Raw genomic sequence first — 55,608 nt, forward strand, 5'->3', positions numbered from 1 at the left:
CACCGATGCCGCAGTGGCTGCAGGACTGGGCACACAGCTGCGACGAGATGAGCGCGCAACTGCGTACTGAAGAGCAAATCGCCTAGGCATATTTTCGTGACAGGAACGCCGTCAAACCTGTGGGAGGGGGCTTGCTCCCGATGGGGCCTGCTCAGTCGATACCTGGGTTGCTGACCCACTGCTATCGGGGGCAAGCCCCCTCCCACCCTGGTTACCGCTGGCCTTTGGATCGGTGTAAAACCTGGCGATCGAGCCGGGGGCCACTGCGCTCAAGTCAACGCCATCAAACCTGTGGAGGGGGCTTGCCCCCGATGGGGCCTGCTCAGTCGATACCTGTGTTGCTGACCCACCGCCATCGGGGGCAAGCCCCCTCCCACCTTGGTTACCGCTGGTCTTTGGATGGGTGTAAACCCTGGCGACCGAGCCGGGGGCCACTGTGCTCAAGTCAACGCCGTCAAACCTGTGGGAGGGGGCTTGCCCCCGATGGGGCCTGCTCAGTCGATACCTGTGTTGCTGAGCCACTGCTATCGGGGGCAAGCCCCCTCCCACCCTGGTTACCGCTGGCCTTTGGATGGGTGTAAACCCTGACGACCGAGCCGGGGACCACTGTGCTCAAGTCAACGCCGTCAAAACTGTGGGAGGGGGCTTGCCCCCGATGGGGCCTGCTCAGTCGATACATGCGCGCCTGACCCTCCGCTATCGGGGGCAAGCCCCCTCCCACCTTGGTTACCGCTGGCCTTTGGATGGGTGTAAAACCTGGCGATCGAGCCGGGGGCCACTGCGCTCAAGTCAACGCCATCAAACCTGTGGAGGGGGCTTGCCCCCGATGGGGCCTGCCCAGTCGATACCTGTGTTGCTGACCCACTGCTATCGGGGGCAAGCCCCCTCCCACCCTGGTTACCGCTGGCCTTTGGATGGATGTAAAACCGGGCGACCGAGCCGGGGACCACTGTGTTCAAGTCAACGCCGTCAAACCTGTGGGAGGGGGCTTGCCCCCGATGGGGCCTGCTCAGTCGATACCTGCGCTGCTGACCCACTGCTATCGGGGGCAAGCCCCCTCCCACCTTGGTTACCGCTGGTCTTTGGATGGATGTAAAACCGGGCGACCGAGCCGGGGGCCACTGTGCTCAAGTCAACGCCGTCAAACCTGTGGGAGGGGCTTGCCCCCGATGGGGCCTGCTCAGTCGATACCTGTGTTGCTGACCCACTGCTATCGGGGGCAAGCCCCCTCCCACCCTGGTTACCGCTGGCCTTTGGATGGGTGTAAAACCGGGCGACCGAGCCGGGGACCACTGTGTTCAAGTCAACGCCGTTAAACCTGTGGAGGGGGCTTGCCCCCCGATGGGGCCTGCTCAGTCGATACCTGGGTTGCTGACCCACCGCCATCGGGGGCAAGCCCCCTCCCACCTTGGGTTACCGCTGGTCTTAGGACTGGCGCAAGGCCCGGTCGGTCATTTGATGCGGTAGTGAAAGGTATTGCGCACCGCCGGCACGGCCACGGCCTTGCCATCAACGATCCTCGGCTGGTAGCGGAAGGTGTTGGCAGCCGCCAACGATGGGCGGATAAACAACGGGTGGCAGCCGTCCAGTACTTTGGGGTTTTCCACGCGGCCCTGGGGGTTGACGGTGTATTCCACCGAGCAGTCGCCTTCGATGTTTTTGTCCAGGGCCCGTTCGGGGTATTCCGGGGCTTCCTTGCTCAATGGCATGTATTGGCGGCTGTCGAAAGCCGGAGCCGGCGCAGGGGTGGCGGCGCGGGCTGTTTCGGCGGCCTGGCGTTGTTGGGCCTGGCGTTGCTGTTCCTGTTCACGCTCGCGCTGTTCGCTGGCCAGGCGCTGCTGTTGTTGCTGCTCTGCTTTCTTTTCTTCGACACGCTTACGCGCCAAGGCGGCTTTTTCGAGCTTTTGTGCCTGCACACGAGGATCGACTGCGGGTTTGACCGGCGTTGGCAGTACCACCGGTTCCGGCGCTGGCGGCGTCACCGCAACCGGTTCGGGGGCCGGTACTGGGACCGGCGCCGGGGGCAGCATCACCAGTTGGGTGTGCATCACGCTCGGGGCCTCCGGCGTGGGCGGTTGTGGCGCCCAGCCCAGCATCAACAGCGCCAGCACAATCACATGCAAGGCCACCGCCAAACCGGCGGCCAGGCTGTTGCGCCAAAAGCCCGAAGGCGCCGCGGAGGCCATCGGCAAGGTGGGACTGTGCATGATCATCGCCGTCATTGCGGGGCCTCGGTCACCAGCCCCAGGTTGCTGACACCGCCCTTTTGCAACACCGCCATGGCAGCCACCACGAGGCCATACCCGGCATTGTCATCGGCGCGGATATACACCTGGGTGTCACTGCGCGCCGCCACCACCTGCGCGACCTTGGCGCCCATTTCTTCCAGGCTCACCGCGCTGTCGGTCTGGTGCTGGGTGTCCAGTTCCTCGCCGAGGTTCCAGTAGTAACCGCCGTCGGCCTGCACCGACAAGGTGAGGATTTGCTGGCGGGTGTCGGTGGCCAGCGCCTCGGCGGCAACCTTGGGCAGTTCGATCTTCACGCCCTGGGTCAGCATCGGCGCGGTGACCATAAAGATCACCAGCAGCACTAGCATCACGTCGATATACGGCACCACGTTCATTTCGGCCTTGGGCCCGTGCTTGCGTTGTGGCCTGACTAACATGGGAGTACTCCTGCTCAGGCGGCCGCGGCCAGGTTGATCGGCGTACCGCGCAGGGTGCGATGCAGCCGCACTTGCAGCTCGTTGCCAAAGGCGTAATAGCGGGTGAGCAAGGTCTGGCTGCGCGCCGAAAAGCGGTTATACGCAATCACCGCCGGAATCGCCGCAAACAGACCGATGGCCGTGGCGATCAACGCTTCGGCGATCCCCGGCGCCACCGTGGACAATGTGGCCTGTTGCACCTGGGACAAGCCGAGGAACGAATTCATGATGCCCCACACGGTGCCGAACAAACCGATATACGGGCTCACCGAACCCACGGTGGCAAGGAACTGCAAACCTTTTTCCAGCTCGATTTCCTGCGCGGTGATCGCCACCTGCAAGGCCCGCTCCACCCCTTCGAGCACCGCCGGATCATGGCTATGCAGGTGCTGGTATTCCTGGACCCCGGCGATGAAGATCGGCGCCACTCCACCCTCGCCCGCCTGCAGGGTGTCGCGGTACAGCCCGTGCAAATCCGGCGCCGCACGAAAGCGTTGCACAAAGCCGTTCAACTGCCGCTCCAGACGCCGCAGCACCGTGCCGCGCTGAATAATCAGGTACCAGCTGCACAACGAGGCCAGCAGCAAAGTGACCATCACCGCCTTGACCAACAGGCTGGCGTCGCTGATCAAGCCCCAGATCGTCATATGTTCCATCGTCGCGTGCATGGTGAATGTCCTCTATCCGTTTAACGTGCAGTGATTAAAAAGTCATGACAGCTCAAGGCAACTTCAACGTGCGGGTCACATCGGCCCAGGGCACGAACTTGAAGTTCTGGGTTTGCTCAGGCATGCGTTTGCGCCCGTCCTGCACTACCAGCAGGCCTTGGTTCCACGGCCCGCCGAGGTTGACGGCGGTGACTTCCAGGCCATCGGTTTCCGATGCGCCGTCGATACCGGCAGCGGCGTTCAGGCCGACCCGGAAGGCACCGCGACTGGCGAACGGCGGCTCGGCATCCAGCACCAGGTAGCTGTCATTGCCCTGGCTGGAGATCACCAGGTAGTCATGCTGCGCACTCTGGTACAGCGCCAGGCCCTCGACGTCCGCGTGCAATTGTTCGCCGACCTTGATCACGCTGGTCAGGGTCGCCGGCTGATCGGCACGGGCATCCACCGCCCACACGCCCACGTCTTCTTCGCCGATAAACAAGCGCTGGCGCTGGTCGTCGGCGACGCAGCCTTCAGGCTGGCTGTCGACCTTGAACTGGCGCACCAGCTCACCCTGCACGCGCCCGTCCGGGGCGCTGAGGCGGTATTGCAGGAAGGTGCCGTCCTTGCCGTTGGCGATCGCATAAATGTCGCCGCCGGCGGGCTGGAACAGGCACATGCCGTAGATCTCCTTGAGCGGCGTCGGCACTTCACCAGCCTCGCGCAACTCGCCGGTCTGCCGGTCGATGCTGAACAGGCTCAGGCTGTTGCGATCGCGATTGCTTGCCACGGCCAGGTCCACGGTCTGCTGGCCAAGCTTGAAACGCGGGCGCACGTCGACGTTGTTCAAGCGCCCCACCGCCAGCTCTTGCAGCAGCTTGCCGTCGAGGTCGTAGACCAGCAGGCCCTGTTTTTTGTTAGTGCCGAGCACGCGGCTCTGCCCAGGGTGCTCGGGGTGAACCCAGATCGCCGGGTCATCCGCCGCGTCGCCCTGACGCCCCACCGGCTCGCTCTGGCGCAGCGCGGCGACCTCCGGCAGCACCGGCGCGACCGGCACGGGTTTGGCCTGCCAGTCGAGGGTGCCTTGATACAGTTGGCCGTTGTCGTCGTCGCGTACCAGCAATTGCCGACCGTTGATTGCCAGTTGCTCCGGCTCCTTGAGGCCGGGCAGACCCAGGCTCGGTTGCTCTACCCAGCGCGCGCCGGAGGACTGGAACAGGTGCAACTGCGCGGTTTTCGGGTCCAGGGCGACCATCCCCCCCGGCACCAGCGCCATGGCCCCGGCTTCACGCTTGGAATCATCGAACAGCGTCACCGGCGTGCGTTTCACCGCGGCTTCGGGATGCGCCGGGTAGGCCCACCAGCCGACGTTTTCTTCGTTCACCACCAGTTGCTGCGTGGCGTCGTCCACCTGGCAGAACTGCGCCGACGGCGGCAACGGCACCCCACGCACACGGCGGGCTTCAGCGAGCAGCGTCGAGCCATTGCCTACCAGCCATTGCTCGCCCTTGCCCTCCTCCCCGACCAGGAACACAAACAGGTTGGCCGCCGCGTCGCGGTACAGGCACAGACCGTTTACCGGAAAGTCGCGGGGCGGCAGGTACAGCGGCTGGCCCCAGGTTTTAGCGGCGGTATCGAGGTTGATCAGCAGTGCCTGCTGGCGGTCGTTGTCGAGGCTGGCGACCACTGCGTGGGGGCCAGTGGCGCGTGTATCGAGGCTGCTGAAGTGACCGTTGAAACGCGCCAGTTCGGCGCCCTTGCTGTCGAGCAATTGCAGACCGTCACGCGGGCTGGCGGTGAGGCGCGTCTGACCGTCGGGCAGGATGGCCACGGCTTCGGCCCTCAGGCTGGGGCCCCAGGGCGTCAGGGCCAGATCGGCGGCGAAGACGGGGCCGCTGGTGGCCAGGGCGATCAGCAGGTACAGCTTGGAAATTCTCATGAACGAACAAATCCTTCGGAAAAATGCAGAACGCTGTGGGCTTGGGGGGCTTCAGTGGGTCAGCTACTGATGCGTCAATTGACAGGCCCTCATCGGGGGCAAGCCCCCTCCCACATTGGAATTGAGTGAGTTAGAAATGCGTGAAGGTCAGGCCCACTTTGTAGGTGGGGCCGTACTCTTCGTACTGGCCGTTGTAGCTGCGGTGGCCGGTGTAGACGAAGTACGACTCATCGGTAAGGTTCTGGGCCTCGAAGCTGACTTGCAGGTTCTTGCTCAGTGAATAGCGCGCGCTGAAGTCGACGAAAGTCTGCGCGTCCACATGCAGGTCATGGGCCTTGTCGTTGATCGACGCCAGCTCATACAGGTAGGCCGATTTGTAGTTGGCCGACAGGCGCAGGCTGAGCTTGTCGTCTTCCCAACCAAGCATCAGGTTGCCGACGGTGTCCGACTGGCTGGGCAGGCTGATGTTGCGCTTGCGGTGAGTGCCACTGGCAGCGTCGAAGCCTTCGATGTCCGCGCTGGAGCGGCTGAATGTGCTGTTGGCGCCCACCAGCAGGCCGTTCCACGGCGCGGGTAGCCAGTCGAATTTCTGCGAGTAAGCCAGCTCCAGGCCATACAGCTTGGCGCTGTCGCCATTGGCGTAGGTGTGGGCCTCGGCGAAGTTGGTCCAGGCCCCGGTACCGGCCAGGTCGGTGTTGTAGACGAAATTCTGGATGTCCTTGTAGAACACAAACGCCGAGACGGTGCCGGCACGCCCCATGAAGTGCTCGATGCCCAGGTCCAGATTGCTCGATTCCAACGGCTTGAGGTCCGGGTTGCCGAAGGTGGCCTCGTCATCGTCGATCACAAAACCCGGCGCCAGTTGGCCGAAGGTCGGGCGCACCACGGATTTGGTCCAGGCTGCACGCACCTGGGTGTTCTTGTCGATCTGATAGCGCGCGTGCAGGCCCGGCAGCCAATGGTGGTAGCGGCGCCGGGTGTCGGTGGCGGTGAACTGACCGTCGGTGGCGCCGGTGCCCTTGGCTTCGAACTCGGTGCCTTCGTAGCGCAGGCCGGCGATAAAGCGCCAGTCGTCGATATCGATCGTGTTCATCAGGTAACCGGCGTTGATGTCTTCACGCATGGTGAAGTCGTTGACCCGGGATTCGGTCTCGTCATAGAAGTCCGCACGGTTGAGGCCGCCGATCAACTGCTTGATGCCGCTGGCGCTGATGCCAGGGCCGTAGTTGCCCAGGCGATAGTCGACATTGCCCTTCTGGAATTGCGTCAGGCTGAGCTGCTGGTCGGTAAAGCCCAGGCTGTCGAAATCCTTGTAGACCCAGGCTTCCAGGTCGTTGTCCTTGTTGCGCCGGCTGACCTTGCCGCCGAATTTGACCTGGGACGCATAGCCGCTCAGGTCGTAGTCGCGGGCCAGGTCCAGGCGCAGGTTTTTCTCAGTGTCTTTGGTGTTCTGTTTTTCCCAGTCGACTTTGTCGAGGGTGAAGTTGGCCGGGTCGTAGAAGGCGCTGCCGATGATCGGGCGCGGTTTGTCTTTGTCATAGAAACCGCTGTTGGCGAAGTCACCGCCGTCGAAGGTGGCGCCGGCAATATGCGCGGGGCTGTCTTCGCTGGACTGGCTGTAACCGGCCTGGCCACTGAGGGTCCACAGGCCGAGCATGCGTTCGCCGCCGAACACGTAGGACTGAATCTCCTGGGTCTCTTCGCGGTTCTTAAGCTTGCGCTTGCCCTCGGCCTCGCCCAACTGGCCGGGTGCCTGCGGGTCGGCGAATTCCAGGCTGGTGGAGTTGCGGGTCTCGGTGTCCGTGTAGCGGCTGTACAGGGTGCGCAGGTAGTAGCTGCTCAGGTCATCGGGTTTGTAGTCGAAGTTCAGGCCACCGCCGGCGCGTTCGCGGCTGATGTCGTAGTCGCGCTGTTCGAACTCGTTGAGCCGGGCACCGTCGGTGAAGTCCCAGGCGCCGCCGGTCTCGACGTTGTCCGAGCCGAAGTCGCGCTTCTGCCAGCTCAGCGCCGCGGCCACGCCGAAGTTGTCGATACCATCGCCGAGGCTGAAGCGGTTACTGGCGGCCCCGGAGAATTTGGGGCTGGTCTGGCGAGTGTTCTTGTCGTAGCTGGCTTCGCTGCTGCCGGTGTAGAACAGGCCTTTGTGATCGAAGGCCGACAGGCTTTGCACATCGACGGTGCCGCCCAGGGAGTTGGCGTCCATGTCCGGGGTGAGGGTCTTGATCACCGACAGTGACTGCACCAGCTCCGACGGCAACACGTCCAGGGCCACGGCGCGGCGGGCGCTCTCAGGGGCGGGCACCAGGGTGCCGTTGATGGTCACGCTGTTGAGGTCCGGGCCCAGGCCACGCACGCTGACGAAACGCCCTTCGCCCTGGTCGCGCTCCACGCTGATGCCCGGCAGACGTTGCGCCGCTTCGGCGACGTTCTCATCCGGCAACTGCGCCACGCCATCGGCATGCACCACACTCTTGATGCTGTCGGCACTGCGCTGCTCCTTGAGCGCCTGGCTGATCGCGGCGGCCTGACCGACCACGTCGACATGCTCGGTGGTGGCCGCGTCGGCCGCATAGAGCCGCTCGCTGGCTATCGCCAGGGCCAAGGCGGTAAGCGTGAAGCTGACGAGCCCGGTGCGCTTGTACATGCAATCCTCCCCAAGAATCCGTTCGACGCCAGGCAAAAGGCCCGGCAACTGGGAGGGCACGCTAGGGGTGGGGGATGACGGTTCTGTGACAGCGATCGGCGTAAAGCCCTGTAAACCGCGGCTTTCAGCCATATGCTGAGATGAAATGAGCTGATATGACCTGCAAAAATCTCCCCTGTGGGAGGGGGCTTGCCCCCGATGGCTGTTTAGCAGCCAACAGATATGCCAGCTATCCCACCGCCATGAAGGGCATAGGTATCTACATAGCAGGAGAAAATGAGGGTGTTGTGGTGAGCAGGCTTGCCCTGCGCTGGGCTGCGAAGCGGCCCCCATTCCACGCGATGTGGTTTTAGCTGATACACCGAGGCGCCTGGGTTTGGGGCCGCTTCGCAGCCCAGCGCGGGGCAAGCCCGCTCACCACAACAAGCCCGCTTTTTGTGGCGCGGCGTGTTTGTGGTGAGCTGATTCGACCTTTCCCCGTTGTCATCCAACCGTCACATCCATCTGCTGTGCTGGCGCCCTTCGCTTCTTTGCCCAAGGACTCGCGGCTATGTTCTCCGTGCTCAAACCCCACCGCTGGAAACTCGCCCTGCTGCTGATTGCCGCCAATCTGGGGCTGATCCTGCACCTGGCCTGTGGCGAGCTCAAAAGCGTCAGCGAATGGGAGTGGCTGGATATCGTCGGCGAAGGCGGTTCGGCGCTGCTGGCGCTGGTATGGCTGGGGCTGGTGCTCAAGAGCCGCCCCGCCGGGCGCGTGACCAACTATCTGGTGCTGGGCCTGGCGTGCATCTTTTTTTCCTGGTGGATCGACAGCCTGGATGAATTTATCCGCTTGCCCGACAGCATCACCTGGGACCACTGGCTGGAGTCCGGCCCGATGCCGGTGGGCATGATCCTGCTGACCCTCGGCATCTACCACTGGCACCGCGAGCAACTGGCGATCAGTGCGCAAATGGAGAAACGCGAGCGGGTGTTCCGCGAACATCGCTTGTTCGACAAGCTCACGCCCCTGGGCGGTGCCGACTACCTCAAGCGGCAATTGGCCGAGAGCCTTCAGGACAGCCGCGAGCAGGCCCAACCGCTGTCGCTGCTGGCCCTGGATCTGGACAACTTCGCCGCCATTAACCAGGCCTATGGGCATGCCGAAGGCGATGCGGTGCTGCAAGCCCTCAGCCAGTTGCTGTTGCTCAACCTGCGCCGCCAGGACTTGTTGTGCCGCCTGGCCGGCGACCGCTTTGTGGTGCTGCTGCCCAACACCGGCGAGCGCCAGGCCAAAGACATCGCGCTGGAATTGCAGCAAGCGGTGCGTGGCCTGGCCCACAAGACCCGGCAACAAGGCGAGCGCCTGCAACTGGCGGCCTCCACAGCGGTGGTGATGGCCCTGGACGAACCGCCCCACGACCTGCTCAAACGCCTCAACCTGGCGTTGGCCAAGGCCAAGCAGCCCCTGGCGAAAAGTGCCTGACATGGCCATCAACACCCGCTGGTATGAAAGCGACTGCCGCTTTATCCCTGGGCACTATCAACCCGCCACGCTGATCGACCTGGCACTGTCGCGGGGCATCGACAGCCATCGCTTGCTGCGCGGCACCGGGCTTTTCCACGAGGACATCCTGGCCGGCAACGCGCGCCTGAGCCCGCAGCAGTTTCTGGGATTGATCGGTAACAGCCGCAAGTTGCTCGACGCCGACGACAGCAGCTTTCTGTTCGGCCAACGCCTATTGCCCGGCTACTACGGCGCCGCCAGCCATGCCCTGGGCCATGCGCAAAACCTGCACCAGGCGCTGGAGGTGCTGATCCAGTTGCAGGTGTTGCTCAGCCCGCTGGTGGCGCTGCATCTGGAGTTGGACGAGCACCACGCCTACCTGTATTGGCAGGACAGTTGCGGGGCCGGCGAGCACTGGCGTTTCCTGCTTGAAGCCAGCATGACTTCGCTGGTTGCCATGAGCCAATGGCTCAGCGGTGAGCGCCTGCCCTGGGCGTGCAGCTTCAGCCATGCCGAGCCGCGCTATGTCGAGCAGTACTGGGTAAACCTGGGTGAAAACACGCGTTTCGCGCGCCCTTTGGACATGCTGTGCATCCCTCGCCAATACCTGACACATGCCTGGCCCGGCGCCTCGGCCACTGCCGCTCAAGTCGCGCGTCAACAAGCCCATGCACAGATCGACCAGCTCGGCTTTGCCGACAGTTTTCTCGACTGCCTCTACGATTACCTGCGCGATCAGGTGCGCCAGCCGCCCAACCTGGAACAGGCGGCGCAGGCGTTCGCCATGAGCCCGGCGACCCTCAAGCGCAAACTGCACAAACACGACACCGGTTTCCAGGAACAGGTCGACCGCGTGCGCAAGCAGGTGGCGTTGCACCTGTATCAGGTCAAGGGTTATAGCAACGATGAGGTGGCGGCCTATCTGAACTTCAACGACGCGGCCAACTTTCGCCGCGCCTTCAAACGCTGGACCGGCAGCACACCGAACCTGATCCGTCAGTTGTTCAACAGCCGCTAGCCAGGCGCTCGCGCAAAAACTCCACCAGCGCCTGCACTGGCCGTGAGCTTTGGCGGTGCTGGGGATATACCGCCGACAAAGTTAGCGCCTCGGGGGCGAACTCATCGAGCACCGTGACCAGCCGCCCGTCCTGCAAGGCATCGCCGACGATAAAGGTGGGCAGGTAGGTGACGCCCAGCCCGGCAATCGCGGTGTCGCGCAGCAAGTCGCCGTTATTCACGCGCATGCGCCCGCAGACGTTCAGCGCCTGCACTTTGCCCTTGAAGCGCCATTGCACCTGGCGGCCGTGGCCGTACGGCAGGCAGTCGTGGTCGGTCAGGTCCTCGGGTTTCTGCGGCGTGCCGCGCAACGCCAGGTAGTCGGGGCTGGCGCAGTAGACCCGCGCGATGCTGGCGATGCGGCGCGCGATCAACGTGGAATCTTCCAGGGTGCCGATGCGCAGCACCAGGTCGTAGCCCTCGCCGATCAGGTCCACGGGGCGGTCGCTGAGGTCGACCTCCACCGTCACCTGCGGATAGCGTTGCAGAAATAACGGCAACAGACAGCCCAGGTGGGCGATGGCAAACGACAGCGGCGCACTGAGGCGGATGGTGCCGCGCGGCTCGCTGTTCTGCCCGGCAATGCCCTGCTCCACCTGCTCGACTTCACCGAGCAGACGCAACGCGGATTCGTAATAACTCTGCCCCAGGGGCGTGACATCCAACCGACGCGTGGAGCGATTGAGCAAGCGCACGCCCAGGCGGTCTTCCAGTTGGATCAAGCGGCGGCTGACGAACTGCTTGGACAGGCCCAGCTGTTCGGCGGCAGCGGTGAAACTGCCGGACTCCATGACCTGGCAGAACAGGCGCATGTCTTCGAAGGGGTTCATTGTCGCTTCTCGGTGGACATTTGCAGGGCTTTATAACCGGATGATCGCAACACCACAAATCAAATGTGGGAGGGGGCAAGCCCCCTCCCACATCGATGACCTACAGGCGTGAGAACCGGTTACTTGGCGGTGAACGCCGAGTAGCTGTTCATCAGGTTGCGGTAGTTGGGGATACGCGGCGACAGCAGGTTGGCCAGGCCTTCCATGTCGTTGCGCCAGTCCACTTGCAGTTCGCAGGCCACGGCGAACCAGTTGACCAGTTGCGCGCCGGCGGCGGTCATGCGTGCCCACGCGGCTTGTTGCACGGTTTCGTTGAAGGTGCCGGACGCGTCCGTGACCACGAACACCTCAAAGCCTTCGGCCAGAGCGCACAGGGTCGGGAACGCTACGCACACGTCCGTCACCACACCGGCAATGATGATCTGCTTGCGGCCGGTGGCCTTGACCGCTTTGACAAAGTCTTCGTTATCCCAGGCGTTGATCTGGCCAGGCCGGGCGATGTACGGCGCGTCCGGGAACATGGCCTTGAGCTCCGGCACCAACGGGCCATTAGGGCCGCTTTCGAAGCTGGTGGTGAGGATGGTCGGCAAGTTGAAGAATTTGGCGACATCGGCCAGGGCCAGCACGTTGTTCTTGAACTCGTTGGGGGAGAAATCCTGTACCAGGGAAATCAGGCCGGTCTGGTGATCCACCAACAGCACCACTGCGTCATCTTTGTTCAAGCGCTTGTACGTCATGGGGTTAACTCCTTGGGTTGGGATTAAAAGGCAAAGCACGAGCAGCCGAACGCGCCCCAGAAACCCTGGAAGTCGCTGACCGGCACGCTGGAAAGGCGCGCTTTTTCATGGCTGTGGGCATGCACGCCGCACGGGCCGCTGCATTGGTGAACCTGGGCCTGCAACGGTGAGCTGGGGCGCCAGTGCCCTGGCACCTTGACCACCGGCGACCAGTCCGGCAGCACCGGCACGCGCGGCGGTGCGTAGTCTTCGAAGTCGCCGGCGCCGTACACCACTTTGCCGCCGACCACGGTCAGCACCGATTCGATCCACTTGATGGCCTCTTCATCGACGCTGAAAAAATCCGCCGACAGCGCGGCGACGTCCGCCAATTGGCCGACTTTGATCTGGCCCTTCTTGCCCTGCTCCGAAGAGAACCAGGCGCTGCCATGGGTGAACAATTCCAGCGCGGTAAGGCGCGGCAGGCCCTCGGCATGCAGTTCCAAACCGCCCACAGTGCGGCCGCTGACCATCCAGTACAACGAGGTCCAGGGGTTGTAGCTCGATACGCGGGTGGCATCGGTGCCGGCGCCGACCGGCACGCCTTCAGCCAGCATGCGCTTGATCGGCGGCGTGGCTTCGGCGGCTTTGGCGCCGTAGCGCTCGACGAAATATTCGCCTTGGAACGCCATGCGGTCCTGGATCGCAATACCACCGCCCAGGGCGCGTACGCGTTCGATGTTTTTCGGGGTGATGGTTTCGGCGTGGTCGAAGAACCACGGCAGGCCATTGAACGGAATATCCCGATTGACCTTCTCGAATACGTCGAGCATGCGCGAGATCGATTCGTCGTAGGTGGCATGCAAGCGGAACGGCCAGCGCTGCTCCACCAGGTGACGCACCACCGGTTCCAGTTCCTGCTCCATGGTCAACGGCAGGTCGGGGCGCGGTTCGAGGAAGTCTTCGAAGTCGGCGGCGGAGAACACCAGCATTTCACCGGCGCCGTTGTGGCGCAGGTAGTCGTCGCCCTGGTGCAGGGTGACGCTGCCGGTCCAGTTCTTGAAGTCGCTGAGTTCTTCCTTGGGCTTTTGGGTGAACAGGTTGTAGGCGATGCGCACCGTCAACTGTTGGTCCTTGGCCAGTTGCTCGATCACTGCGTAGTCATCGGGATAGTTCTGGAAACCGCCGCCGGCATCGATGGCGCTGGTCAGGCCCAGGCGATTGAGTTCGCGCATGAACTGGCGAGTCGAATTGACCTGGTATTCCAACGGCAGTTTCGGGCCTTTGGCCAGGGTCGAATACAGGATCATCGCATTGGGCCGCGCTACCAGCATGCCGGTGGGGTTGCCATTGCTGTCGCGCACGATCTCGCCACCCGGCGGGTTCGGCGTGTCCTTGGTGTAGCCTGCCACGCGCAGAGCCGCACGGTTGAGCAAGGCGCGGTCGTACAGGTGCAACACGAACACCGGGGTATCCGGCGCGGCCTGGTTGAGTTCCTCCAGGGTCGGCATGCGCTTTTCGGCGAACTGGAATTCGTTCCAGCCACCGACCACACGCACCCACTGCGGTGTCGGCGTACGGTCGGCCTGATCCTTGAGCATGCGCAAGGCATCGGCCAGGGACGGCACGCCTTCCCAGCGCAGTTCGAGGTTGTAGTTCAGGCCGCCACGAATCAGGTGCAGGTGCGAGTCGTTGAGACCCGGGATGACCGTGCGGCCCTTAAGGTCGATGACCTGGGTCGCGCTGCCACGCAGGGCCATCGCTTCAGCGTCGGTGCCGACGGCAACGAAGCGGCCCTGGTGGATGGCGACGGCGGTCGCACGCGGGTTTTCACGGTCCACGGTGTGGAACTGGCCATTGAACAGGATCAGATCGGCGTTCATAGGGTTTCCTTTACAGAGGCTTCAAGCCAGGGAGCGAACAGGCGCGTGGCGGCCGGCATCATCACGTAGACCACCAGCACCACGATGGTCACGGTGACCAGGAACGTGGACACCACGTAGTTAGAGAGCAAGGGATGCAGGCGCAGCAGCGGGCCCCAGATAATCGGCACCAGCAGGGTCAGCGGCAGGATCACGCACAGCGACACCACCGCCTGTTTCCAGCGCGGCGGCGGCGCGCTGCCGTCGGCCAGGGGGGTGAACCAGAATTCGTTGACGGCACCGATTTCGGTCTGGTCGCCATCGGCGAGCATCGGCGCGGCTTCGTCGATCAGGGCCTTGCGTTGGGGCGATTCGAGCCAGTGTTGCAGGTCGTCGGTGGAGCGGTAGCGCAGCACGCAGGTAAACAGCGCCAGGCCGTCCTGCTTGCCGCGCACCACGTCGACGCCCAGGTGCCCGGGCCGTTCGCCGGCAATGCGCACGATGCGCCGCAGCCAGGCTTCGTAGTCGGCCTCAAGGCCGGATTTGATGCGGTGTTTGACCACCAGGGTGACGACTTCGTCGGCCCCTGTCTTGGCGGCTGGATCCATGGCGTGCCCCTCTGCTTCCCACTATCAGCGATGAGGGAAGTGTGCCGTGGACCCGCCAAGGAAAATTGCATGTACGTGCTGTGTGGATGGGACGGGCTTACCAGCCTTCTTTCAACATCCGCAGTTCCAGATGCTGCAACAGCATGATGGTCTTGCCATCCACGATCTCGCCACTTTGCACCATCGCCAAGGCTTGTTCGAAACCCAGCTCCAGCACTTCGATGTCTTCGCCCTCTTCTTCCAGGCCACCGCCGCTGCCAACCTGATCGGCCGGCTGGTATTGGCCGATAAAGAAGTGAATCCGCTCGGTCACCGAGCCGGGACTCATGAATGCCGCGTAGATTTTCTCGACGTGCCCGACGCGATAACCGGTCTCTTCTTCGGCTTCCAGGCGAATGCGTTCTTCGGGGCTGGCGTTGTCGAGCAGACCGGCCGCCGCTTCGATCAGGTAGCCGTGGTAGTCGTTGACGAACGTGGGCATGCGGAACTGGCGAATCAGCAACACCGTGCGTTGCGCGCGGTTGTACAACAGGATGGTGGCGCCATTGCCACGGTCGTACACCTCACGGGTCTGGGCCTGCCAGCTACCGTCGCGGCGGCGCAGGTCGAAGCTGTATTTCTTGAGGTTGTACCAGTTGTCCGAAAGGGTCTCTTCGGCGGTGATGCGTACGGGGCTGCTGTCCATGGTCGGGCCTTTGCTCAAAGGAGCAGGAGCATGTCGCGCAGAGAGCGACAGCGTCAAGCCGCACAACGGTGGTCGAAATAATTCCTGCCGGCGCGGGGCTTCTGGTAAAAACCCTGCTTCACCTTTTGACCTGGAACGTTCATGTCGTCTCGTTTGCTGTCTCGCCTGGGCCTGCGCTGGTTTCCCCTGCTGTGCATGGCGTTGTTGATCGTGGGTCTGCCGGTGGGGTGCAGCATCTTGCAGCACAAAGAGCGCGAGCTGGTGTTTCGCATCGAGCCGGGCACCGCCAGTTGGTACAGCGGCCTGCCCAAGGCGGTGCAGGAATTCGAACTCAAGCCGGCCAGCTTCAAGGCCGGGCAGAACATCCATGCCTGGTGGTACCCGGCGGCCAGCAAGGATGCGCCGGCGATCCTCTACCTGCATGGCGTGCGCTGGAACCTGACCGGGCAACTGTTTCGCATCGAGCAACTGCATGCCCTGGGCTTTTCGGTGCTGGCCATCGACTACCGGGGCTTCGGCAAAAGTCACGGCGACTTGCCGTCGGAAACCACGGTATACGAAGACGCGCGCATCGCCTGGGAGCGCTTTCAGGTGCTGCAACCCGACCCACAAAAACGCCTGATCTACGGGCATTCCCTCGGCGGCGCGGTGGCCATCGACCTGGCGGCGGAATTGGGTCAGCAATCGCCGGTGCCGGTGCGTGGCCTGGTGATCGAATCCACTTTTACTTCCCTTGCCGATGTGGCCACGGCGGTGGCTAACACCTCGTTGCCGGTGCGCTGGCTGCTGTCGCAGAAATTCGATTCCATCGACAAGATCGCCGATATCCGCATGCCGTTGTTGGTGGTGCATGGCCTGGACGACCGCTACGTTCCGCCGCGTTTCAGCCAGCAATTGTTTGCCGCTGCCCAAGAGCCCAAACGCTTGTTGCTGGTGCCCGGTGCCAGCCACAACAACAGCATGAGCCTGGCCGGTCGCATGTATCGCCAGGCGCTCCATCAACTGATGCAATCGAAGGTTCAGACGCAAGCCATCACCCACTCCACAAGCCGCGACGGCGACTCGTAAAACACTTTTCGGCACTGGTTTCGAGCGGGCCTGTCAAGCGCAAACCCTGGCCATGCTGGGCCAAACCTTAAGTTGATCAAATATTGATCTTGGGCGAAATCACCAACCCCGCCGGGGCCCGGCAAAGTTATCCACAGAGATACCCACGGTTTTCGTGGACAACTCTTTTTATTTTTTTACGATTTTTTGTGCGGCGGGTCGCGCCTTGAATGGGCGCCGCCGCTAAACCGCCCCGATTCCACACAGCGGCTTCGGGGCGGTCAAACGAGAGGGTGAAAGTCAAGTATTGCGTTCAACAGGGCCGGCGATTAATCTCGCATAAACCCGCAAAAAAGCGCACAAACATGCAAAACACCCACGCCGCCATCGACCTCCCCTCGTTACGCAAACAAAAGATCCTGTTGCTGCTGGAGCGCGACGGCAAAGTCACCGCAGCCGAACTGGTCGAACACTTTGCGGTGTCCCCGGACACCATCCGCCGCGACCTCGGCGAACTGGCCGCCGCCGGCCTATTGCAGCGTGTACACGGTGGCGCCCTGCCCCGGCCTAAAGACACCGGTAAGGATTTTTTTACCCGGGTCGGTGAGACCGATGCGGTCAAGCGGCACCTGGCCCAACTGGCCGCCGAACGCGTCGAGGACGGGCAGATCGTGATGTTCGATTCCGGCTCCACCACGCTGCAGATCGCCCGCTCACTGCCGCTGTCGCTCCGCCTTACGGTGGTGACGGCATCGCCGATGATTGCCATCGCCCTGGCGGACCACCCGGACGTCAAGGTGATCCTCGCCGGCGGCCAACTCAACCCGGCCACCCTCTCCACCCACGGCCACGACACCGTGCGCTTGATCCAAAGCATCAAGGCCGATCTGCTGTTTACCGGGGTCTGCGCGCTGCACCCACAGGTGGGCATGACGTCGCTGCATTTCGATGAAGTGGCGGTCAAGCAAGCGTTGCTCGACAGCGCCTCCCAGGTGGTGGCGGTGACCATGGCCGACAAACTCGGCGCCGTGGAGCCCTTCGTGGTGGCGCCGTGCAGCCGAATCCACAGCCTGATCACCGAGTGGCATGCGCCGGATATCGCGGCGTATGAACAGTTGGGGCTGGAAGTGCTACGGGTGGATGTCTAGCCACGGCAGCGTGGGTTTGCCCTATGACTCTGCGTGCGCCTTCGCGTAATCAATGGCCAATTGGACATCGGTGATTTTTTCGGCCTCCTCGTCCGGAATTTCAATTTCGAACTCGTCTTCCAGGGCCATCACCAGTTCCACCGTATCCAAGGAATCGGCGCCCAAATCGTCCACGAAAGAACTCTCGTTCTTGATATCGGCTTCAGCAACGCCTAGCTGGTCGGCGACAATTTTCTTCACTCGCTGTTCGATGTCACTCATTTGAATATCCTCACTTGGTGACCTTGGAGCCGAGCGTTTCATTGGGCGCCAGCACACCGGTTGCATGCAGCAAGTTGTTCACGGCATGCAGCACACCGAGGTCTTCAAGCGTCGCAGTTTTGTTCAGGATACGCCGCAGACAGGCATAGATTTTCAGCTCGCCGAAGGCCGCGTCGTCATAGCGCACCCGCTCGTTGAGGATGATGTTGGCTTTTTGGTCGATCTTGATTTGGAGGAACTTCTTCAATTCGGATTTAGTCATGGCCGCTCTCCCGGCTGGGCATGTGTACGCCTTTGACTATATCCATCGGATACAAAGCGGCTACTGTCAGATCTGACAGGTGTATAGATCGATTGGCAATGAACCCAAGCCATTCACCCGTTAGAGCGTGCTAAACCCCGCCAGCTGCTGCTCCAGCAGGTACAACGCATCGTCCAGCGCCCGGCCGCTGGCGGTGTTGTCGAAGATGCACCAGGTGGGGATGCCTTGCTCGATGGACTGCAGCAACTGCCGGGCATACGCCTGCACCCGTGCGGGGCCATAGGCGCTGTGGTAAATGCGCGGGGAGCCGTGCAGGCGCCAATAGCGCACGCCGTGCCAGCCGGCGGGCAGGTGGCCGCCCTCAATTGCGGCAGGGTCGGCGGCGACCCGGCCGATATGCAAATCCTGCAACAACCCTTCAGCCTCAAGCCAGCTGGCATGCCGCGGTTCCAGCACCACGGCGCCCAGATAGCGTTGGCGCAAGGCGCGGAAAAACACCGCAGCGGTCACGGGCTCGTACGCTAATGACGGCGGCAATTGCACCAGCAGGCAGCCTAGGGAGTCGCCCAATCGCTGACACTGCGCTAGAAACTCATCCAGCGCGGTTTCGCAGTGCGCCAGTCGCAACTCATGGGTGATGAGCTTGGGCACTTTCACTGAGAACCGAAAAGTCGACGGTACCGACTGTGCCCAGCGCGCGTAGGTCGCAGGCAAGTGAGCGCGGTAAAACGAACTGTTGATTTCCACCGCATTGAAGCGCGAGGCATAGCGCTGCAAATGCGTGCCCTCTGCGTCGAATGCCGGCCAGTGTTCGCGCGCCAGGCTCCAGCCTGCGCAACCGATGTACAAGGGTGCGGCCCAAACAGCAGCCGCGCGGCCGGCGTCGTCAGCCATGGCTTGAATGCTCCGCTCAGTGGCTCAATTTGCGCTCGGCCTTGGCGGCTTGTTCGTTGATCGCATCGGTCTGGCGCTCGGTGTCTTTGATCGAGGTGGGAGTGAGCACCTTGTCAACGGTTTCGGTGTTGGGGTTCGGGCGCTCCAGGGTCTGGCCTTTGACAGGATTGTCGGTGCCTTTTTGCGCCTCTTCGGAGCTGACGGGGGTGGGGGTTTTATCGGCGCTCTTGTGCTCGGTCACGGGGCATTCTCCTAGTAATTGACGCGCCGCCATCACACGGCGGGCTCATTCAGCAGAGCCCTGGGCTTTTCGATAGTTCAAGGAATTTGCCGCGGCCACCGCTGGCGAAAAAAGCATAAAAAAATTTAAACCTTTTGCCCCAGTGCCGGCTCAACACCCAGGTAGCGACATCACGTCATTCACAAGGAGAGACACCATGACTACCAAGCTGATGAAACAAATGGGCCTGACTTTCGCACTGGTTGCCGGTTCGATGTCCGCAGCCTTCGCAGCCACCTCCAACGACTTCGTAGACAAGGCCGCACAGAGCGGCATCACCGAAGTCGAGGCCGGCAAACTGGCCCTGCAAAAAAGCAGCTCGGCCGACGTGAAAACCTTCGCCCAGCACATGGTCGATGACCACACCAAAGCCAACCAGGAACTGATGGCCCTGGCCAAGAAGCATGATCTGGAAGTGCCGGACGACGCCGCACTGATGGACAAGGCCAAGAAAGCCATCCTGGAAATGCGCGATGAGTCCTTCGACAAGGCCTATGCCAACAACCAGGTCAACGCCCACGAAGAAGCCGTGGAACTGTTCAAGAAAGAGTCGACCTCTTCGGACAACGCCGAGCTGAAAGCTTTCGCCACCGAGAAGCTGCCGACCCTGGAAAAACACCTGCAAATGGCCAAAGAGCTGCAAAGCAAGTACGCCAAGTAATTCGCCCGATCGCGCCCCTGCGTCAGATGACGCGGGGGCATTCGTGACGCCAACAACCCTTCGCACAGGAGACACTCGATCATGAGCACCCACCTCAACGGTAAGCACATCCTGATCATCACCTCCAATACCGGTATCGAACGCGACGAACTGGTCAAGCCGCTGGAAGCGTTGCGCGGTTTCGGCGCCAATGTGACCCATGCGTCCAGCAAGGGCGGCACCACCCAGACGTTCGTGGGCGACACCGAAAAGGACAAGACCGTGGAATCCGATGTGCAACTGTCGGACGTGGTCGGCAGCGACTTCGATGCCTTGGTGATTCCCGGCGGCACCGTCAACGCAGACACCCTACGCCAGGACGCGGCCGCGCTGCGCCTGATCAAAGAATTCGCCGATGCCGGCAAAACTATCGCCGCGATCTGCCACGGCCCATGGGCCTTGATCGACGCAGGCGTGATCAAAGGCAAGACCCTCACCTCCTACAAGAGCGTACGCATCGACCTGGAAAATGCCGGTGCCGCCGGTTGGGTGGATGAGCCGGTCAAGCAATGCCAGGCCAATGGCTGGACCTTGATCACCTCGCGCACGCCGGACGATCTGCCAGCATTCAATGACGCGATTGCCAAGGCCCTCGCCGGCTGATCCGCGAGCCCGTAAACAAAACAGGCGCCCCGAGGGGCGCCTGTTTGCTGTCTGAGCCATGCCTCAGTGTTTACCTTGCTCCGGCATCTCTCGCTTGGGCCCGAACATCGCCCAGGCGATCAGCCCCAGCAGCGGCACAAAGATCAGGATGATCAGCCACAACCCCTTGGTCTCCCAGCCACTGGTGCTGCGCAATACGGCGTTGATCGCCCACAGTTCCAATAGCAGTACAACCACCGCCAACCCGATCCAGACATATTCTAATTGCATGTTTCACCTCCTGAGGTCTAAGGCTTAGGTCAACCCATTGCGCTCAGGGTTCCATCGGATTTGCGCAAGTGTCGCAAACAGCCTGCCCAAGGCCGGCTTAATGCAATGTGGTGGATAGGCAACCATGCAAGCTGCACGACATCAGCATTCACATAAATCCAATAAGTTATTGATATTTAAATTATTTATTTATAACCAAGAGTTGGTACGGCGGATGCAACACCCCATAGGACGAGGCGCGCACTTCGACGTGCCCGAACCCTATCCGTGAGGTTTCACCATGAATGCCATCGACCTGCTCAAAGCCGACCATGAACGCGTCAAGACACTGCTGACCCAACTGAGCGAATCCACCGAGCGCGGCGTTAAAAAGCGCACTGAGCTGCTGGCCAAGCTCGAAATGGAAATTACCCTGCACACCAAGCTTGAAGAAGAGATTCTCTACCCGGCTTTCCGCAAAGCCGGCGGCAAAGAGCAGGACATCATGTACCACGAAGCCAAGGAAGAGCACCGCACCGTCGACAGCCTGGTTCTGCCCGACCTGAAGAAGACCGAGCCGTCCAGCACTGAGTTTTCCGGCCGCGTCAAAGTGGTCAAGGAACTGCTGGAGCACCACATCGAAGAGGAGGAAACCGAAATGTTCCCCCAAGCCCGCAAGCTGCTGGGCAAGGCACAACTGGAAGAACTCGGTGCCGAAATGGAGGCCATGAAGGCCGCGTATAAAAAAACCATGGCCAAGCCGATGGCGGCTTAACAGCTGGCCGGACCACGGGCACGCTCCGGCTGCCCGGGGTTTGTGCAATGACATAAGGGGATTGCGTCATGAAGACCACCACGTCCCGAAGGATCGTACTTACCGCTTGCCTGACGGCGCTGCTGGCTGGGCCTGTCTTTGCGGCATTCGGCGATAACAGCGGTGCCGCAGGTTCCGCGCTGCCGCCGGGTACTTACCCCAGCAGCCCTTCAGACAGCAGCCAGAAAACCGACAACAGCACGCAGAAACAACAGCCCGCGAAAAAAGCCCCCAAACCCAAACCCGCTAAACCCTCCAAAGAGCGCAAAGACACACCTCGATCAGGCAGCTGAGGGCTCATCCACGGGGGGTGGCTGCGTGGTCACGCCCCAATCGCCATGCTCGTACCAGTCGTCGCCGAGCATCTCGGCGGGGTGCATGGTGCGATCGGCACCGTTGCCACAGGCCAAATCAGTGGCGGCGCAGTAACGGTCGCAGCCCCAGCAGATTCGCTCAGGGTGCTTAGGGTGCAACGGAAACGGCTTGGCCATGACGAGTTCCTTATCAACGCGCGGTAGCCTCACCGTAACGCGTGAAGTAGCGGCTAACCTTGACCGGCATCAAGCCTGGCCAAGATGAAATATCCTCGAAACTTGACAAGAATCATTATTATCTGCGCCGCACCTTCCTAGACTCGGGCCCTCTCCCCTCACCCGTCAGGAAGTCTTCATGCGAACCCTCTCTCTGCTGCCGCTGGCCCTGCTGCTGTCCACCTCTGCCGCACTGGCCAAGGAATACCCGATTGGCGAACAGCAACACTGCCCGGGGTTGGAAATCGGCGCCGTGTACCTGCAACCGATCGAAATGGCGCCTACCGGCATGATGCGCGCCACCGCCGACTCCGACGTGCATTTGGAGGCCGATGTGCGCGCCACGGCGGACAACGCCCAAGGCTTTCAGGAAGGCAGTTTCGTGCCATACCTGAACCTATCTTTCACCTTGAAAAAGCAAGGCAGCGACACGCCGATCAGCGGCGACTTCCACGCCATGGTTGCCAATGACGGCCCGCACTACGGCGATAACGTCAAGCTACAAGGCCCCGGCAAATACACCCTCACCTTCAGCGTGCTGCCGCCCACCGGCCCTCATTCGTTGGGTCGCCACACCGACAAGGAAACCGGGGTTGCGCCGTGGTTCGAGCGTTGCGAAGTGCATTACGAATTCGTCTACGCCGGCATCGGCAAGAAGGGCGGTTATTGATGCGCCGCGCCTTGCTGCTGGGTGGCCTGCTGCTCGGCGGCGCGGCCGCCGCGGCGCCGTTGCCCACCTATGAGTTGAGCTTGCGCGATGGGCACTTCACGCCGTCGCAACTGGTGGTCAAGGCCGGTGAGCGCTTCAAGATCGTGCTCACCAATGCCGGCCAGGGCCCGGCCGAATTCGAAAGCACGCCGTTGCGCGTGGAGAAGGTGTTATCGCCCGGCGTCACCACCTTTGTGGTGATCCACCCGCTCAAACCTGGCGAATACCCGTTCTTCGACGAGTTCAACCCACAGCTGCCCGAAGGCAGCCTCCTCGCTCAATAACCGCCGGAGCTGTTGATGAATCAAGCGATGTTCATTGTGTGGCGCGAAAGCGTCGAAGCGCTGTTGGTGATCGGCATCCTGCAAGCCTGGATCAGCCAGCAGGCCGGTCGCTCGCGCCTGGCACGTTTTCTGTGGGCCGGGGTGCTGCTCGGTCTGTTGTGCTCGGCGGGCCTGGCCGGGTTGATGCTGTGGGCCGCAGAAACCATGACCGGCGCCAACGGCGAATGGCTGCAAGCCCTGCTGACCTTGGTCGCCAGCGCTCTGATGGTGCAGATGGTGTTCTGGATGCATCGCCACGGCCCCACCCTTCGCCACAGCCTGTTACGCGACGCCGACCAGCGCCTGGCACGCCAGGGCGGCTGGGGCTTGTTGCTGCTGGCGTTGCTGGCGGTGAGCCGCGAGGGCAGCGAAACCGTAGTGTTCCTGTATGGCGCCGGCGCGCGTTTGCACGACACGGCCCTGAGCCTGTTCGCCATTGGCGGCGTGCTCGGCCTGGTGCTGGCCGGTCTCACGGTGCTGCTGTTGCGCAGCAGCCGCCGCGTACTGTCGTGGGCGCACTTTTTTGCCCTCAGCGAAGCCTTGCTGTTGCTGCTGGGCGGCGCGTTGCTGGTGGCTGCCGTGGACCGTATCAGCGGGCAGCTGCTGGCAATGGACCTGCCGGACTGGGTCTACACGGCCTTCGGTGAGAGCCGCTGGGACAGCAGCGCACTGCTCAGCGACAGCCATGGCGTGGGCGCCCTGCTCGCCGATTTCGCCGGCTACCGCGCCGCGCCCAGCCTGATCACCCTGGTGGCGCTGCTCGGCTACTGGCTGTGGGTGAGCCACGGCCTGCGCCGGTCGCGGCACGCGGCATGAGTTGGCTGGCCCGTCTGGGCGATGGCATGCGCCGCCATGCCCGGCTGATCCGTGCGCTGCAATGGGCGGTGGTCGTGGTCTACGCGCTGCTGCTGGTGGTGCCGGCGCTGCTGCCGCTGCCCGACACTCAGGCGCACCTGGTGAACAACCTGACCCTGCTGGCGCAATTTATTTTCTGGGGCGTGTGGTGGCCGTTCGTGTTGCTGTCGATGGTGCTGTTCGGGCGCCTGTGGTGCGGCGTGCTGTGCCCGGAAGGCGCTCTAAGCGAATGGGCCAGCCAGCACGGACGCGGCCTGGGCATTCCGCGCTGGCTGCGCTGGGGCGGCTGGCCCACGGTCGGCTTTTGCCTGACCACCCTGTATGGGCAATTGATCAGCGTATACGACTACGCCCAGGCAGCATTGCTGATTCTTGGCGGCTCCACCGTAGCGGCCGTCGTGGTGGGCCTTTTGTTCGTGCGCGGCAAGCGTGTGTGGTGCCGCTACCTGTGCCCGGTCAGCGGCGTCTTCGCCCTGCTCGCGCGCCTGGCGCCGGTGCGCTTTGCGGTGGACGAGCAACGCTGGAAGGCCAACACCGCGCCGCGCCTGCCCCTGCCCAACTGCGCGCCGCTGCTGGACATCCGCCGCCTGCAAGGCGCCAGCGAGTGCCACGCCTGCGGGCGCTGCAGTGGGCAACGCGGCGCCGTGCAACTGATCGCCCGCTCGTGCAACGAGGAAATCCTCCAGGCCCGTCATCAAACTGCCTCGGTATGGGACGCGCGCCTGCTGCTGTTCGGCGTGATCGGCCTGGCCATGGGTGCGTTTCAATGGACCGTCAGCCCGTGGTTTATCGCCCTCAAACAACACCTGGCCGAATGGCTGGTGGTACACGATTGGCTATGGCCGCTGCAAGACACCGCGCCATGGTGGCTGCTGACCCACTACCCGCAGCTCAACGACAGTTTCAGTTGGCTGGATGGGATGTGCATCGTGCTGTACCTGGGCGCCAGCTCACTGCTGCTGGGCGGCGCATGCTGGGTGCTGCTGAAGTTCAGCGCACGTGCGGCGGGCGACCGCGCACTGTTTCGGCCCCTTGCCCTGACACTGACGCCACTCGGTGGTGCGGGGTTGTTTCTCGGCTTATCGGCGACCACGGTGAAATTATTGCGCTACGAAGGGCTGGTGTTGGCCTGGGTGCAAACGGCGCGCGGGGCCCTGTTGGTGGCGGCTGTTGGATGGTGTGTCTGGTTGGGATGGCGGCAACTGAGCGGCCTACCGCGCAAGGCACGAATGGCGGCATGGATGGGTGTCTTGACGGCTGCCGGCATGGTCGCAGGCGCATGGTGGTTACAGTTCTGGGGCTGGGCTTGACCGCGACTTGCCTGATGCAAGGCGGTCCATTGTGGGAAAATGACGGCGGGTCAGCAACAGATGCGTCAACTGACACTCCCACATCGGGGGCAAGCCCCCTCCCACCTTTGATTGCATTGCCTGGGCTGGATCATACGGCGCACTGCCGCACAGTTCGCGGCATGCCAGTCCAAACGGCTAACTGAAAGAACCCGCACAACATGTGGGAGGGGGCTTGCCCCCGATGACGGCCGGTCAGCAACACATGTGTCAACTGACACGCCCACATCGGGGGCAAGCCCCCTCCCACCTTTGATTGCATTGCCTGGGCTGGATCATACGGCGCACTGCCGCACCGTTCGCGACAGGCCAGTCCAAACGGCTTCCCAAGCATTAACTGCAAAAACTCGCTCAAACTGTGAGAGGGGGCTTGCCCCCGATGACGGCCGGTCAGCAACACATGCATCAACTGACACGCCCACATCGGGGGCAAGCCCCCTCCCACCTTTGATTGCATTGCCTGGGCTGGATCATACGGCGCACTGCCGCACCGTTCGCGACAGGCCAGTCCAAACGGCTTCCCAAGCATTAACTGCAAAAACTCGCTCAAACTGTGGGAGGGGGCTTGCCCCCGATGGCGGCCGGTCAGCAACACATGTGTCAACTGACACTCCCACATCGGGGGCAAGCCCCCTCCCACCTTTGATTGCATTGCCTGGGCTGGATAATACGGCGCACTGCCGCACAGTTCGCGGCATGCCAATCCAAACAGCTTCCCAAGCATTAACTGAAAAAACCGGCTCAAACTGTGGGAGGGGGCTTGCCCCCGATGGCGGCGGGTCAGACAACACATGTGTCAACTGACACTCCCACATCGGGGGCAAGCCCCCTCCCACCTTTGATTGCATTGCCTGGGCTGGATCATACGGCGCACTGCCGTGCAGTTCGCGAAAGGCCGACCCAAACTGCTAACTGAAAGAACCCGCTCAAAAGGTGGGATTCTGGTAGCGGCCTAGACCTTGAACCGCCCCACCATCTGGTGCAAATCCCCGGCCATGCCTGCCAGTTCCTGCCCTGCCGTCTGTGTATGAATAGCCCCCTGCAACACCTGCTGCGACAGGGTTCGAATGCCCACCAGGTTGCGATCCACCTCCCGCGCTACCAGCGCCTGTTCCTCGGTGGCGCTGGCAATCAGCATATTGCGCTCGTTGATCTGGGAAATAGACCGGGTGATTTCTTCCAGCGCCTGCCCCGAGCGCTGGGCCACGCCCAAAGTTGCCTGTACCCGTTCGCTGCTGTCGTGCATGGCCGCCACGGCGTGTTCGCTGTCCTGGCGGATGGCGCCGATCATCTGTTCGATTTCCTGGGTCGACACCTGGGTGCGATGGGCCAGCGCGCGCACTTCATCGGCCACCACCGCAAAACCACGCCCGGCGTCGCCCGCGCGGGCGGCTTCGATGGCGGCATTCAAGGCCAGCAGGTTGGTCTGATCGGCGATGCTGCGGATCACATCGAGCACGCTGCTGATGTCTTGCACGCGCCCAGCCAGTTGTTGGATACGCTCGGAGGTTTCCACCACGCCGTTGGCCAGGGTGTTGATCGAGGCCACGGTTTCCTGGACCTGGGCCTGGCCGCGCTGGGCGGTCTGTTCCGACAGGCGCGAGGCTTCGCTGGTGCTCACCGCGTTACGCGCCACCTCGTCCACAGCGGCGGTCATTTCGTTGACGGCGGTAGCGGCCTGCTCAATCTCCTGACCCTGCAACTGCAAGCTGCCGCTGGTCTGGGTGCTGACCGCGCTGAGTTGCTCCGAGGAACTGGCCACGCCGTCCACCGACGTTGCGATATGCCGCACCATCTGCTGAAGGTTCTGCTGCATGTGATGCAGATTGCGCATCACGCTGCCCTCCGCGCTGTCACCCACCGGCACCACGATAGTCAGGTCACCGCCGGCGATATGACTCAACACCCGCGCCGCCTCATCCGGCTCGCCGCCCAAGGGCCGCAGCACACTGCGGGTGACCAACACCGCCGCCGCCACTACCAGCGCCAGGCACAGCATAAAGAGGCCGATCATGGTGCGCCGGGCGTCGTCGTAGAGAGCCTGCGCCACCTGCTGGCGCTCGGCAAACACGCGCCCCTGTAACGCCATCAAGGCGTCCAGGCTTTTGAACACCTCCAGCTCCGCCGGCATCACCTGCTGCTTGAGCTGCGCCAGGCCCTGGTCACGGGCGCCCTGCTTGATCAGCGCCTGCACTTGGGTGAACGCCGCCACGTAGGCTTCGCGATGGGTTTTCAAACGGGCGTAGGCGGCCTTGCCTTCAGCGGTATCGAGCAGCGGTTCCAGGGTCGCGAACGCCTCGGTGATGCGTTGGCGCGTGGTGCCGATAGCTTCCTGGGCCTGCTGGTTATCTTGGTCGATCAACAGGTCGCGGGTGTTGCGCCCGTTGTCCCGCACGCCAGTGGCGATCATCATGATCGGCGCGATCTTCGGCCAGTCCTGCTGCACGATCTGGTCGGCCTGTTGCTTGAGGGTGGCCAGGTCGTGCAAGGCGTAGAACACCAGGCCGATCAGCGCCAGAGGCGCAATCCCAAAGCCAATGACAATACGGCGTGCGGTGGTTAACTGGATCATCTGAACATTCCTTGATGAACACCTGCCCGCAGGGGGCAGCATCGATAAAAAATCCTGTGGAGGGCTGCTCACCCTCGCAACACAAACGCCGGAAACAACTCGCGCATCCGCGCCCACAACTCCGGCAGAGCGGTCTGCATCGGTGCACACGCCAACTGTGCATCGAGCATAGTGGCGGTACGAACTATCTGCACGGCGAAGCGCTTCACGCCACTGGCTTGCAAACGCTGGGCCAGGCGCAACAGGCGTGGCGGGTCGATCAGGTGCCAGTGCACCGTGGTGCGGCATTCGTAGTCGACGCCGCTGGCCAGCAAGGCGTCGAGGCTGTGCCAGTTGGCGGCGCCGCTGCCCTTGACCTGGGTGATGGATGGGCAGTCTTCGGCCAATGCCTTGACATCGAACCCGACCCAATCGGCATGGGCCAGCGCATTGGCAAAGCTGGCGGGTTTGATGCCGGCGCTGTGCAGACCGATGCGAAAACCCATCTCGCGCACTTCGTCCATGGCCGCCGGCAGGCCTTCCTGCAGAGTCGGTTCGCCGCCGCTGAACACCACCGCGTCGAGCAGATCCTGACGCCGCTGCAAAAACAGCAAAACCCGGCGCCAATCCACCTCTGCGCTACCGCGCGGTGGGATCAAGTCCGGGTTATGGCAATAACGACAGCGCCAGGCGCAGCCTTGGCAGAACAGCACGCAGGCGAGCATACCGGGGTAGTCGAGGGTGGTCAGGGGCACCAGGCCCCCGACCCGTAGTGCTCGCGTCATTGGCGCCCAGCCGCGGCAGCCGTTTCGGTGAAGTGCACGCGCTCCTTATGCTCGGATTGCTTGCCGGGATTGAACGCCGACACGGGCCGGTGATAGCCCATGACGCGGGTCCAGACTTCACAGCGTTGACGTTGGGGTTGAGCAGTTTGCATGGTGAGTCTCCTTGGGGGATCAAACGTAGCCGAGGGTTTCATCGCATTTGGGGCAGAACTCGTGTTCCCCCGCCAGGTAGCCGTGCACTGGGCAGATGGAAAAGGTCGGGGTAATCGTCAGGTACGGCAGATGGAAGCGTCCCAGGGCTTTACGCACCAATTGCTTGCAAGCCTGGGTCGAAGAGATCTGTTCGGCCATGTACAGGTGCAGCACCGTGCCGCCGGTGTATTTGCATTGCAGTTCGTCTTGCAGTTCCAAGGCTTCAAACGGGTCTTGGGTAAAGCCCACGGGCAATTGCGAGGAGTTGGTGTAATACGGCGCGACGTCGCTGCCGGCTTGCAGAATGTCCGGGAAGCGTTTGCGGTCTTCCTTGGCGAAGCGGTAGGTGGTGCCTTCGGCCGGCGTCGCTTCGAGGTTGTAGAGATGGCCGGTTTCTTCCTGGAAGCGCAGCAATGTGGCGCGTACATGGTCGAGCAGCTTGAGGGCAAAGGCGCGCCCCTGTTCGGTGTGCATGCCCTGCTCGTCACCGCTGAAGTTGCGCAGCATCTCGTGCATGCCATTGAGGCCGATGGTGGAGAAGTGATTGCGCAAGGTCCCCAGGTAACGCTTGGTGTAGGGGTACAGGCCGGCGTCCATATGGCGCTGGATGACCTTGCGCTTGACCTCAAGGCTTTCCATGGCCAGCTGCATCAGATGATCCAGGCGTTGCAGCAAGCCCGAGGTGTCGCCCTTGAACAGGTAGCCCAGGCGCGCGCAGTTGATCGTCACCACCCCGAGGCTGCCGGTTTGCTCCGCCGAACCGAACAAACCGCCACCGCGTTTGAGCAATTCGCGCACGTCCAGTTGCAGGCGGCAGCACATCGAACGCACCTGATTGGGCTGCATATCGGAGTTGAGAAAGTTCTGGAAATACGGCAGTCCGTAGCGTGCGGTCATCTCGAACAGGCGGTCGGCGTTGGGGCTGTCCCACGGAAAATCGTGGGTGATGTTGTAGGTGGGAATCGGAAACGTGAACACCCGCCCCTTGGCATCCCCGGCCTGCATCACCTCGATATAGGCACGGTTGATCAGCTCCATTTCCGCTTGCAGATCGCCGTAGGCAAACGGCATTTCTTCACCACCGATCACCGGGATCTGCTCGCGCAAATCCTGTGGGCACACCCAGTCGAAAGTCAGGTTGGTAAACGGCGTTTGGGTGCCCCAGCGCGACGGTACATTGAGGTTATAGATAAATTCCTGCAGCGCCTGGCGCACCTCGGGGTAACTCAACTGATCCTTGCGCACATAGGGCGCCAGGTAGGTGTCGAACGAGCTGAACGCTTGGGCGCCGGCCCATTCGTTCTGCAGGGTGCCGAGGAAGTTGACCATCTGCCCCAAGGCGCTGCTCAGGTGCTTGGGCGGCCCCGCCTCCACCCGGCCCGGCACGCCGTTGAGGCCTTCGTGCAGCAACGAGCGCAGCGACCAGCCGGCGCAGTAACCGGCAAGCATGTCCAGATCATGAATATGCAGATCCGCCTCGCGGTGTGCCTGGCCGATCTGCTGGCTGTAGACCTCATCCAACCAGTAATTGGCCGTGACCTTGCCCGCCACGTTCAACACCAGCCCGCCCAGGGAATAACCCTGGTTGGCATTGGCCTGCACGCGCCAGTCTTCGCGGTCGAGGTATTCGTTCATGGAGGTGGCGACTTCCACCAGGGTCTTGCGGTCGCGGCGCAGACGCCCGTGTTGCTCGCGATAGACGATATAGGCGCGCATCGACAGAAAGAAGCCGGCATCCATCAGCACCCGTTCGACACTGTCCTGGATCTGCTCGACGTCGAGCCGTTCGATACCGCGCAAACGCGCGAGCACGGCGCCCAATAGCAGGTCCACATCGGCGGGCTGATATTCGCCGGTGGCCGTGCCGGCCGCGATCAATGCCTGGCGGATTTTTTCGGCGTCGAAGGCGACCCGTGTGCCGTCGCGTTTGTGCAGGCGGGTGCTGACCAGCGGGGTGAGCGTGTTTGGCATTTCCGGGCTCCTGGCACTACATATAGATAAAATTATTCAACAAAACACTATATGAAGTGATATTACCCAGGAAGGCGGTGGTCACCCTTGATCGGCGTCAAGGTTTCTAGAAGGGGGGCATAGACACCCCTGGCACATCTGCGGGCGGCCCCAAGCCCCCTACCACCGTCCATCTCACCCGCCACTCATATTCATGAATCGCACCACCTGCACCTCACCGTCCCCGCTGAAATCATGCCGCAACGGCTTGCCCTTCAAGCCTTGATGCAAGGCTGCGATCAACGGCCCATCCTCTAATGGATAGCGCCGCAGCAAGCTACGAAAATCCACGGCCTTGTCCTGCCCCAGGCACAGCAACAACTGCCCTTCGACGGTCATCCTGATCCGATTGCAGCTGCCGCAAAAGTTATGGGAATTGGGCGAGATAAAGCCGACCCGCGTCTGCGGATGTTGCACCAAGCGCACGTAGCGCGCCGGGCCGCCGCTGTTTTCCGTGCTGTCGAGCAGCCCATGTTCACGAGCGATCAGCGCGCGTACGTCGTCGCTGGCGCAGAAGCTCTCGCCGCGTGAGCGCCCCACATCGCCCAGGGGCATTTCCTCGATAAAACTGATGTCGATGCCCTGCTCGATGGCGTAGCGCACCAAGGCCGGCACTTCATCGAAGTTGCGCCCTTTCATCACCACGCAGTTGAGTTTGACCCGTTCGAAGCCGGCGTTCCGCGCGGCTTCGATACCGTCCAGCACCTGGCGCAGATCACCGTTGCGGGTGATTGCGCGAAAGCGTTGGGGGTCGAGGCTGTCGAGGCTGATATTCATGCGTTTGACGCCCGCCTCCACCAAGGGCCGGGCCAGCCTCGCCAGTTGTGAACCGTTGCTGGTCATCACCAATTCGCGAAGGCCCGGCAACGCGGCGATGCTGCGGCACAGGCCGACAATGCCCGGGCGAATCAACGGCTCACCGCCGGTCAGGCGAATCTTGCGCACGCCCTGGCCGACAAACAACGCGGCCAGGCGCTCCAGTTCTTCGAGGGTCAGCACCTGCTGGCGCGGCAGGAACGTCATGTTTTTCGCCATGCAGTACACACAGCGAAAATCACAACGGTCGGTCACCGACAACCGCAGGTAGTCAATCGAGCGGCCTACCCCATCCACCAGGCTCATGTCACTGCACCAACGGCGAGTCGGCGCCCTGCAGCGCGATGCCGCGAATGTCCGCCGCGCCGATCAGGGTTTGCAGGTACTGCACCAGCGCCTTCTGCCATACGCCCTGTTGCAGTTGGGTGCGAATCGCCGTGGCCACCGCTTCGTACGGCAGCGCCTGGCCTTCGATGCGCTGATCGACGCTGATCACGTGCCAGCCGTAGCGGCTTTCCAACGGTTTATCCGCCAGGCCCGGTGCCAGGGTGAACAGTTGGCGCTCCAGTTCGGGCACGGTCTGGCCTTTGCTGACCTGGCCCAGGGAGCCACCCTGTGCCTTGGACGGACACGCGGAGTACTTGAGCGCCAGCTCGGCGAAACTGCCGGGGTTCTGGGTCAGGCTCAGCAGCAGGACTTCGGCCTGCACATGGGCCAGGTGGCGGGCCTCAGCATCGTCCGGCGCGCATTCGAGCAGGATGTGCCGCACCGCCAGCAACGGCGCGCTGTGGAAGCGCCCGCGATTGTTCTCGAAGAAGCGCACGCAGGTGGCCTCGTCGCACTCGGGCACCTTCACTTCACGCTCCAGCAGCAGGCGCGTGGCCGCTTCTTCTGGGTTCTCGCCGGCGCCGATGTCCACCGCCAACCCCAGCGCGGCGATGCGCTGCTGCAACAGCTCGCGGATCACCAGCGCGCGGGCGGCCAGGTACACCGCCTCTTCGCGGCTTTGCGCCGGGTGATACTGCACCTCCAGGGCCATCGCCTCCGGCGTAATCGCCACGCCGTTGACGCTGATGATCGGCCATTGCTGTTCACTGCTGGCGATCAATTCAGGCTCCAACGCTACCGGGGCTTCAACCACCGGTTCCTGGGTCGCCGAACCGCAACCGCCGCTGCCACCGTTACTGCCGCCACATCCGCATCCGCTAGTCATGGTGTGCTCCTCACTTCTGCCGCACGATTTGATAACGACGCCCCAGGTACCAGATCGGCGCGCTGACCATATGCACCAGACGGGTAAACGGGAACAGCACAAACAGGCTCAAGCCCAGCGCCACGTGCGCCTTGTAGATCAGCGACACCGGCGCGATCGACTCCGCCGCTTCAATCGGACGCAGCAGCACCACGTTCTGGGCCCAGTCGGCGAGCATCACCATCACCGAGCCGTCCATATGCCCAGTGGAGGCCACGATGGTCAGCAGCCCCAGCAGCAACTGCGCCAGCAACACCAGCAGGATCAGGATGTCGGAGGGGCTCGATGTGGCGCGCACCCGCGGATCGCCCAGGCGGCGCTTGACCAACATCAGCAGGCCCACCAGGCACAGCAGGCCGAAGAAGCCGCCGGACACCATCGCCAACAGTTGCTTGTGCTCGGTGCTGATCACATGGTGATAGACCGACGCCGGCGTCAGCAGGCCGACAAAGTGCCCGGCAAGCACGAACAGCACGCCGATATGGAAGAAGTTACTCGCCACGCGCATGCCCCGGTTATTGAGCATCTGGCTGGAGCCGGCCTTCCAGCTGTACTGCGACAAGTCGAACCGCGCCCAACTGCCCAACAGGCAGATCGCCAGGGCCACGTAGGGGTAGATCCCGAATACCAGCAAATTCCACTTAGACATTACCCACCTCTCCGGCGGGCACTGCGGCCCGGCCTTCTTGCTGAAAATCCACCCAATGCAACGGCACCGCGCTTTCTTCACGGGCTTTGCCCGGCGCGCTCGGCATCGCACTGCAACGGTCCTGTTGCTCGGCCTGCATAAAGTCCACGGCCTCTTCTTCCCAGACCTTGTCCAGGGCTTCGAGGGAGTCGTCGCGCGGCTCGGCGGCCACCTGGGCGCGCAGTTCGGCCACGGCCTGGTGCGGCTCCGCGCCGGCTATCTGCAACAGCGCGCGCAAGCAACTGGCGTAGCCGCTCTCACGCTCCTCCAGCCGCGCAGCCAGCAAGGCCAGCAGGTGCGCCACATCCGCCAGGCCCTCGCGGGCCTCGATGTCTTCGCGGGTGGACAGGAACTCTAGGTACAGCGGGATGTAGTCCGGCAGCTCCTTGACGCCGATGGCGAACCCGGCGGCTTCGTACTGGGCCATCATGTCGACCATGGCCTGGCCCCGGTCCCGGGACTCGCCGTGTACATGCTCGAACAACAGCAGCGACAGCGAGCGACCACGGCCAAACAACGCGCCGTAGTGTTCCTGGCCATCCATCAGGTCATTGCCGCAGATCAGCTCCAGCAATTCGAACAGCGCGCCGCGTTGCTTGGGGCTGATTTCCCGTGCTTCGAGAATCGCTTGTTCCAGTTCGTCGCGGCCGTTCACCAAGGTCTCGGTGGGGTAGTCCAGCAGCAGCGAAATCACTTTAAGAATGCGCATGGCTCAGTCCTCCCAGATCTGGACGGTTTTCAGCACGTCGCGGCGGTTGGCCTTTTTGGCGCCAAACATATTGGTGTCGGAACTGCCGCTGCAGCCGCTGCCAAAGCTGAAACCACAGCCGGAGCGCTCGGCGAACGCGTCGCTCATGGCGTCTTCACGGTGGGCGCTGGGCACCACGAAACGGTCTTCGTAGTTGGCGATGGCCAGGTAGCGGTACATCTCTTCCACCTGCTCCACGCTCAAGTCGACGTCGCGCAGCACTTGCAAGTCCTGCACGCCCTCTACCTGCTGGGAGCGCTTGTAGGCGCGCATCGCCAACAGGCGCTTGAGTGCGCGCTTGACCGGTTTTTCATCGCCAGCGGTGAGCATATTGGCCAGGTAGCGCAGCGGAATACGCAGGCTGTCCACATCCGGAATCACCCCATTCATGCCCACGGTGCCGGCGGCCGCAGCATTCTGGATCGGCGACAGCGGCGGCACGTACCAAACCATCGGCAAGGTGCGGTATTCCGGGTGCAGCGGCAGCGCGAGTTTCCAATCCACCGCCATTTTGTACACCGGCGAACGCTGGGCCGAGTCGATCACCGACTGCGGTACGCCATCGGCCAGGGCCTGGCGGATCACTGCCGGGTCATTTGGGTCGAGGAAGATTTCCAGCTGTTTTTGGTACAGGTCTTGCTCGTTGGCAGTGCTGGCCACTTCGCTGATGCGGTCGGCGTCGTACAGCAGCACCCCGAGGTAGCGGATGCGCCCCACGCAGGTTTCGGCGCACACGGTGGGCATGCCGGCTTCGATACGCGGGTAGCAGAAGATGCACTTCTCGGACTTGCCGCTTTTCCAGTTGAAGTAGATTTTCTTGTACGGGCAGCCGCTGATGCACATGCGCCAGCCCCGGCATTTTTCCTGGTCGATCAGCACGATGCCGTCTTCTTCGCGCTTGTAGATCGCGCCGCTGGGGCACGACGCCGCGCACGCCGGGTTGAGGCAGTGCTCGCACAGGCGCGGCAGGTACATCATGAAGGTGTTTTCGTACTCGCCATAAATATCGGCCTGGATCTGATCGAAGTTCTTGTCCTTGCGGCGCTTGGCGAACTCGGTGCCGAGGATTTCTTCCCAGTTGGGGCCCCACTCGATCTTTTCCATGCGCTTGCCCGACACCACCGAGCGCGGCCGCGCGGTGGGCTGGTGCTCACCCAACGGTGCGGTGTGCAGGTGCTGGTAATCGAAGTCGAACGGTTCGTAGTAGTCGTCCAGGCTCGGCAGGTCGGGGTTGGCGAAGATGTTCGCCAGCACCCTGAACTTACCGCCGATGCGCGGGTTGATCGAGCCGTTCGCATTGCGCACCCAGCCGCCCTTCCACTTGTCCTGGTTTTCCCACTCTTTGGGGTAGCCGATACCGGGCTTGGATTCGACGTTGTTGAACCAGGCGTACTCCATGCCTTCGCGGCTGGTCCACACGTTTTTGCAGGTGATCGAGCAGGTGTGGCAGCCGATGCATTTGTCCAGGTTCAGCACCATGCCGATCTGTGAGCGAATCTTCATCTCAGTTCTCCTCGATATCGGTCGGCAATGGGCGCGGCAGGTCATCGCCGCTGGAGCCATCGAGCCAGTCGACCTTGGCCATCTTGCGCACCACGACGAATTCGTCGCGGTTGCAACCGACCGTGCCGTAATAGTTGAAACCGTAGGCTTGCTGGGCGTAGCCGCCGATCATGTGGGTCGGCTTGAGCACCACGCGGGTCACCGAGTTGTGGTGGCCGCCACGGGTCTTGGTGGTTTCCGAACCCGGCACGTTCACGATGCGTTCCTGGGCGTGGTACATCATCACCATGCCTTCCTTGACGCGCTGGCTGACCACCGCGCGGGCGGTCAAGGCACCGTTGACGTTGAAGCATTCGATCCAGTCGTTGTCCTCGATGCCGGCGCGCTGGGCGTCGACTTCCGAGAGCCACACAATCGGGCCGCCACGGCTCAGGGTCAGCATCAGCAGGTTGTCGCTGTAGGTGCTGTGGATGCCCCACTTCTGGTGCGGGGTGATCCAGTTCAGCACGATCTCGGTTTCGCCATTGCTGCGCTTGCCTTTCACGCCGGCGATGGTGCGGGTGTTGACCGGTGGCCGGTAGCTCATCAGCTGCTCGCCGAAGGCCTGCATCCACGGGTGATCCTGGTAGAACTGCTGGCGGCCGGTGATGGTGCGCCATGGGATGTTTTCATGCACGTTGGTGTAGCCGGCGTTGTAGCTCACATGCTCGTCTTCCAGGCCCGACCAGGTAGGGCTGGAGATGATCTTGCGCGGCTGCGCCTGGATATCGCGGAAGCGGATCGCTTCGTGGGCCTTGGGCAGGGCCAGGTGGCTGTGGTCGATACCGGTGAATTCCGACAGCGCCGCCCAGGCCTTGACTGCCACATGGCCGTTGGTTTCCGGGGCCAATGACAGAATCACCTCGGCCGCGTCGATAGCCGTGTCGATCTTCGGCCGGCCGTGACTGACGCCGGCGTCGCCTTCGTGGTGGTTCAGCTCACCCAGAAACGCCACTTCATCGTCGGTGTTCCAGTTGATGCCCTTGCCGCCGTTGCCGAGCTTTTCCAGCATCGGGCCCAGGGACGTGAATTTCTTATAGATATTCGGGTAGTCGCGCTCCACCACCGCCATGTTCGGCGCGTTCTTGCCCGGCACCGGTGCCACCCCGGCGCTTTTCCAGTCGGTGCCGCCAAACGGCTGGGCCAGCTCGCCGACGCTGTCGTGCATCAGCGGTACGGTCACCAGGTCTTGCTCGACACCCAGGTGCCCGACGGCCATGGCCGAGAACGCCTTGGCGATGCCTTTGTAGATTTCCCAGTCCGAACGCGACTCCCACGCCGGGTCGATGGCTGCCGACAAGGGGTGGATAAACGGGTGCATGTCCGAGGTGTTCATGTCGTCTTTTTCGTACCAGGTGGCGGTCGGCAGGACGATGTCGGAATACACGCAGGTGGACGACATGCGGAAATCCAAAGTGGTCACCAGATCCAGCTTGCCGATGGCGCCGTCGTCGACCCACTCGGCTTCGGTGGGCTTGCTTTCGCCGCCAAACCCGATGTCTTCGTTCATCACGCCGTTCTTGGTGCCCAGCAGGTACTTGAGCATGTACTCGTGGCCCTTGCCTGAGGACCCGAGCAGGTTGGAGCGCCAGATAAACATGTTGCGCGGGAAGTTCACCGGGCTGTCCGGCTGCTCGCAGGCAAAGCGCAGGCTGCCGTCCTGCCAGGACTTGACCACATAGTCTTTGGGGTCCATGCCGACGGCGGCGGCGTCACGGCAAATGTGCAGCGGGTTGGTGTTGAGCTGTGGCGCGCTGGGCAACCAGCCGGCGCGTTCGGCGCGGATGTTGTAGTCCAAGGCATGGGTGGGGAACTGGGCTTTGTCGGCCAGGGGCGAGAGCACGTCGTGCATGTTCATCTTCTCGTGCCGCCACTGGGAGCTGTGGCCGTAGAAGAAGCTGGTGCCGTTCATCTGGCGTGGCGGGCGGCTCCAGTCCAGGCCGAAGGCCAGGGGCAGCCAGCCGCATTGCGGGCGCAGTTTTTCCTGGCCGACATAGTGGGCCCAGCCGCCGCCGGTCTGGCCGACGCAACCGCAGAGCATGAGCATATTGATCAGCCCGCGGTAGTTCATGTCCATGTGGTACCAGTGGTTCATCGCTGCGCCGACGATGATCATCGAACGCCCACGGGTTTTGTCGGCGTTGTCGGCGAACTCACGGGCGATCTGGATGGCTTTCTCGCGGCTGACCCCGGTGATCGCTTCCTGCCACGCGGGGGTGCCCGGTACGCTGGCGTCGTTGTAGTCCTTGGCCACATTGCTGCCGCCCAGGCCACGGTCGATGGCCAGGTTGGCCGCCGACAGGTCGAACACGGTGGCGACCTTGGCAACGCTGCCGTCGGCCAGGGTCACGCTGTGTACCGGTACGCGACGGAACTGCACGGCGTCGCCGGCCACATGCTGGAAATGCTCGTGGGCTTCGCCGGCAAAGTACGGGAACGCGACTTCGGCCACGTCGTCACCGATCAGGCTGAGCTTGAGGTCGATGGCGCGGCCTTCACCGCCCTCTTTGGCGAGGATGTTCCACTTGCCCTTCTCGCCCCAGCGGTAGCCGATGGCGCCTTGTGGCGAGACCAGCTCGCCGCTCGCGTCGAGGGCGATGGTTTTCCATTCCGGGTTGTTGTCCTGGCCGAGGTTGCCGGTGAGGTCCGAGGCGCGCAGGAAACGATCCGGCTGGAAGCCCGCGCCCGGCGCGAAGCCGCTCATGGGCTTGAGCATCACCAGCACCGGCAGGTCGGTGTAACGCTTGGCGTAGTCGGTGAAGTAGGCGCTCGGCTTGTCCAGGTGAAATTCTTTGAAGATCACATGGTTGAACGCCTGGGCCAGGGCGGCGTCGGTGCCTTGTTTGGGGTTGAGCCACAGGTCGGTGAGCTTGGCCACCTCCGAATAGTCCGGGGTGATAGCCACGGTCTTGGTGCCCTTGTAGCGCACCTCGGTGAAAAAGTGCGCGTCGGGGGTGCGGGTCTGCGGGACGTTGGAACCCCAGGCGATGATGTAGTTGGAGTTGTACCAGTCGGCCGATTCGGGCACGTCGGTCTGCTCGCCCCACACCATCGGCGAGGCCGGTGGCAGGTCGCAGTACCAGTCGTAGAAGCTCAGGCACACCCCGCCCAGCAGCGACAGGTAACGCGAACCGGCGGCATAGCTGACCATGGACATGGCCGGGATCGGCGAAAAGCCGACGATACGGTCAGGGCCGTATTGCTTGATGGTGTAGACGTTGGAGGCGGCGATGATCTCGTTGACCTCCTCCCAGTTCGAGCGGATGAAACCGCCCATGCCGCGCTTGCTTTTGTACGAGTCGGCCTTGGCCTTGTCCTCGACGATGCTCGCCCACGCCTCGACCGGTGGCAGGGTCAGGCGCGCTTCACGCCACAACTTGAGCAGCGGCTTGCGGATCTTCGGGTACTTGAGGCGGTTGGCGCTGTAGATGTACCAGCTGTAGCTGGCGCCGCGCGGGCAGCCGCGGGGCTCGTGGTTGGGCAGGTCGTTGCGGGTGCGCGGGTAGTCGGTCTGCTGGGTTTCCCAAGTAATCAGGCCGTTCTTCACATAGATCTTCCACGAGCACGAACCGGTGCAGTTCACGCCATGGGTGGAGCGCACGATCTTGTCGTACTGCCAGCGCGAGCGGTAGACGTTTTCCCAGTCGCGGGACTCCTTGCGGGTCTCGCCGTGGCCCTCGGAGAATTCGTTTTGCTTGCGGTTGAAGAACCGCAATTGATCCAGTAAGTGACTCATGGTGCTTTCCTCATCAGGCGTGCCGTGGGGTGCGTTGCCCCGCGAATTCGTGGTCGATCAGCAGGGTGTGGCGCAACCTTTGCGGGCGTACCACCACCAGGTCACGACAATGCAGCTCAGGTAGAAACCGACAAACATGTAGAAGGCCATCGCCGGGCTGCCGGTGGCGGCCATGGACGTGCCGAAGGATTTGGGAATGAAAAACGCGCCGAACGCGCCCATGGCCGAGCTGAAACCCAGCACGGCGGCGGACTCTTTGCCGGCGTCCTTCAGGGCCTGCTCGCGCTCGGCGGCAGATTTACCGGCGCTGGCTTTTTCATGCTGAGTGCGGAAGATCACCGGGATCATGCGGAAGGTGGAGCCGTTGCCCACGCCAGTGGTGATGAACAGCAACATGAACATGCCGAGGAAGCCGTAGAAGTTGCCGCTCTCGCCGTTCTGCGGCAGAAAGTGCAGCACGCCGAACACCATCGCGATCATCAGCACGAAGTTCCACAGGGTCACTCGCGCGCCGCCGAGTTTGTCCGCCAGCCAGCCGCCGAGTGGGCGCACCAGGGCGCCGACCAGCGGGCCGAGGAAGGCAAATTTCAGCGCCACCACGTCGGGGAACGAGGTTTTGATCAGCAGCGGAAACGCCGCCGAGAAGCCGATGAACGAACCGAAGGTCGCCAGGTACAGCCAGCACATCAGCCAGTTGTGCTTGCGCTTGAAAATCACCGCCTGGTCGGCGAACGAGGCGCGCGCGCTGGACAAGTCATTCATGCCAAACCACGCCGCCACAGTGACGGTGAGGATAAACGGCACCCAGATGAAGCCTGCGTTTTGCAGCCACAATTGGCTGCCGTCCGGCAGGGTCTGGGGTTGGCCGCCGATCAGGCCGAACACGCCAAAGGTGATCACCAGCGGCACGCAGAACTGCATCACCGACACCCCCAGGTTACCCAGGCCGGCATTCAGGCCCAGCGCGGTGCCCTGCTGGGCCTTGGGGTAGAAGAAACTGATGTTGGACATGCTGGAGGCAAAGTTGCCGCCGCCGAAGCCGCACAGCAGCGCGATCAGCACAAAGACGCTGTAGGGGGTGCTGGGGTCTTGCACCGCAAAGCCCATCCACAGCGACGGCAGCAGCAGCGACGCGGTGCTCAGGGCGGTCCAGCGACGGCCGCCGAAGATCGGCACCATAAACGAATAGAACACCCGCAAGGTGGCGCCGGACAGCCCCGGCAAGGCCGCCAGCCAGAACAGTTGATCGGTGCTGAAACTGAAGCCGATGGCATTGAGGCGCACGATCACCGTGCTCCACACCATCCACACGGCGAAGGCCAGCAACAGCGCGGGGATCGAGATCCACAGGTTGCGAGTGGCGGTCTTCTTGCCGCTGGCGCCCCAGAAGGCGGGGTCTTCGGGGCGCCAGTCATGGATCACCGGGCCCGACCCGGGCTTTTGCGCGATGGACATGTTCATTCTCCTTGGAGACGTTGGGCGGTGTTGCCCAAAAGCGGTTGCTTGCGAATTTCGCTGAGGTACATCCAGGTCAGGGACACCCAGACCACGCCGTACATCAACATGAAGCAGGACGAGCGCACGCCGGTGAGGTCCACCAGGGCGCCGAACAGAATCGGCAGCACAAAGCCACCCAGGCCACCGGCCAGGCCGACGATGCCGGACACCGCGCCCATGTTCTGTGGGTAGTCATTGGCGATGTACTTGAACACCGAGGCTTTGCCGAAGGCGAAGGCGATGCCCATGACAAACAGCAGTACGGTGAACAGGGTCGGGCTCAGGCCGATGTGGAAATCCAGCGGGCCGTTGACGGTCATCACCTGCAGTTGGGTCTGCGGGTAGCTGAGCAGGAACAGGCAGATCCAGCTCACCCACAGCACCCACCAAGTCACGCTCTGGGCGCCCCAGCGGTCGGACATCCAACCGCCCACCGCGCGCAGCACGCCGCCAGGCAGCGAGAAACAGGCGGCCAGCAGCGCCGCGCTTTGCAGGCTGAAGCCGTATTCCTGCACGTAGTACTTGGTCACCCACAGGGCCAGTGCCACGTAGCCGCCGAACACAATCGAGTAGTACTGGCAGTAGCGCCACACGGCCGGGTCTTTCAGGCACTGCAACTGCTGGCGCAGGGTGGCGCCGCCGACGCTGCGGTGGCTCTTGTTCTCGCTGGTGAGAAACCAGAACAGCAGCGCGGTGATAAACAGGATGGCGCTGAACACTTTGGGCACCAGGTGCCAGGTGCCCAGGGCGATCAGCGCGGGGGCGAGAAACTTGGTGACCGCCGCCCCGGCATTGCCGGCGCCAAACACGCCCATGGCAAAGCCCTGGTTGTCTTTGTCGAACCACTTGGCGACGTAGGCGATGCCCACCGAAAACGAACCGCCGGCCAGGCCGACAAACAACCCCAGCACCAGGAACTGCCAATAAGCGCTGGCGTACGTGATCAGGTACAGCGGCAACACGCAGGTCAGCATCAACAGGAAAAACACAATGCGCCCGCCGAAACGGTCAGTGAGCAAGCCCAGGGGCAGGCGCACCAGCGAACCGGTCAACACCGGAGTCGCCGCCAGCAGGCCGAATTGAGTTTCGTTGAGTTCCAGCAGTTCTTTGATGGGCACGCCGAGCACGGCGAACATCATCCACACCATAAAGCAGACGGTGAAGGCCAAGGTGCTCATGCCCAGCACCAGGCCCTGTCTCATACGGGATTGAGTCACGGTATGCGCTCCAGAAAGTGATTTCATGGGCGCAGATTAGGGGCGACACCCCCGTGGAACTTGACTCAGGTCAACGTCCGCCTGGGGGGTATAGGGCTATGCTGGCAGCGCCTACCTCCAAGGAGGTAGACCTAACAACAAGAGAAAGCCTTTATTTATCAATGGATTGGTCTCTTGTGCCGGCTTTTATCCGTGGGAGGGTTCGCCGGCAATTCTTTAGAGGTAGTCCGCCAGGGAAGGCTGTGTTCAGTCCTTTTTTCCATGCCTGGTGCGACTATGCTGCCCCTTCGCCTGTTTCGATTACGCCGCCATGCTTGACTGGCTGCGCAGCTCCCTGCCCGCCCGCGCCGGCCTGGCCGTTATCCTGATCGCCATCCTGGCCCTGTCCAGCTCCCTGAGTGCCGGGCTGATCGCCTGGTTCAGCCAGGGCGACGCGGCCGCGATCAATACCGCAGGCTCAGTACGCATGGAGACCTACCACCTGAGCTGGAAACTCGCCGCCGCCGCGCCGGCCGACGAAGTTGACGCGATCGCGCGCAGCCTGCAAAGCCGCCTCGACAGCCAATCCCTCAAAGCCGTGCTGGAAGACGGCCCACGCAGCGCGCTGTTGCAGAGTTACCAGCAGATCCAGCAGCGCTGGCACGACGCGCTGCGCCCAGCGCTGATACGCGGCGACGCGGCGTTTTTCCAGTTCAATGCCCCGGCGTTCGTCGAGCAACTGAACCACTTCGTCAGCCTGTTGCAGCAACAAAGCGAACAGAAGCAAGGCTGGCAGCAAGGCATTCAGGGCCTGGCACTGTTCAGCACCTTGATCATCCTGCTGATCGGCCTGTATGAACTGCAATACGGTGTGGTCAACCCGTTGGAAGAACTAGTGCACGCCACCCGACGCTTTCGCGACGGCGATTTCAAAACCCGCGTCAACCACCGCTCCGAAGACGAACTGGGGCAACTGGCCCTGAGCTTCAACGCCATGGCTGAGACCATCGAAGCCTCCCATCGCACCCTCGAAACCCAGGTGCAGCTCAAGACCCTCAACCTGCAACAGGCCAACGCCGCGTTGGAGCTGCTGTACCAGAGCAGCCGTAGCCTGGCCACGCGCCTGGCCAACGCCGAAGGGCTGGACGAATTGATCCGGCGCTTCCAGCAGCGCCTGCCGGGGCTGCGTCTGTCGTTGTGCCTGCAAGGCCACTTTCTCGCGCCGGCCCAGCAGATACTGGCCCTGCACGGTGGCGACAGCCGCAATGTGTGCGCCATCGGCGATTGCGCCAGCTGCCAGAAACACAAAGTGGCGCCGCCGCAGATTTTCAGCATCAGCAACCAGGGCTCGGAACTGGGCGAACTCAAGGCGCATTTCCTCGACGGCCACGCGCCCCAGGACTGGGAAAAACAACTGATCCAGGCCCTGGCCAACTTGATCGGCACCTCGCTGTCCCTCAAACGCCAGCGCGAGCAGGACCACCGCCTGCTGCTGTTGGACGAGCGCACCATCATTGCCCGTGAACTGCACGATTCCCTGGCCCAGGCGCTGTCGTACATGAAGCTGCAAGTCAGCCGTATGCAGACGCTGATCCGCCGTGGCGAACCGGTGGAAACCCTGGCCACCGTCACCGCCGAACTGCGCGAGGGGCTAAACAACGCCTACCGCCAACTGCGCGAACTGCTCACCACGTTCCGCCTGCAGATTCACGATGCCGGGCTGGTGCAGGAGCTGTCGGAGACCGCCGAAGAGTTCTCGCGGCGCGGTGAATTCCAGGTGCATCTGCATGTGGATGCCCTGGCCTTCCAACTGTCGGCCAGCGAGCAGATCCATGTGTTGCAGATCACCCGCGAGGCACTATCCAACTGCTTGCGCCACGCCCATGCGCAAAACGCCTGGCTGCAACTGCGCCAGGTCGGTGAGACCGTCAGTTTGAGCATCGAAGACGACGGTCGCGGCTTCAGCGGCGAGGTTGACCGGCGCGAACACCACGGCCTGACCATCATGGACGAGCGCGCCCGCAGCCTGCACGGCCAACTCGATATCAGCCCGCGTGAGCCCCAGGGCACCCGGGTGCACCTGGGTTTCCGGCCGGAATTCCTCGGCCACTCTTTAGCGAGCACTGCCTCATGAACAGCCTCCCACGCCATACCCTTCTGCTGGTGGACGACCATCCGATGATGCGCCACGGCATGCGCCAAATGCTTGAGCTGGAAGACGACCTGCGGGTGGTCGGCGAAGCCGGCAATGGCCAGGAAGCCCTCGACCTTATCGACAGCCTGCAACCGGACCTGGTGCTGCTGGACAACAACATGCCGCACATGAACGGCCTGGAAACCCTACGCCGCCTGCGCGCCATGGACTATGCGGGCAAGGTGCTGCTGTTTACCGTGTCCGACGCCGAAGACGACATCCGCGACGCGCTGCGCCTGGATGCCAACGGCTACCTGCTCAAGGACATGGAGCCGGAACTGGTGGTGGAATACATCCGCGATGCGTTGAACGGCGCCCTGGTGATCAGCCCCGGCCTGACTCGGGTGCTGGCCCAGGCGTTGCGCTCACCCCAGCCCCATGCGGCGGTGGAGTTGACCGAACGGGAGCGGCAAGTGCTCAAGACCATCGCCGGTGGCTACAGCAACAAGGTAATCGGGCATAAGTTGGGCATCACCGAGGGCACGGTGAAGGTGCATGTGAAGAACCTGCTGCATAAATTGGGCTTGCGCTCGCGGGTGGAAGCGGCGGTATGGGCGATGGAGCATTTGCGGCAGGCGGGTTGATACTGTCCGGGGCTGATACTCCGTTATCGGGGGCAAGCCCCCTCCCACATCTGATAGCCGGTGCGGTCGGAATGTGGGAGGGGGCTTGCCCCCGATAGCAGCAGTTCAGACCACAGAGGTACACCGACAGAGGCATATCCACACCGGCTCAAGCGCCCTACGCTAGCCCTTTGTGGAGGCCCAAACATGCTCACTCATCCCCATATCGTCCTGACCCTGCGTCGGCACCACCTGTTCAGCCAGCTCCCGGAAAAAACCTTCCAGGATGTCTGCACCCTGGCCAATCTCAAGCGCGTGCCCGGTCACACTCCGCTGCTGCATCAAGGTGACGCGGCCGAACGGTTCTTCCTGCTGGTCAGTGGGCAGATCAAGCTGCATCGGGTCACCGATGAAGGCCAGGAACACCTGGTGGAGGTGATCCAACCCGGTCAGACGTTCGCCGAAGCGCTGCTGTTCACTGCGGCCAAGGCGTATCCGGTAAGCGCCACGGCGCTCAAGGACAGCGTGCTGGTGAGCATCGAAGGCCAACACTACCGGCGCGCGCTGGAGGATCAGCCGAAGATCTGCCTGGCAATTCTGGGCAGCATGAGCATCCACCTGCATCAGCGCCTCAAGGACATCGACACCTTGACCCTGGCCAACGCCAGCCGCCGGGTGATCAATTTTCTGTTCCAGGAGCGCAATGCTGTCAGCGGCGAGGTGGTGTTGCAGGTACCCAAGCGCCTGGTGGCGTCCAAGCTGGGGATCCAGCCGGAGACCTTTTCAAGGATTCTGCATCGGCTGGTGGAGGGTGGGTTGATCGAAGTCCAACGGCGCACCATCCGCATCTTGAGCGAAGAACAGTTGATGGGGTATCAGGCCGGCTGACGTTCAACCACCCCCCTCCCCATCCGCTCCAGGCTGCGCCACAGCCAAGCCGGCAAGACGTCCGGGTCCAGGCTGTCGATCAGGTTCTTGACGCCTAAGCCCAACTCGGTATCGCCTTCGATCACTAGCCGGCGCCGGAAGAACAGCGTATCCGGGTCCTCCTGCCGGCTGGCCAGCAACAAGAACTCCCGCCAGTTGCCGCTGATGCTCACCTGGGCCTCGGCTTTTTCGGCGATGCGCAAGCCGTCCCGCGCGAGGGTCAGGTACCAGCATAGTCCCAGGTCGGGAATGCGCAGGCACAGCCAGCGCCCACGCAGCAGGTCGAACCCACCGTCGCGCAGCGGTTCGGCCAGGCAGCGGTTGAGGGTTTGTTGCAGGGCGTGGCGCTGCACCGTGAACGGCACATGCCGCAGCAACGGCAACAGACGGTCAGCGCCTTTGAGCAACCACACTTTACGCTTCAGCACAGGCCCACCTCCTCGACGCGCAGCATGCCCGCTTGGCCATGCCAGTAACCGTTGCAGCCATCCACATACAGCGGCGGCGTGGCGCCGTGGCGCACCTGGTCGAAGGCTTTGACGATGCCCACCATGCCCTCGGCCCGTGGGCTCAACCGCAGCAGATCGGCGCCGCACTGCACCAACCCGGCGTAGTCGGCCAACAGGTTGGTGACCTCGGCCGACATCGTCTGAATGCCATTGAGGGTAAACAGTGCCTGGCCTTCCTGACTGGTCAGGGGCATGCCGTCGGGGTAGTTGAGGCAGCAGAAGCGGCAGTCATCCTTCGGCCGGTTTTCCGCGCGGGCGGTAAAGCAGCGTGCCGAATAGGCCAGGGGCAGATGGCCGTAGGCGAAGATTTCCACTTCGGGCAATGGCCGCCCCAATTCGCGTACCTGCTCCAGCACATCGGCGATCAGATCCTGGGAGCACTCCACTGGCGGCACCCAGCGCTGCATACCGGCGTCAAGCAGTTGCACCAGGGCGTGGCCGTTGTAGAGGTTGAGCGCCGGGCCGCCGACAAAGGGCAACTTGCGTTCCACCAGCATCTGCACCGCGCCCATGTCGTTGGCTTCCACCAGCAGCTCGCCGTTGTCGCACAGGCGGCGCAGGCTCGACAGTTCGGAGGCGGCCTCGATCAGGGTCAGGCTCGACAACACGATCTGTGCCGAGGTGCAGGCCTGCAACTCGCGGCCCAGGCCCAGCCAATGGTCGAGGGACATGGCGCGGCGCTTGGCGCACACGGTTTCCCCCAGGTAGATCACGTCCAGGGGCAAGCCGGCCATGTCCGAATAGAAACGACCCAAGTGGTCTTTGTCCCAGTAAAACAGCACCGGTCCGAGGCTGAGTTTCATCAAGCGCTCCTTATTGCCATGCACGGTGGTAGGCGCCCAGGGTGGTCTGGCTGCCTTCGGATAACCCGGCCAACACCTGGCGCCACTGGTCCTGCACCGCAAAACGGGCGGGCGCAAGGCAGTGGGCGTCCAGCGCGGCGCGCCAGACTCGGGTGACTTGCTCCACATAGGCCGGGCTGCGTTGCCGGCCTTCGATCTTGATGGCCGCCACCCCCATGGCACTGAGTTCGGGCAACAGGTCCAGGGTGTCCAGGCTGGTGGGCTCCTCCAGGGCGTGGAAGCGCTTGCCCTCCACTAGGAAGCGGCCCTTGCACAGGGTCGGGTAACCAGCCGGTTCATCGGCGGTGTAGCGATCGATCAGCACATCGCTCAGGCGCGCGCTGAGGCCATCGGCGTCCTCGCTCCAGCGCACCGCTTTGGCCGGCGAACACACGCCGCACAGGTTGGGCGACTCGCCGGTGATGTAGGAAGACAAATGGCAGCGCCCCTCGGCCATGATGCACAGGCTGCCGAAGCCGAACACTTCGATGGGCACCGGGCTGCTGGCGGCCACCTGCTTGACCTGGGCCAGGGACAGCACGCGGGGCAGCACGGCGCGGCGGATGTCATAGCGCTCGGCGTAGAACTTCAACGCCGCGCCGTGGGTGGCCGAGCCTTGTACCGACAGGTGCAACGCCATCTGCGGATGGTGCCGGTGGGCATAGTCGAGCACCCCGGGGTCAGCGGCGATCAGCGCGTCCACGCCATGGTCGGCGGCGCGATCCACGGCGCGTTGCCAGCGCGCCCAGATCTTCGGCTGCGGATAGGTATTGACCGCCACATAGAGCTTGCGCTGGTGCTGACGGATAAACGCGACGGCGCCGTCGAACTGCTTGTCGTCCATGTTCAGCCCGGCGAAATGTCGGGCATTGGTGTCATCGCGAAAACCGACGTACACCGCGTCGGCGCCTTGGCGCACCGCCGCTTTGAGCGCAGGCAAGTTGCCTGCCGGGCAAACCAGTTGCATGGGGGTTCCTCACAGGAATTCAGTGAAAGACAAGAAGGCCACCGGGTCGTCCCTGACCACCCGCTGTTCGCGTTCGACAATGGCCAGGCCGTCGGCCCAGCACGCGGCCGACAACATCGCCGAGCTTTGCTGCGGATGCACGGTCACGCGCAATTGCCCGTGCGCATCGCTGTCCAGGCGGGCGCGCAGGTACTGACGACGCTGGTTGGGATGGGGCCATTCGAACCCCGCCGGCACCTGCACCGGGGTGGGCAGTACCTGTGTCATGCCCTGGGCCCGTAGCAGAAACGGGCGCAGCACCACCAACGCGGTGATCAGCGCCGCCGACGGGTTACCCGGCAGCCCCAACCAGGGCTTGCCCGCCACGGTGCCGAAAGCCAGCGGCTTGCCGGGCTGGATCGCCAGGCGCCAGAAATTCACCTGGCCCAGGGCTTCGATGGCCTGTTTGAGGTGATCCTCCTCGCCCACCGACACCCCGGCCGAGGTCAACAGCAGGTCGCACTCCGACGAGGCCAGCGCCAGGGCATCGCGACTGGCCGCCAATTGGTCGGCCATCACGCCATAGTCATGCACGTCCACGCCCCAGCCGCGCAGCAGCGCCGCGAGGCAATGGCGGTTGCTGTTGTAGATCTGCCCAGGGACCAGGGTCTCGCCGGGTTCACGCAATTCGTTGCCGCTGCTGAGCAGGCATACGCGCAACGGCCGATAGACTTTTACCCGCGGGATACCGGCCGAGGCCAGCAAGCCGATTTCCTGGGCGCGCAGGCGTTGCCCGGCACTGATCAACGTGGCGCCACGGCGTAGTTCTTCGCCCTGTTTGCGCACGTGCTCACCCAGGCGTACCGGCGGGCACCACACGCGCTGCGCATACACGCGGCAGCGCTCCTGGGGCACCACGCTGTCGGCCCCGGGCGGCAACGGCGCACCGGTAAAGATGCGCACCGCCTCCCCCGCCTCCAGGCTTTGCTGACGACTTTGCCCAGCGGCCACGCGCCCGGCCACCAGCAGATAGCCGCCTTCGGCCGGCACATCTGCGGCGCGCAGGGCATAGCCGTCCATGGCGCTGTTGTCCCAACTCGGCAAATCCAGGGGCGAAAACACGTCCTCGGCCACCACTCGGCCCAGGGCTTCAGACAGACCGATCACCTGGGTCGCCGGTGGCGGCGGCGCCTGGGCCAGCAATTGGGCAATGGCGTCGTCCACCGGCATCAGGTGCCCGGCGTCGCACACCGAGGCGCTCATAAGCGCGCCCCGCAGGCCGCCACGTTCTGGTTGGCCTGGGCCTTGAGGTGCGGCACGAAATTGCACGGGCCGGTGCGGCTGTCCAACTGGCCCGCGAGGATCTGGTCCCAAGCGGTGCGGCACGCGCCTGGCGAGCCCGGCATGCAGCACACCAGCACGCCGTTACTGAGGCCGGCCAGTGCGCGCGATTGCAGGGTCGAGGTGCCGATTTCGGCCAGGGACACCTGGCGGAACAGCTCGCCGAAGCCGTCGACCTGTTTATCGAGCAATGGCGCCACCGCCTGGGGCGTGTTGTCACGGGCGGTAAAACCGGTGCCGCCGGTCATCAGCACCACCTGCACGTCAGGGTCGGCGATCCACAGCGATACCTGCGCGCGGATCTGGTAGATGTCATCGATCACCAGGCCACGGTCGACCAGCACATGACCGGCGCCTTGCAGACGGTCCACCAGGGTCTGGCCTGAGGTGTCGGTGGCGAGGGTGCGCGTGTCGCTGATGGTCAGCACGGCGATGTTCAGAGGGACAAAATCCCGTTGGGTCAAATGGGCCATGATCCAGGCTCCAGGCATTGAAAAGTGAGCGTCAGCCTGCGCCGCAATGAGCGCAGGGCCTATTCCTCCAAGGAGGTATGCCGGTCAGGGGGCCAGGCGCGTGTGCTGCCAGGTGCCCGCGTGCAGGCGGTAGTCGAGGCGGTCATGCAGGCGGTCGGGGCGGCCTTGCCAGAACTCGATGCGTTGCGGTTGCAGGCAGTAGCCGCCCCAGTGCTCGGGGCGTGGCGGTTGGCGCCCGGCGAAGCGCTCGGTGACTTCGCGCAGGCGGCCTTCCAGCTCGCTGCGATGGGCCAGAGGCTGGCTTTGGGGCGAGGCCCAGGCGCCCAACTGGCTGGCGGCCGGACGCGCGTCGAAATAGTCGTCGGACAGCTGCGTATCGGCGCGCACCACCGGCCCTTCTATGCGTACCTGACGCTCCAGCCCCGGCCAGAAAAACGTCATGGCCGCATGGGGGTTGCTCGCCAATTCCTGCCCCTTGGCACTCTGGTAATTGCAGAAAAAGAAAAACCCCTCGGCACTAAAACCCTTGAGCAGCAGGATGCGGCAGTGGGCATGCCCTTGGCTGTCGACGGTGGCCAGGGCCATGCTGTTGGCCTCGGCGGGCGGCACTTCGGTCTTGCGCGCCTGGCTCAGCCATTGGCCGAACAGCTCGATAGGGTCGGCCTGCGCGGCTTCGTCCCGCAGACCATACAGGGTGTAGTTACGGCGCAATTGTGCAAGGGACAGGGGCATGGCGCGGTCCTCCGGAAAGTTCGCCACAGTGTGGGAACTGCCGCGGCTTTATCCCTTGATCACGATCAACATTCGCCCGTGGCATGACGCCGCATGGGGCGACCGATACGTCTGATCAGCGCACCATAAGTTTGGCCAGTACTACGATCAGCACCATATGCCCCAGGATGCTGCGGCGGATCCACGTCGCACGCCGGGGGCTCAAGCGCTGATGACTGAGCAGATAGGCCAGCCACACGTAGTGGCCGATGATGCTCAGGGCCAGCACGATCTTGAGGCTCAGCAACGCGGCAAAATGGCTGCCCCACGGCACGCTGAACACCCCGCGGTAATGCCAGGCCAAGCCGATACCGGCGCCGTACAGCACCACCACCACGGCATGCAGCACCCGCCGCGCGCGCCGGGCGATGGCGTGGTCCGAGGTGAACTGCGCCGACCATGCCAGCTCTTGGCGCGCGCTGTGCCAGATCACCACTTCAAAAAACAGCGTGCCGATAAAGGCGATGGCCGCCAGCAGATGCACGATCAGTAAGCCAGAGTAGAGCATTGCGTTCTCCTAACCGGGATGGCCATCGACACGTGGGCGGCACAGCATCGGGCCGTAGCGCCACAGGTACAGGCCGAGTCCGACGGTCCAGCAGACCGCCGCCAGCCACAGCGCGGCGAGCGGCCACACCAATACCAGCAGCACGCGGCAGACAGCGGCCAGGTTCAGCAGTACAAAGGCCAGGGTCATGCCGCTGGGCGGCTGCAAGGGCCGGCCGGTGTGACCAAGGCTGACGCGGGCGATCATCGCCAGAATCAGCCCGCCCATGGCGCCCACCGTCAAGGCGTGCACCGCCAGGCTGGGGTTGAGCGGCGCGCCGAAATGCCACAGCGCCATGCCCAGGCACGCCACCGCCAGCCAGGCATACGCCAGGTGCAACGACCACAGCAGCGGCACCCGCCACAGACCCCGGTCATGCCAGCGCAACAGACGCACCCCATGCCCCGCCGCCAGCGCGGCGAACAGCACGCCGGTCCAGCGGCTGGCCGACAGCGCCAACCCCACGGCATACAACACCGCCACCAGCAACGAGCCGCCGAGCAACAGACGGTCCAGCCACGGCCACGGCTTGACCGCTTCGACGCGGCCCACACCGCGCTGGGTGAAGAACGGAATCACCCGCCCACCGATCAAGCCCATCATCGCCGCCACCAGCCACACGCCGGTCAACACCGACTGGCGCTGCCAGCCTTCGTCCTGGCGCCACAGCCCATACAGTGACAGCCCGTCCGCCACGGCCAACAGCGCCAGCACCAGCACCACCGGGTAATTGCGCGACTGCCGCACTTGCCAAAGGGTCCAGCCCATCACCCCGGCAACGGCCAGCGGGAACGCCAGTTCCAGCAGTGTGAGCACCGGCCAGGGCAAATCCAGCAGCCAACCGATGCGCGCCGCCAGCCACAACGCCGCCAGCCCCTGCAAGGCGCCGCCGCTGAGCCCCGGGCGGCCGGTCCAAGTCTGCACGGCCGTGAGCAAGAACCCGGCGATGATCGCCAGGCCAAAGCCGAACAGCAGTTCATGCCGATGCCAGGCCAGCCAACCGCCGGCTGGCTGCCAGGCCCCCGTTTGCCCGCCCAGGGCCAGCAGCCATAACGGGATAACCAACGCGGCCAACAGGCAGGCGCCGAGGAAAAATGGCCGGAAAGCCAGGCGAAACAACGGGGTAATCGACAAGGCCTTGCGCCGATCGAGCACTTGCATAACAGGGTCTCCCTTCAGGACTGTGACGATGTTGCGCCGATGGCCATGCGTTGCCCTTGTCGTAGATCAAGTCGCGGCCCGGCCATCGCGCGTACGCTTGCGCTACGCCAATATTGACTATCACCGTGGAGCCACGATGAAAAACGCCTACGTCCCCCTCGCCTGGTTTGTGATCCTTGGCTCCATGCTCGCTGCGGCAAGCGGCGTGTCCCTGGTGTTGGTGTGAACGCCCCGCTGATTTTCAAGGAGCCAGGCCGGGTATTGCATCGCGTGCATCACCAGATCCTGCGCAGCCACCACCTGTTCGAACCGCTGAATGAGGAGGAACTGGACGACTTGATGAGCAGCAGTCAGTTGCTCAGCGTAGACAAAGGCGAGCCGTTGTTCCGCCAGGGCGAGCCGGCCGAGGCGTTTTATTTCGTGATTGCCGGCGCGGTGAAGATCTACCGCCTGACCCCGGATGGCCAGGAGAAGGTCTTTGAGGTGATCGGCGAGCGACAGACCTTCGCCGAGGCGATGATGCTGATGGACACTCCCAACTATGTGGCCTGCGCTGAAGCGGTGTGCCCGACCCAGTTGTACCGGTTGTCCAACGCCACCTATATGCGCCTGTTGCACAGCAACAGCCGCCTGACCTTTGCCCTGCTCGGCAAGCTGTGCATGCGTCTGCACCAGCGGGTCAACGAGATCGAAACCCTGTCGCTGAAAAACGCTACGCACCGTGTGGTGCGCTATCTGCTGACGCAACTGATGCACTTGCACGGCGGTGACAGCCGCTTTGAACTGCCGATGGCCAAGCAGTTGATCGCCGGGCACCTGTCGATCCAGCCGGAGACGTTTTCGCGGATTATCCGGCGCTTGATCGACGAACATATCATCACTCAGGACGGTCGCCAGATCACCATTCTCGACCGTGCGCGCCTGGAGCAATTCGAGTGAAAACCTGCCTGTATTGCCAACGGCGCAACGCGCTGGAGCGCGATACCTGCGAAGGCTGCGGCATGCCGCTGCCGGCGTCCGAGGCCAGCGGCATGGCCCGCCGACTGAGCCGCTTCCAATGGTTCTGCGTGGGCCTCACGTTGTTTTGCATCGCCATGTTCTTCTGGCTGCCACGGGACATCTACTGACGTTCGGTCAATTGCCGGTACAGCTGCGGTAAGCGCTGGGGCAACTGGCCGGGTTGGCGGATCAGGGTAAAGCCATGGGCACCGAACATGTACGGCAGGTAGTCGCCGGCCTGTTTGTCGATGGTGATACAGAACGGGATCAACCCCTGGAGCCGCGCCTCCAACACCGCCTGACGGGTGTCTTCGACGCCGTAGCGTCCTTCATACAGGTCCAGGTCATTGGGCTTACCGTCGGTCAACAGCAACAGCAATTTGCGCCGTTGGGTGCAGGCCCCGAGCAACTGGGTCGCTTGGCGAATGGCCGCGCCCATGCGCGTGTAGTACCCGGGCTTGAGCGCTTGGATCGCGCCGCGGGTGTGGTCGCCGTAGGGTTGCGCAAAACTTTTGAGCTGTTGCAAACGCACCTGATGGCGACGCAGGGATGAAAACCCATACAGCGCAAAACGATCCCCCGCCCCCGCCAGGCTTTCGCCGAACAGCAGCAGGCTGTCGCGGATCACGTCGATCACGGTTTGCTCGTCGTTCAGGTGCGCATCGGTGGACATCGACACGTCCGCCAGCAGCAAGCACGCGAGGTCGCGATGATGGTGACGCTGCTCCAGGAACAGACCCCGTTCGGCGCACGCGCCGTGCTGACGCTCGACGTGAAAATCCAGCCAGGCCTGCAAGTCCAACTCACTGCCTTGGGCTTGCTGGCGCTGCCACTGGCGGTCGGTGCGCAGGCGCATAAATTGCTGGCGCAGGCGCCGAGCCTCGGCGTGTAGACGCGGCGGCAAGGGCTGCGGCTGGGCGTCGCGCGGTTGCATCGTTTGCAGATTGACGAAGCCGTCTTGCAGGCACTGGCGGCGGTAGTCCCATTCGGGCAGTTTGATGCCCTCCCCCAAGGGAATGTCATCCACATCCGCCGGCGGCAGGTCCAGGTGCAGCTTGAGGCCGCCGCTCTTGCGCACGCGCTGGCGCGACAGGCTCAAGTGGTCGAGGTCCTCGGCGACACGGGCGGCGTCGGGGTCGTGGCTGTCATCGGACCAGCGATCAAGCTCGACGTGTTCGCTCCAACTGAACAGGTTCTCCAGGCGCACCACCAGCAGGCCACCGTCGCGACTGTGATCGTCCACACGGCTGGCACGCTTGGGCGCGCCCTGCTGCTCGCCGGGCGGGGTGGCGAAGTCGTCGCCGTCGTCATCTTCACCGTTCAGGGCTTGAGGCGAATCCAGGTGCAACGGCGGGTAAAGCCATAAGGGCAACGGCCAGGCGGCGCGTTCGCTACGGGGCAGTTGGCGCACACTGCCCGGCTCGCGCAGGGCCTTGCGCAAGGCGTTTTCCAGGGCGGCTTCAGCGCGATTGAGGCTGGCCGGGTCGGGGCGCAACGCGATATGCGCCTCCACCAGGCGCTGGTAGCCGGGCAGCAGCGCCGGGTAGCGTTGCAGCAGCAGCCAGGTCCAGCGTTGGTTGTCCCGGGCCCAATGGGTCATGGGGCCGGCGTGGGCGGCCAGCAGCGCCAGCCAGCGGTACAACTCCAGGTTCAACGCGACGGTCGGGAACACCGCCAGGCTCGACGGCAGGCGCAGGCGGTTGCCATCGCAGCAGGCCAGTGGCGCCTGCTTACAGGTGCCGGCGATGCGCATCAGCAGGTTGCGACGCAGCAGCAAGTCGCGCTCGCTGGCGGCTTCCAGGGCGATCCCACTGGCACCGCCCAGGGCACGGAACAATAGCGCCAGGCTGCGCTGGCGGTCGGCCAGATCGACCCGCGCGTGGGGGAAATCGACGCGGGCACGGCGAGTGATAAAGCGATGCCAGACACTGCCGACCCACTCTTCCAGCTCCAGGGTAAAGGCCATGGGATCGGCTCCAACTTAGGGGATTCGACGGGCACGCCGGGATCCAAATGTGTGAGGGGCTGCAGCTGGGCAGAGGTGTCTAAACAAATTCCACAGACTGACACCTGACGCTGTGGTGAGCAGGCTTGCCCTGCGCTGGGCTGCGAAGCGGCCCC

55 protein-coding genes (1 of these 55 cut by a window edge) are annotated in these 55,608 nt (G+C 63.2%); 18 read left to right on the plus strand and 37 right to left on the minus strand.

Annotation, left to right across the window (positions count from 1 at the left end; genetic code table 11):
* Nucleotides 1-86, plus strand: partial view of an acyl-CoA thioesterase gene (locus ABX75_RS09325; RefSeq protein WP_034098377.1) — the 3' end only. 460 nt of this gene lie to the left of the window's left edge; the window shows 86 of its 546 coding nt (coding positions 461-546); the start codon falls outside the window, past its left edge; it ends in the stop codon at nucleotides 84-86.
* 1,365 nt (nucleotides 87-1,451) lie between these two features.
* Here ABX75_RS09325 and ABX75_RS09330 read toward each other — a convergent pair.
* The 5 genes from ABX75_RS09330 to ABX75_RS09350 form a co-directional block, all read right to left on the minus strand.
* Complete coding sequence (locus tag ABX75_RS09330) at nucleotides 1,452-2,222, minus strand: energy transducer TonB (RefSeq protein ID WP_040268579.1); 771 nt, start codon at nucleotides 2,220-2,222, stop codon at nucleotides 1,452-1,454.
* Complete coding sequence (tolR, locus tag ABX75_RS09335; RefSeq protein WP_047881811.1) at nucleotides 2,219-2,665, minus strand: protein TolR; 447 nt, start codon at nucleotides 2,663-2,665, stop codon at nucleotides 2,219-2,221. Before tolR ends, ABX75_RS09330 begins: the two co-directional genes overlap by 4 nt.
* Before the next feature lie 14 nt (nucleotides 2,666-2,679).
* Nucleotides 2,680-3,372 (minus strand): protein TolQ, encoded by a 693-nt coding sequence (tolQ, locus tag ABX75_RS09340; RefSeq protein ID WP_034098384.1) that lies wholly within the window; start codon nucleotides 3,370-3,372, stop codon nucleotides 2,680-2,682.
* A 52-nt stretch (nucleotides 3,373-3,424) separates the two neighbouring features.
* Complete coding sequence (locus ABX75_RS09345) at nucleotides 3,425-5,290, minus strand: phytase (protein WP_047881812.1); 1,866 nt, start codon at nucleotides 5,288-5,290, stop codon at nucleotides 3,425-3,427.
* A 130-nt stretch (nucleotides 5,291-5,420) separates the two neighbouring features.
* Complete coding sequence (locus ABX75_RS09350) at nucleotides 5,421-7,934, minus strand: TonB-dependent receptor (protein ID WP_040268583.1); 2,514 nt, start codon at nucleotides 7,932-7,934, stop codon at nucleotides 5,421-5,423.
* A 550-nt stretch (nucleotides 7,935-8,484) separates the two neighbouring features.
* Here ABX75_RS09350 and ABX75_RS09360 point away from each other — a divergent pair.
* Together ABX75_RS09360 and ABX75_RS09365 are read left to right on the plus strand one after the other, a co-directional pair.
* Complete coding sequence (locus ABX75_RS09360; RefSeq protein WP_034098390.1) at nucleotides 8,485-9,399, plus strand: GGDEF domain-containing protein; 915 nt, start codon at nucleotides 8,485-8,487, stop codon at nucleotides 9,397-9,399.
* A 1-nt stretch (nucleotide 9,400) separates the two neighbouring features.
* Nucleotides 9,401-10,438, plus strand: a complete 1,038-nt coding sequence (locus tag ABX75_RS09365) for an AraC family transcriptional regulator (RefSeq protein ID WP_034114019.1) — start codon at nucleotides 9,401-9,403, stop codon at nucleotides 10,436-10,438.
* Here ABX75_RS09365 and ABX75_RS09370 read toward each other — a convergent pair.
* The 5 genes from ABX75_RS09370 to ABX75_RS09390 form a co-directional block, all read right to left on the minus strand.
* Nucleotides 10,425-11,306, minus strand: a complete 882-nt coding sequence (locus ABX75_RS09370) for a LysR family transcriptional regulator (RefSeq protein WP_047881814.1) — start codon at nucleotides 11,304-11,306, stop codon at nucleotides 10,425-10,427. The genes ABX75_RS09365 and ABX75_RS09370 overlap by 14 nt on opposite strands.
* Before the next feature lie 119 nt (nucleotides 11,307-11,425).
* On the minus strand, nucleotides 11,426-12,043 hold the full coding sequence (gene ycaC, locus ABX75_RS09375) for an isochorismate family cysteine hydrolase YcaC (RefSeq protein WP_034098396.1): 618 nt from the start codon (nucleotides 12,041-12,043) through the stop codon (nucleotides 11,426-11,428).
* Between the two features lie 23 nt (nucleotides 12,044-12,066).
* Complete coding sequence (locus ABX75_RS09380) at nucleotides 12,067-13,905, minus strand: amidohydrolase (RefSeq protein WP_034138441.1); 1,839 nt, start codon at nucleotides 13,903-13,905, stop codon at nucleotides 12,067-12,069.
* Nucleotides 13,902-14,492 (minus strand): antibiotic biosynthesis monooxygenase, encoded by a 591-nt coding sequence (locus ABX75_RS09385; protein WP_034098399.1) that lies wholly within the window; start codon nucleotides 14,490-14,492, stop codon nucleotides 13,902-13,904. Before ABX75_RS09385 ends, ABX75_RS09380 begins: the two co-directional genes overlap by 4 nt.
* A gap of 97 nt (nucleotides 14,493-14,589) precedes the next feature.
* Nucleotides 14,590-15,177: an NUDIX domain-containing protein gene (locus tag ABX75_RS09390; RefSeq protein ID WP_034098401.1), complete on the minus strand. Its 588-nt coding sequence runs from the start codon at nucleotides 15,175-15,177 to the stop codon at nucleotides 14,590-14,592.
* Between the two features lie 141 nt (nucleotides 15,178-15,318).
* On the opposite strand from ABX75_RS09390, the gene ABX75_RS09395 reads away from it, so the two are divergent.
* A complete protein-coding gene (locus ABX75_RS09395; protein WP_034098403.1) occupies nucleotides 15,319-16,245 on the plus strand; it encodes an alpha/beta hydrolase in 927 nt (308 codons plus the stop codon).
* Between the two features lie 344 nt (nucleotides 16,246-16,589).
* Nucleotides 16,590-17,372 carry a DeoR/GlpR family DNA-binding transcription regulator gene (locus tag ABX75_RS09400; RefSeq protein ID WP_034098405.1) on the plus strand — a complete coding sequence of 261 codons (783 nt, stop codon included), beginning with the start codon at nucleotides 16,590-16,592 and terminating at the stop codon, nucleotides 17,370-17,372.
* A gap of 21 nt (nucleotides 17,373-17,393) precedes the next feature.
* Here the strand turns inward: ABX75_RS09400 and acpP are convergent, their stop codons facing one another.
* From acpP to ABX75_RS09420, 4 genes are all read right to left on the minus strand, one after another.
* The gene (acpP, locus tag ABX75_RS09405) at nucleotides 17,394-17,633 is read right to left on the minus strand and encodes an acyl carrier protein (RefSeq protein WP_047881815.1); all 240 of its coding nucleotides are present in this window, start codon (nucleotides 17,631-17,633) and stop codon (nucleotides 17,394-17,396) included.
* 10 nt (nucleotides 17,634-17,643) lie between these two features.
* A complete protein-coding gene (locus ABX75_RS09410) occupies nucleotides 17,644-17,895 on the minus strand; it encodes a hypothetical protein (protein WP_034098407.1) in 252 nt (83 codons plus the stop codon).
* A 120-nt stretch (nucleotides 17,896-18,015) separates the two neighbouring features.
* Nucleotides 18,016-18,789, minus strand: a complete 774-nt coding sequence (locus ABX75_RS09415) for a DUF72 domain-containing protein (RefSeq protein WP_047881816.1) — start codon at nucleotides 18,787-18,789, stop codon at nucleotides 18,016-18,018.
* Between the two features lie 16 nt (nucleotides 18,790-18,805).
* The gene (locus ABX75_RS09420) at nucleotides 18,806-19,030 is read right to left on the minus strand and encodes a hypothetical protein (protein WP_034098408.1); all 225 of its coding nucleotides are present in this window, start codon (nucleotides 19,028-19,030) and stop codon (nucleotides 18,806-18,808) included.
* 196 nt (nucleotides 19,031-19,226) lie between these two features.
* On the opposite strand from ABX75_RS09420, the gene ABX75_RS09425 reads away from it, so the two are divergent.
* Nucleotides 19,227-19,730, plus strand: a complete 504-nt coding sequence (locus ABX75_RS09425) for a DUF4142 domain-containing protein (protein ID WP_034098409.1) — start codon at nucleotides 19,227-19,229, stop codon at nucleotides 19,728-19,730.
* An 81-nt stretch (nucleotides 19,731-19,811) separates the two neighbouring features.
* Nucleotides 19,812-20,372: a type 1 glutamine amidotransferase domain-containing protein gene (locus ABX75_RS09430; RefSeq protein ID WP_034114026.1), complete on the plus strand. Its 561-nt coding sequence runs from the start codon at nucleotides 19,812-19,814 to the stop codon at nucleotides 20,370-20,372.
* Between the two features lie 63 nt (nucleotides 20,373-20,435).
* On the opposite strand, the gene ABX75_RS09435 is transcribed toward ABX75_RS09430, so the two are convergent.
* Nucleotides 20,436-20,642 carry a PLD nuclease N-terminal domain-containing protein gene (locus tag ABX75_RS09435; RefSeq protein ID WP_034098413.1) on the minus strand — a complete coding sequence of 69 codons (207 nt, stop codon included), beginning with the start codon at nucleotides 20,640-20,642 and terminating at the stop codon, nucleotides 20,436-20,438.
* A gap of 280 nt (nucleotides 20,643-20,922) precedes the next feature.
* Between ABX75_RS09435 and ABX75_RS09440 the strand changes: the two genes are divergently transcribed.
* Together ABX75_RS09440 and ABX75_RS28360 are read left to right on the plus strand one after the other, a co-directional pair.
* Nucleotides 20,923-21,396, plus strand: coding sequence for a hemerythrin domain-containing protein (locus ABX75_RS09440; RefSeq protein ID WP_034098414.1), 474 nt, complete (start codon nucleotides 20,923-20,925; stop codon nucleotides 21,394-21,396).
* Nucleotides 21,397-21,464: 68 nt separating this feature from the next.
* Nucleotides 21,465-21,728 carry a hypothetical protein gene (locus ABX75_RS28360; RefSeq protein WP_082136139.1) on the plus strand — a complete coding sequence of 88 codons (264 nt, stop codon included), beginning with the start codon at nucleotides 21,465-21,467 and terminating at the stop codon, nucleotides 21,726-21,728.
* On the opposite strand, the gene ABX75_RS09445 is transcribed toward ABX75_RS28360, so the two are convergent.
* Nucleotides 21,717-21,926, minus strand: coding sequence for a DUF3079 domain-containing protein (locus tag ABX75_RS09445; RefSeq protein ID WP_034098416.1), 210 nt, complete (start codon nucleotides 21,924-21,926; stop codon nucleotides 21,717-21,719). The two genes, ABX75_RS28360 and ABX75_RS09445, sit on opposite strands and share 12 nt — an antisense overlap.
* A gap of 178 nt (nucleotides 21,927-22,104) precedes the next feature.
* Between ABX75_RS09445 and ABX75_RS09450 the strand changes: the two genes are divergently transcribed.
* From ABX75_RS09450 to ABX75_RS09465, 4 genes are read left to right on the plus strand one after another with little or no spacing between them, the layout of a single operon-like run.
* Nucleotides 22,105-22,635 (plus strand): iron transporter, encoded by a 531-nt coding sequence (locus ABX75_RS09450; protein ID WP_047881817.1) that lies wholly within the window; start codon nucleotides 22,105-22,107, stop codon nucleotides 22,633-22,635.
* Nucleotides 22,635-22,958: a cupredoxin domain-containing protein gene (locus ABX75_RS09455; RefSeq protein WP_034098419.1), complete on the plus strand. Its 324-nt coding sequence runs from the start codon at nucleotides 22,635-22,637 to the stop codon at nucleotides 22,956-22,958. Before ABX75_RS09450 ends, ABX75_RS09455 begins: the two co-directional genes overlap by 1 nt.
* A 15-nt stretch (nucleotides 22,959-22,973) precedes the next feature.
* Complete coding sequence (locus ABX75_RS09460) at nucleotides 22,974-23,813, plus strand: FTR1 family protein (RefSeq protein WP_047881818.1); 840 nt, start codon at nucleotides 22,974-22,976, stop codon at nucleotides 23,811-23,813.
* Nucleotides 23,810-25,162: a 4Fe-4S binding protein gene (locus ABX75_RS09465; RefSeq protein ID WP_047881819.1), complete on the plus strand. Its 1,353-nt coding sequence runs from the start codon at nucleotides 23,810-23,812 to the stop codon at nucleotides 25,160-25,162. Before ABX75_RS09460 ends, ABX75_RS09465 begins: the two co-directional genes overlap by 4 nt.
* Nucleotides 25,163-26,153: 991 nt before the next feature.
* Here the strand turns inward: ABX75_RS09465 and ABX75_RS09470 are convergent.
* The 12 genes from ABX75_RS09470 to ABX75_RS09525 form a co-directional block, all read right to left on the minus strand.
* Nucleotides 26,154-27,773: a methyl-accepting chemotaxis protein gene (locus tag ABX75_RS09470; protein WP_034098426.1), complete on the minus strand. Its 1,620-nt coding sequence runs from the start codon at nucleotides 27,771-27,773 to the stop codon at nucleotides 26,154-26,156.
* A gap of 68 nt (nucleotides 27,774-27,841) precedes the next feature.
* Nucleotides 27,842-28,537, minus strand: a complete 696-nt coding sequence (locus ABX75_RS09475) for an anaerobic ribonucleoside-triphosphate reductase activating protein (protein WP_034098428.1) — start codon at nucleotides 28,535-28,537, stop codon at nucleotides 27,842-27,844.
* Nucleotides 28,534-28,689 (minus strand): anaerobic ribonucleoside-triphosphate reductase, encoded by a 156-nt coding sequence (gene nrdD / locus ABX75_RS09480; protein WP_034098430.1) that lies wholly within the window; start codon nucleotides 28,687-28,689, stop codon nucleotides 28,534-28,536. The genes ABX75_RS09475 and nrdD overlap by 4 nt, the downstream gene beginning before the upstream one ends.
* A 19-nt stretch (nucleotides 28,690-28,708) precedes the next feature.
* Complete coding sequence (locus ABX75_RS09485) at nucleotides 28,709-30,700, minus strand: ribonucleoside triphosphate reductase (protein ID WP_034098432.1); 1,992 nt, start codon at nucleotides 30,698-30,700, stop codon at nucleotides 28,709-28,711.
* A 174-nt stretch (nucleotides 30,701-30,874) separates the two neighbouring features.
* Entirely contained in the window at nucleotides 30,875-31,861 is a 987-nt protein-coding gene (gene moaA / locus ABX75_RS09490; RefSeq protein ID WP_047881820.1) for a GTP 3',8-cyclase MoaA, read from the minus strand.
* Between the two features lies 1 nt (nucleotide 31,862).
* Entirely contained in the window at nucleotides 31,863-32,768 is a 906-nt protein-coding gene (locus ABX75_RS09495; protein ID WP_047881821.1) for a peptidylprolyl isomerase, read from the minus strand.
* A gap of 10 nt (nucleotides 32,769-32,778) precedes the next feature.
* Nucleotides 32,779-33,456, minus strand: a complete 678-nt coding sequence (gene narI, locus ABX75_RS09500; protein ID WP_047881822.1) for a respiratory nitrate reductase subunit gamma — start codon at nucleotides 33,454-33,456, stop codon at nucleotides 32,779-32,781.
* The gene (gene narJ, locus ABX75_RS09505; RefSeq protein ID WP_034098439.1) at nucleotides 33,449-34,204 is read right to left on the minus strand and encodes a nitrate reductase molybdenum cofactor assembly chaperone; all 756 of its coding nucleotides are present in this window, start codon (nucleotides 34,202-34,204) and stop codon (nucleotides 33,449-33,451) included. Before narJ ends, narI begins: the two co-directional genes overlap by 8 nt.
* 3 nt (nucleotides 34,205-34,207) lie before the next feature.
* On the minus strand, nucleotides 34,208-35,746 hold the full coding sequence (gene narH, locus ABX75_RS09510; protein ID WP_034098441.1) for a nitrate reductase subunit beta: 1,539 nt from the start codon (nucleotides 35,744-35,746) through the stop codon (nucleotides 34,208-34,210).
* Between the two features lies 1 nt (nucleotide 35,747).
* Entirely contained in the window at nucleotides 35,748-39,521 is a 3,774-nt protein-coding gene (locus ABX75_RS09515) for a nitrate reductase subunit alpha (protein WP_034098443.1), read from the minus strand.
* Between the two features lie 57 nt (nucleotides 39,522-39,578).
* Nucleotides 39,579-40,976 carry a NarK family nitrate/nitrite MFS transporter gene (locus ABX75_RS09520; protein ID WP_047881823.1) on the minus strand — a complete coding sequence of 466 codons (1,398 nt, stop codon included), beginning with the start codon at nucleotides 40,974-40,976 and terminating at the stop codon, nucleotides 39,579-39,581.
* A 2-nt stretch (nucleotides 40,977-40,978) separates the two neighbouring features.
* Entirely contained in the window at nucleotides 40,979-42,220 is a 1,242-nt protein-coding gene (locus tag ABX75_RS09525) for a nitrate/nitrite transporter (protein ID WP_034114042.1), read from the minus strand.
* Between the two features lie 325 nt (nucleotides 42,221-42,545).
* Here ABX75_RS09525 and ABX75_RS09530 point away from each other — a divergent pair, with 325 nt between their 5' ends.
* The 3 genes from ABX75_RS09530 to ABX75_RS09540 all read left to right on the plus strand — a co-directional run bounded on the left by ABX75_RS09530 (nucleotide 42,546) and on the right by ABX75_RS09540 (nucleotide 45,859).
* On the plus strand, nucleotides 42,546-44,348 hold the full coding sequence (locus ABX75_RS09530) for a HAMP domain-containing protein (RefSeq protein WP_047881824.1): 1,803 nt from the start codon (nucleotides 42,546-42,548) through the stop codon (nucleotides 44,346-44,348).
* Nucleotides 44,345-44,992 (plus strand): two-component system response regulator NarL, encoded by a 648-nt coding sequence (gene narL / locus ABX75_RS09535; RefSeq protein ID WP_034098451.1) that lies wholly within the window; start codon nucleotides 44,345-44,347, stop codon nucleotides 44,990-44,992. Before ABX75_RS09530 ends, narL begins: the two co-directional genes overlap by 4 nt.
* Nucleotides 44,993-45,178: 186 nt before the next feature.
* On the plus strand, nucleotides 45,179-45,859 hold the full coding sequence (locus tag ABX75_RS09540) for a Crp/Fnr family transcriptional regulator (protein WP_034098452.1): 681 nt from the start codon (nucleotides 45,179-45,181) through the stop codon (nucleotides 45,857-45,859).
* Here the strand turns inward: ABX75_RS09540 and ABX75_RS09545 are convergent.
* The 8 genes from ABX75_RS09545 to ABX75_RS09580 all read right to left on the minus strand — a co-directional run bounded on the left by ABX75_RS09545 (nucleotide 45,847) and on the right by ABX75_RS09580 (nucleotide 52,488).
* The gene (locus tag ABX75_RS09545; protein WP_047881825.1) at nucleotides 45,847-46,326 is read right to left on the minus strand and encodes an SCP2 domain-containing protein; all 480 of its coding nucleotides are present in this window, start codon (nucleotides 46,324-46,326) and stop codon (nucleotides 45,847-45,849) included. The two genes, ABX75_RS09540 and ABX75_RS09545, sit on opposite strands and share 13 nt — an antisense overlap.
* Nucleotides 46,320-47,210: a U32 family peptidase gene (locus tag ABX75_RS09550; protein WP_034098457.1), complete on the minus strand. Its 891-nt coding sequence runs from the start codon at nucleotides 47,208-47,210 to the stop codon at nucleotides 46,320-46,322. Before ABX75_RS09550 ends, ABX75_RS09545 begins: the two co-directional genes overlap by 7 nt.
* Nucleotides 47,211-47,220: 10 nt before the next feature.
* Nucleotides 47,221-48,216, minus strand: a complete 996-nt coding sequence (locus ABX75_RS09555; protein ID WP_047881826.1) for a peptidase U32 family protein — start codon at nucleotides 48,214-48,216, stop codon at nucleotides 47,221-47,223.
* Between the two features lie 9 nt (nucleotides 48,217-48,225).
* Complete coding sequence (gene glp / locus ABX75_RS09560; RefSeq protein WP_034098461.1) at nucleotides 48,226-49,458, minus strand: gephyrin-like molybdotransferase Glp; 1,233 nt, start codon at nucleotides 49,456-49,458, stop codon at nucleotides 48,226-48,228.
* Nucleotides 49,455-50,009 (minus strand): molybdenum cofactor biosynthesis protein B, encoded by a 555-nt coding sequence (gene moaB, locus ABX75_RS09565; RefSeq protein WP_034098463.1) that lies wholly within the window; start codon nucleotides 50,007-50,009, stop codon nucleotides 49,455-49,457. The genes glp and moaB overlap by 4 nt, the downstream gene beginning before the upstream one ends.
* 84 nt (nucleotides 50,010-50,093) lie before the next feature.
* A complete protein-coding gene (gene pdxH, locus ABX75_RS09570) occupies nucleotides 50,094-50,741 on the minus strand; it encodes a pyridoxamine 5'-phosphate oxidase (protein WP_040268603.1) in 648 nt (215 codons plus the stop codon).
* A 115-nt stretch (nucleotides 50,742-50,856) separates the two neighbouring features.
* The gene (locus tag ABX75_RS09575) at nucleotides 50,857-51,288 is read right to left on the minus strand and encodes a membrane protein (RefSeq protein WP_034098466.1); all 432 of its coding nucleotides are present in this window, start codon (nucleotides 51,286-51,288) and stop codon (nucleotides 50,857-50,859) included.
* Nucleotides 51,289-51,297: 9 nt separating this feature from the next.
* Nucleotides 51,298-52,488 carry an NnrS family protein gene (locus ABX75_RS09580; RefSeq protein ID WP_034114051.1) on the minus strand — a complete coding sequence of 397 codons (1,191 nt, stop codon included), beginning with the start codon at nucleotides 52,486-52,488 and terminating at the stop codon, nucleotides 51,298-51,300.
* A gap of 222 nt (nucleotides 52,489-52,710) precedes the next feature.
* Here ABX75_RS09580 and ABX75_RS09585 point away from each other — a divergent pair, with 222 nt between their 5' ends.
* Together ABX75_RS09585 and ABX75_RS09590 are read left to right on the plus strand one after the other, a co-directional pair.
* Nucleotides 52,711-53,427, plus strand: coding sequence for a Crp/Fnr family transcriptional regulator (locus tag ABX75_RS09585; protein WP_080758748.1), 717 nt, complete (start codon nucleotides 52,711-52,713; stop codon nucleotides 53,425-53,427).
* On the plus strand, nucleotides 53,424-53,615 hold the full coding sequence (locus tag ABX75_RS09590; protein WP_034098470.1) for a hypothetical protein: 192 nt from the start codon (nucleotides 53,424-53,426) through the stop codon (nucleotides 53,613-53,615). Before ABX75_RS09585 ends, ABX75_RS09590 begins: the two co-directional genes overlap by 4 nt.
* Here ABX75_RS09590 and ABX75_RS09595 read toward each other — a convergent pair.
* Complete coding sequence (locus ABX75_RS09595) at nucleotides 53,609-55,453, minus strand: nitric oxide reductase activation protein NorD (RefSeq protein ID WP_047881827.1); 1,845 nt, start codon at nucleotides 55,451-55,453, stop codon at nucleotides 53,609-53,611. The two genes, ABX75_RS09590 and ABX75_RS09595, sit on opposite strands and share 7 nt — an antisense overlap.
* Nucleotides 55,454-55,608 lie beyond the last annotated feature (155 nt).

Source organism: Pseudomonas sp. ARP3, assembly GCF_001029595.1.
In the GTDB taxonomy this organism is placed as follows: Bacteria; Pseudomonadota; Gammaproteobacteria; order Pseudomonadales; family Pseudomonadaceae; genus Aquipseudomonas; species Aquipseudomonas rhodesiae.

Coding starts and splice junctions, on each gene's coding strand:
- ABX75_RS09330 (WP_040268579.1), bottom strand. CDS start 2,222: ATGACGGCGATGATCATGCACAGTCCCACCTTGCCGATGGCCTCCGCG.
- tolR (WP_047881811.1), bottom strand. CDS start 2,665: ATGTTAGTCAGGCCACAACGCAAGCACGGGCCCAAGGCCGAAATGAAC.
- tolQ (WP_034098384.1), bottom strand. CDS start 3,372: ATGCACGCGACGATGGAACATATGACGATCTGGGGCTTGATCAGCGAC.
- ABX75_RS09345 (WP_047881812.1), bottom strand. CDS start 5,290: ATGAGAATTTCCAAGCTGTACCTGCTGATCGCCCTGGCCACCAGCGGC.
- ABX75_RS09350 (WP_040268583.1), bottom strand. CDS start 7,934: ATGTACAAGCGCACCGGGCTCGTCAGCTTCACGCTTACCGCCTTGGCC.
- ABX75_RS09360 (WP_034098390.1), top strand. CDS start 8,485: ATGTTCTCCGTGCTCAAACCCCACCGCTGGAAACTCGCCCTGCTGCTG.
- ABX75_RS09365 (WP_034114019.1), top strand. CDS start 9,401: ATGGCCATCAACACCCGCTGGTATGAAAGCGACTGCCGCTTTATCCCT.
- ABX75_RS09370 (WP_047881814.1), bottom strand. CDS start 11,306: ATGAACCCCTTCGAAGACATGCGCCTGTTCTGCCAGGTCATGGAGTCC.
- ycaC (WP_034098396.1), bottom strand. CDS start 12,043: ATGACGTACAAGCGCTTGAACAAAGATGACGCAGTGGTGCTGTTGGTG.
- ABX75_RS09380 (WP_034138441.1), bottom strand. CDS start 13,905: ATGAACGCCGATCTGATCCTGTTCAATGGCCAGTTCCACACCGTGGAC.
- ABX75_RS09385 (WP_034098399.1), bottom strand. CDS start 14,492: ATGGATCCAGCCGCCAAGACAGGGGCCGACGAAGTCGTCACCCTGGTG.
- ABX75_RS09390 (WP_034098401.1), bottom strand. CDS start 15,177: ATGGACAGCAGCCCCGTACGCATCACCGCCGAAGAGACCCTTTCGGAC.
- ABX75_RS09395 (WP_034098403.1), top strand. CDS start 15,319: ATGTCGTCTCGTTTGCTGTCTCGCCTGGGCCTGCGCTGGTTTCCCCTG.
- ABX75_RS09400 (WP_034098405.1), top strand. CDS start 16,590: ATGCAAAACACCCACGCCGCCATCGACCTCCCCTCGTTACGCAAACAA.
- acpP (WP_047881815.1), bottom strand. CDS start 17,633: ATGAGTGACATCGAACAGCGAGTGAAGAAAATTGTCGCCGACCAGCTA.
- ABX75_RS09410 (WP_034098407.1), bottom strand. CDS start 17,895: ATGACTAAATCCGAATTGAAGAAGTTCCTCCAAATCAAGATCGACCAA.
- ABX75_RS09415 (WP_047881816.1), bottom strand. CDS start 18,789: ATGGCTGACGACGCCGGCCGCGCGGCTGCTGTTTGGGCCGCACCCTTG.
- ABX75_RS09425 (WP_034098409.1), top strand. CDS start 19,227: ATGACTACCAAGCTGATGAAACAAATGGGCCTGACTTTCGCACTGGTT.
- ABX75_RS09430 (WP_034114026.1), top strand. CDS start 19,812: ATGAGCACCCACCTCAACGGTAAGCACATCCTGATCATCACCTCCAAT.
- ABX75_RS09435 (WP_034098413.1), bottom strand. CDS start 20,642: ATGCAATTAGAATATGTCTGGATCGGGTTGGCGGTGGTTGTACTGCTA.
- ABX75_RS09440 (WP_034098414.1), top strand. CDS start 20,923: ATGAATGCCATCGACCTGCTCAAAGCCGACCATGAACGCGTCAAGACA.
- ABX75_RS28360 (WP_082136139.1), top strand. CDS start 21,465: ATGAAGACCACCACGTCCCGAAGGATCGTACTTACCGCTTGCCTGACG.
- ABX75_RS09445 (WP_034098416.1), bottom strand. CDS start 21,926: ATGGCCAAGCCGTTTCCGTTGCACCCTAAGCACCCTGAGCGAATCTGC.
- ABX75_RS09450 (WP_047881817.1), top strand. CDS start 22,105: ATGCGAACCCTCTCTCTGCTGCCGCTGGCCCTGCTGCTGTCCACCTCT.
- ABX75_RS09455 (WP_034098419.1), top strand. CDS start 22,635: ATGCGCCGCGCCTTGCTGCTGGGTGGCCTGCTGCTCGGCGGCGCGGCC.
- ABX75_RS09460 (WP_047881818.1), top strand. CDS start 22,974: ATGAATCAAGCGATGTTCATTGTGTGGCGCGAAAGCGTCGAAGCGCTG.
- ABX75_RS09465 (WP_047881819.1), top strand. CDS start 23,810: ATGAGTTGGCTGGCCCGTCTGGGCGATGGCATGCGCCGCCATGCCCGG.
- ABX75_RS09470 (WP_034098426.1), bottom strand. CDS start 27,773: ATGATCCAGTTAACCACCGCACGCCGTATTGTCATTGGCTTTGGGATT.
- ABX75_RS09475 (WP_034098428.1), bottom strand. CDS start 28,537: ATGACGCGAGCACTACGGGTCGGGGGCCTGGTGCCCCTGACCACCCTC.
- nrdD (WP_034098430.1), bottom strand. CDS start 28,689: ATGCAAACTGCTCAACCCCAACGTCAACGCTGTGAAGTCTGGACCCGC.
- ABX75_RS09485 (WP_034098432.1), bottom strand. CDS start 30,700: ATGCCAAACACGCTCACCCCGCTGGTCAGCACCCGCCTGCACAAACGC.
- moaA (WP_047881820.1), bottom strand. CDS start 31,861: ATGAGCCTGGTGGATGGGGTAGGCCGCTCGATTGACTACCTGCGGTTG.
- ABX75_RS09495 (WP_047881821.1), bottom strand. CDS start 32,768: ATGACTAGCGGATGCGGATGTGGCGGCAGTAACGGTGGCAGCGGCGGT.
- narI (WP_047881822.1), bottom strand. CDS start 33,456: ATGTCTAAGTGGAATTTGCTGGTATTCGGGATCTACCCCTACGTGGCC.
- narJ (WP_034098439.1), bottom strand. CDS start 34,204: ATGCGCATTCTTAAAGTGATTTCGCTGCTGCTGGACTACCCCACCGAG.
- narH (WP_034098441.1), bottom strand. CDS start 35,746: ATGAAGATTCGCTCACAGATCGGCATGGTGCTGAACCTGGACAAATGC.
- ABX75_RS09515 (WP_034098443.1), bottom strand. CDS start 39,521: ATGAGTCACTTACTGGATCAATTGCGGTTCTTCAACCGCAAGCAAAAC.
- ABX75_RS09520 (WP_047881823.1), bottom strand. CDS start 40,976: ATGTCCATCGCGCAAAAGCCCGGGTCGGGCCCGGTGATCCATGACTGG.
- ABX75_RS09525 (WP_034114042.1), bottom strand. CDS start 42,220: ATGAGACAGGGCCTGGTGCTGGGCATGAGCACCTTGGCCTTCACCGTC.
- ABX75_RS09530 (WP_047881824.1), top strand. CDS start 42,546: ATGCTTGACTGGCTGCGCAGCTCCCTGCCCGCCCGCGCCGGCCTGGCC.
- narL (WP_034098451.1), top strand. CDS start 44,345: ATGAACAGCCTCCCACGCCATACCCTTCTGCTGGTGGACGACCATCCG.
- ABX75_RS09540 (WP_034098452.1), top strand. CDS start 45,179: ATGCTCACTCATCCCCATATCGTCCTGACCCTGCGTCGGCACCACCTG.
- ABX75_RS09550 (WP_034098457.1), bottom strand. CDS start 47,210: ATGAAACTCAGCCTCGGACCGGTGCTGTTTTACTGGGACAAAGACCAC.
- ABX75_RS09555 (WP_047881826.1), bottom strand. CDS start 48,216: ATGCAACTGGTTTGCCCGGCAGGCAACTTGCCTGCGCTCAAAGCGGCG.
- glp (WP_034098461.1), bottom strand. CDS start 49,458: ATGAGCGCCTCGGTGTGCGACGCCGGGCACCTGATGCCGGTGGACGAC.
- moaB (WP_034098463.1), bottom strand. CDS start 50,009: ATGGCCCATTTGACCCAACGGGATTTTGTCCCTCTGAACATCGCCGTG.
- pdxH (WP_040268603.1), bottom strand. CDS start 50,741: ATGCCCCTGTCCCTTGCACAATTGCGCCGTAACTACACCCTGTATGGT.
- ABX75_RS09575 (WP_034098466.1), bottom strand. CDS start 51,288: ATGCTCTACTCTGGCTTACTGATCGTGCATCTGCTGGCGGCCATCGCC.
- ABX75_RS09580 (WP_034114051.1), bottom strand. CDS start 52,488: ATGCAAGTGCTCGATCGGCGCAAGGCCTTGTCGATTACCCCGTTGTTT.
- ABX75_RS09595 (WP_047881827.1), bottom strand. CDS start 55,453: ATGGCCTTTACCCTGGAGCTGGAAGAGTGGGTCGGCAGTGTCTGGCAT.